53 protein-coding genes and 1 riboswitch (1 of these 54 cut by a window edge) are annotated in these 54,223 nt (G+C 74.0%); of the genes, 26 read left to right on the plus strand and 27 right to left on the minus strand.

Annotated elements, in window-relative coordinates; genetic code table 11:
* The 4 genes from ACFV3E_RS07105 (at nt 1) to ACFV3E_RS07120 (ending at nt 3,522) form a co-directional block, all read left to right on the plus strand.
* The gene (locus ACFV3E_RS07105; RefSeq protein ID WP_500533785.1) at nt 1-681 is read left to right on the plus strand and encodes an ABC transporter permease; all 681 of its coding nucleotides are present in this window, start codon (nt 1-3) and stop codon (nt 679-681) included.
* A complete protein-coding gene (locus ACFV3E_RS07110; protein WP_500533786.1) occupies nt 681-1,391 on the plus strand; it encodes an ABC transporter permease in 711 nt (236 codons plus the stop codon). Before ACFV3E_RS07105 ends, ACFV3E_RS07110 begins: the two co-directional genes overlap by 1 nt.
* Nucleotides 1,388-2,353 carry an ABC transporter substrate-binding protein gene (locus ACFV3E_RS07115; protein ID WP_500533787.1) on the plus strand — a complete coding sequence of 322 codons (966 nt, stop codon included), beginning with the start codon at nt 1,388-1,390 and terminating at the stop codon, nt 2,351-2,353. Before ACFV3E_RS07110 ends, ACFV3E_RS07115 begins: the two co-directional genes overlap by 4 nt.
* A 176-nt stretch (nt 2,354-2,529) precedes the next feature.
* A complete protein-coding gene (locus ACFV3E_RS07120; protein WP_500533788.1) occupies nt 2,530-3,522 on the plus strand; it encodes a hypothetical protein in 993 nt (330 codons plus the stop codon).
* A 48-nt stretch (nt 3,523-3,570) separates the two neighbouring features.
* On the opposite strand, the gene ACFV3E_RS07125 is transcribed toward ACFV3E_RS07120, so the two are convergent.
* Nucleotides 3,571-4,713 (minus strand): NADH-quinone oxidoreductase subunit D, encoded by a 1,143-nt coding sequence (locus ACFV3E_RS07125; RefSeq protein WP_500533789.1) that lies wholly within the window; start codon nt 4,711-4,713, stop codon nt 3,571-3,573.
* 20 nt (nt 4,714-4,733) lie between these two features.
* Nucleotides 4,734-5,747, minus strand: a complete 1,014-nt coding sequence (locus tag ACFV3E_RS07130; RefSeq protein ID WP_500533790.1) for an SAM-dependent methyltransferase — start codon at nt 5,745-5,747, stop codon at nt 4,734-4,736.
* A gap of 217 nt (nt 5,748-5,964) precedes the next feature.
* On the opposite strand from ACFV3E_RS07130, the gene ACFV3E_RS07135 reads away from it, so the two are divergent.
* Nucleotides 5,965-6,945 (plus strand): carbohydrate-binding protein, encoded by a 981-nt coding sequence (locus ACFV3E_RS07135; protein ID WP_500533791.1) that lies wholly within the window; start codon nt 5,965-5,967, stop codon nt 6,943-6,945.
* A gap of 29 nt (nt 6,946-6,974) precedes the next feature.
* Here the strand turns inward: ACFV3E_RS07135 and ACFV3E_RS07140 are convergent, their stop codons facing one another.
* From ACFV3E_RS07140 to ACFV3E_RS07150, 3 genes are all read right to left on the minus strand, one after another.
* Entirely contained in the window at nt 6,975-7,916 is a 942-nt protein-coding gene (locus ACFV3E_RS07140) for a 1-phosphofructokinase family hexose kinase (RefSeq protein WP_500533792.1), read from the minus strand.
* 89 nt (nt 7,917-8,005) lie between these two features.
* Entirely contained in the window at nt 8,006-9,199 is a 1,194-nt protein-coding gene (gene nagA, locus ACFV3E_RS07145; protein WP_500533793.1) for an N-acetylglucosamine-6-phosphate deacetylase, read from the minus strand.
* Nucleotides 9,142-10,056, minus strand: coding sequence for an ROK family protein (locus ACFV3E_RS07150; protein ID WP_500533794.1), 915 nt, complete (start codon nt 10,054-10,056; stop codon nt 9,142-9,144). The genes nagA and ACFV3E_RS07150 overlap by 58 nt, the downstream gene beginning before the upstream one ends.
* A gap of 245 nt (nt 10,057-10,301) precedes the next feature.
* On the opposite strand from ACFV3E_RS07150, the gene ACFV3E_RS07155 reads away from it, so the two are divergent.
* Both ACFV3E_RS07155 and otsB read left to right on the plus strand, forming a co-directional pair.
* Nucleotides 10,302-10,562, plus strand: coding sequence for a DUF3263 domain-containing protein (locus ACFV3E_RS07155; RefSeq protein WP_499512503.1), 261 nt, complete (start codon nt 10,302-10,304; stop codon nt 10,560-10,562).
* A 467-nt stretch (nt 10,563-11,029) separates the two neighbouring features.
* On the plus strand, nt 11,030-11,926 hold the full coding sequence (gene otsB / locus ACFV3E_RS07160; protein WP_500533795.1) for a trehalose-phosphatase: 897 nt from the start codon (nt 11,030-11,032) through the stop codon (nt 11,924-11,926).
* On the opposite strand, the gene ACFV3E_RS07165 is transcribed toward otsB, so the two are convergent.
* The 3 genes from ACFV3E_RS07165 to ACFV3E_RS07175 form a co-directional block, all read right to left on the minus strand.
* Entirely contained in the window at nt 11,887-12,747 is an 861-nt protein-coding gene (locus tag ACFV3E_RS07165; protein ID WP_500533796.1) for an SDR family NAD(P)-dependent oxidoreductase, read from the minus strand. The genes otsB and ACFV3E_RS07165 overlap by 40 nt on opposite strands.
* Before the next feature lie 85 nt (nt 12,748-12,832).
* The gene (locus ACFV3E_RS07170; protein ID WP_500533926.1) at nt 12,833-13,498 is read right to left on the minus strand and encodes a response regulator transcription factor; all 666 of its coding nucleotides are present in this window, start codon (nt 13,496-13,498) and stop codon (nt 12,833-12,835) included.
* Nucleotides 13,499-13,500: 2 nt separating this feature from the next.
* Nucleotides 13,501-14,598, minus strand: coding sequence for a sensor histidine kinase (locus ACFV3E_RS07175; protein WP_500533797.1), 1,098 nt, complete (start codon nt 14,596-14,598; stop codon nt 13,501-13,503).
* Nucleotides 14,599-14,732: 134 nt separating this feature from the next.
* Between ACFV3E_RS07175 and ACFV3E_RS07180 the strand changes: the two genes are divergently transcribed.
* Nucleotides 14,733-14,945 (plus strand): hypothetical protein, encoded by a 213-nt coding sequence (locus ACFV3E_RS07180; protein WP_500533798.1) that lies wholly within the window; start codon nt 14,733-14,735, stop codon nt 14,943-14,945.
* A 91-nt stretch (nt 14,946-15,036) separates the two neighbouring features.
* Here ACFV3E_RS07180 and ACFV3E_RS07185 read toward each other — a convergent pair whose 3' ends face one another.
* The 4 genes from ACFV3E_RS07185 to ACFV3E_RS07200 all read right to left on the minus strand — a co-directional run bounded on the left by ACFV3E_RS07185 (nt 15,037) and on the right by ACFV3E_RS07200 (nt 17,709).
* Complete coding sequence (locus tag ACFV3E_RS07185; RefSeq protein WP_500533799.1) at nt 15,037-15,447, minus strand: hypothetical protein; 411 nt, start codon at nt 15,445-15,447, stop codon at nt 15,037-15,039.
* 246 nt (nt 15,448-15,693) lie between these two features.
* On the minus strand, nt 15,694-16,596 hold the full coding sequence (locus ACFV3E_RS07190; protein WP_500533800.1) for a hypothetical protein: 903 nt from the start codon (nt 16,594-16,596) through the stop codon (nt 15,694-15,696).
* A gap of 100 nt (nt 16,597-16,696) precedes the next feature.
* A complete protein-coding gene (locus ACFV3E_RS07195; RefSeq protein ID WP_500533801.1) occupies nt 16,697-16,897 on the minus strand; it encodes a DUF397 domain-containing protein in 201 nt (66 codons plus the stop codon).
* The gene (locus tag ACFV3E_RS07200; RefSeq protein WP_500533803.1) at nt 16,894-17,709 is read right to left on the minus strand and encodes a helix-turn-helix domain-containing protein; all 816 of its coding nucleotides are present in this window, start codon (nt 17,707-17,709) and stop codon (nt 16,894-16,896) included. Before ACFV3E_RS07200 ends, ACFV3E_RS07195 begins: the two co-directional genes overlap by 4 nt.
* A 115-nt stretch (nt 17,710-17,824) precedes the next feature.
* On the opposite strand from ACFV3E_RS07200, the gene ACFV3E_RS07205 reads away from it, so the two are divergent.
* A complete protein-coding gene (locus tag ACFV3E_RS07205) occupies nt 17,825-18,217 on the plus strand; it encodes an ATP-binding protein (RefSeq protein WP_500533805.1) in 393 nt (130 codons plus the stop codon).
* Nucleotides 18,214-18,615: a hypothetical protein gene (locus tag ACFV3E_RS07210; protein ID WP_500533806.1), complete on the plus strand. Its 402-nt coding sequence runs from the start codon at nt 18,214-18,216 to the stop codon at nt 18,613-18,615. The genes ACFV3E_RS07205 and ACFV3E_RS07210 overlap by 4 nt, the downstream gene beginning before the upstream one ends.
* Here the strand turns inward: ACFV3E_RS07210 and ACFV3E_RS07215 are convergent.
* The gene (locus ACFV3E_RS07215; RefSeq protein WP_500533807.1) at nt 18,612-20,072 is read right to left on the minus strand and encodes an alpha,alpha-trehalose-phosphate synthase (UDP-forming); all 1,461 of its coding nucleotides are present in this window, start codon (nt 20,070-20,072) and stop codon (nt 18,612-18,614) included. The genes ACFV3E_RS07210 and ACFV3E_RS07215 overlap by 4 nt on opposite strands.
* Nucleotides 20,073-20,365: 293 nt before the next feature.
* On the minus strand, nt 20,366-21,334 hold the full coding sequence (locus ACFV3E_RS07220; protein WP_500533927.1) for a glucosyl-3-phosphoglycerate synthase: 969 nt from the start codon (nt 21,332-21,334) through the stop codon (nt 20,366-20,368).
* A gap of 157 nt (nt 21,335-21,491) precedes the next feature.
* Nucleotides 21,492-21,619: riboswitch (SAM riboswitch) on the plus strand.
* Between the two features lie 18 nt (nt 21,620-21,637).
* On the opposite strand from ACFV3E_RS07220, the gene thrC reads away from it, so the two are divergent.
* The 4 genes from thrC (at nt 21,638) to groL (ending at nt 25,863) form a co-directional block, all read left to right on the plus strand.
* On the plus strand, nt 21,638-22,924 hold the full coding sequence (gene thrC / locus ACFV3E_RS07225) for a threonine synthase (RefSeq protein ID WP_500533809.1): 1,287 nt from the start codon (nt 21,638-21,640) through the stop codon (nt 22,922-22,924).
* A gap of 45 nt (nt 22,925-22,969) precedes the next feature.
* Nucleotides 22,970-23,248 carry a ubiquitin-like small modifier protein 1 gene (locus tag ACFV3E_RS07230; protein WP_500533810.1) on the plus strand — a complete coding sequence of 93 codons (279 nt, stop codon included), beginning with the start codon at nt 22,970-22,972 and terminating at the stop codon, nt 23,246-23,248.
* A 423-nt stretch (nt 23,249-23,671) separates the two neighbouring features.
* Nucleotides 23,672-23,878: a cold-shock protein gene (locus tag ACFV3E_RS07235; protein WP_005486335.1), complete on the plus strand. Its 207-nt coding sequence runs from the start codon at nt 23,672-23,674 to the stop codon at nt 23,876-23,878.
* Nucleotides 23,879-24,240: 362 nt separating this feature from the next.
* Complete coding sequence (groL, locus tag ACFV3E_RS07240; RefSeq protein WP_500368602.1) at nt 24,241-25,863, plus strand: chaperonin GroEL; 1,623 nt, start codon at nt 24,241-24,243, stop codon at nt 25,861-25,863.
* Between the two features lie 93 nt (nt 25,864-25,956).
* Here groL and ACFV3E_RS07245 read toward each other — a convergent pair whose 3' ends face one another.
* Nucleotides 25,957-26,658, minus strand: a complete 702-nt coding sequence (locus ACFV3E_RS07245; RefSeq protein ID WP_500533811.1) for a copper homeostasis protein CutC — start codon at nt 26,656-26,658, stop codon at nt 25,957-25,959.
* A 52-nt stretch (nt 26,659-26,710) separates the two neighbouring features.
* Here ACFV3E_RS07245 and ACFV3E_RS07250 point away from each other — a divergent pair, with 52 nt between their 5' ends.
* Nucleotides 26,711-27,397, plus strand: a complete 687-nt coding sequence (locus tag ACFV3E_RS07250) for an HD domain-containing protein (RefSeq protein WP_499512489.1) — start codon at nt 26,711-26,713, stop codon at nt 27,395-27,397.
* Nucleotides 27,398-27,489: 92 nt separating this feature from the next.
* On the plus strand, nt 27,490-28,101 hold the full coding sequence (locus ACFV3E_RS07255) for a maleylpyruvate isomerase family mycothiol-dependent enzyme (protein ID WP_500533812.1): 612 nt from the start codon (nt 27,490-27,492) through the stop codon (nt 28,099-28,101).
* Between the two features lie 13 nt (nt 28,102-28,114).
* Here ACFV3E_RS07255 and ACFV3E_RS07260 read toward each other — a convergent pair whose 3' ends face one another.
* Both ACFV3E_RS07260 and ACFV3E_RS07265 read right to left on the minus strand, forming a co-directional pair.
* Nucleotides 28,115-28,402, minus strand: a complete 288-nt coding sequence (locus ACFV3E_RS07260) for a DUF4031 domain-containing protein (RefSeq protein ID WP_500533813.1) — start codon at nt 28,400-28,402, stop codon at nt 28,115-28,117.
* A gap of 1 nt (nt 28,403) precedes the next feature.
* Nucleotides 28,404-28,790 carry a DUF8819 family protein gene (locus ACFV3E_RS07265; RefSeq protein WP_500368611.1) on the minus strand — a complete coding sequence of 129 codons (387 nt, stop codon included), beginning with the start codon at nt 28,788-28,790 and terminating at the stop codon, nt 28,404-28,406.
* A gap of 83 nt (nt 28,791-28,873) precedes the next feature.
* Between ACFV3E_RS07265 and ACFV3E_RS07270 the strand changes: the two genes are divergently transcribed.
* The gene (locus ACFV3E_RS07270; RefSeq protein ID WP_500533928.1) at nt 28,874-29,770 is read left to right on the plus strand and encodes a MurR/RpiR family transcriptional regulator; all 897 of its coding nucleotides are present in this window, start codon (nt 28,874-28,876) and stop codon (nt 29,768-29,770) included.
* Nucleotides 29,767-30,702 (plus strand): N-acetylmuramic acid 6-phosphate etherase, encoded by a 936-nt coding sequence (murQ, locus tag ACFV3E_RS07275; RefSeq protein WP_500533814.1) that lies wholly within the window; start codon nt 29,767-29,769, stop codon nt 30,700-30,702. Before ACFV3E_RS07270 ends, murQ begins: the two co-directional genes overlap by 4 nt.
* A 100-nt stretch (nt 30,703-30,802) precedes the next feature.
* Here the strand turns inward: murQ and ACFV3E_RS07280 are convergent, their stop codons facing one another.
* Nucleotides 30,803-32,848, minus strand: coding sequence for a HelD family protein (locus ACFV3E_RS07280; protein ID WP_500533815.1), 2,046 nt, complete (start codon nt 32,846-32,848; stop codon nt 30,803-30,805).
* Nucleotides 32,849-33,109: 261 nt separating this feature from the next.
* Between ACFV3E_RS07280 and ACFV3E_RS07285 the strand changes: the two genes are divergently transcribed.
* Nucleotides 33,110-33,283, plus strand: coding sequence for a hypothetical protein (locus ACFV3E_RS07285; protein ID WP_500368614.1), 174 nt, complete (start codon nt 33,110-33,112; stop codon nt 33,281-33,283).
* Between the two features lie 35 nt (nt 33,284-33,318).
* Here ACFV3E_RS07285 and ACFV3E_RS07290 read toward each other — a convergent pair whose 3' ends face one another.
* Both ACFV3E_RS07290 and ACFV3E_RS07295 read right to left on the minus strand, forming a co-directional pair.
* The gene (locus ACFV3E_RS07290; protein ID WP_499512482.1) at nt 33,319-34,950 is read right to left on the minus strand and encodes a DNA repair helicase XPB; all 1,632 of its coding nucleotides are present in this window, start codon (nt 34,948-34,950) and stop codon (nt 33,319-33,321) included.
* Between the two features lie 151 nt (nt 34,951-35,101).
* A complete protein-coding gene (locus ACFV3E_RS07295; protein WP_500533816.1) occupies nt 35,102-37,519 on the minus strand; it encodes a helicase-associated domain-containing protein in 2,418 nt (805 codons plus the stop codon).
* A gap of 294 nt (nt 37,520-37,813) precedes the next feature.
* On the opposite strand from ACFV3E_RS07295, the gene ACFV3E_RS07300 reads away from it, so the two are divergent.
* Both ACFV3E_RS07300 and ACFV3E_RS07305 read left to right on the plus strand, forming a co-directional pair.
* Nucleotides 37,814-38,659, plus strand: a complete 846-nt coding sequence (locus tag ACFV3E_RS07300) for an HAAS signaling domain-containing protein (protein ID WP_500533817.1) — start codon at nt 37,814-37,816, stop codon at nt 38,657-38,659.
* A gap of 10 nt (nt 38,660-38,669) precedes the next feature.
* Nucleotides 38,670-39,314: an HAD family hydrolase gene (locus ACFV3E_RS07305; RefSeq protein ID WP_500533818.1), complete on the plus strand. Its 645-nt coding sequence runs from the start codon at nt 38,670-38,672 to the stop codon at nt 39,312-39,314.
* On the opposite strand, the gene ACFV3E_RS07310 is transcribed toward ACFV3E_RS07305, so the two are convergent.
* Complete coding sequence (locus ACFV3E_RS07310) at nt 39,284-39,529, minus strand: hypothetical protein (protein WP_500533819.1); 246 nt, start codon at nt 39,527-39,529, stop codon at nt 39,284-39,286. The genes ACFV3E_RS07305 and ACFV3E_RS07310 overlap by 31 nt on opposite strands.
* 186 nt (nt 39,530-39,715) lie before the next feature.
* Between ACFV3E_RS07310 and ACFV3E_RS07315 the strand changes: the two genes are divergently transcribed.
* Nucleotides 39,716-40,099, plus strand: coding sequence for a cold-shock protein (locus tag ACFV3E_RS07315; RefSeq protein WP_319161765.1), 384 nt, complete (start codon nt 39,716-39,718; stop codon nt 40,097-40,099).
* A gap of 20 nt (nt 40,100-40,119) precedes the next feature.
* Here ACFV3E_RS07315 and ACFV3E_RS07320 read toward each other — a convergent pair whose 3' ends face one another.
* The 4 genes from ACFV3E_RS07320 to ACFV3E_RS07335 all read right to left on the minus strand — a co-directional run bounded on the left by ACFV3E_RS07320 (nt 40,120) and on the right by ACFV3E_RS07335 (nt 43,627).
* Nucleotides 40,120-40,980 (minus strand): 1,4-dihydroxy-6-naphtoate synthase, encoded by an 861-nt coding sequence (locus ACFV3E_RS07320; RefSeq protein WP_500330360.1) that lies wholly within the window; start codon nt 40,978-40,980, stop codon nt 40,120-40,122.
* A complete protein-coding gene (locus tag ACFV3E_RS07325; RefSeq protein ID WP_500533820.1) occupies nt 40,977-41,678 on the minus strand; it encodes a futalosine hydrolase in 702 nt (233 codons plus the stop codon). Before ACFV3E_RS07325 ends, ACFV3E_RS07320 begins: the two co-directional genes overlap by 4 nt.
* A gap of 26 nt (nt 41,679-41,704) precedes the next feature.
* The gene (locus ACFV3E_RS07330; RefSeq protein WP_499512475.1) at nt 41,705-42,175 is read right to left on the minus strand and encodes a hypothetical protein; all 471 of its coding nucleotides are present in this window, start codon (nt 42,173-42,175) and stop codon (nt 41,705-41,707) included.
* A gap of 72 nt (nt 42,176-42,247) precedes the next feature.
* Complete coding sequence (locus tag ACFV3E_RS07335; protein WP_500533821.1) at nt 42,248-43,627, minus strand: MFS transporter; 1,380 nt, start codon at nt 43,625-43,627, stop codon at nt 42,248-42,250.
* Nucleotides 43,628-43,841: 214 nt separating this feature from the next.
* On the opposite strand from ACFV3E_RS07335, the gene ACFV3E_RS07340 reads away from it, so the two are divergent.
* From ACFV3E_RS07340 to ACFV3E_RS07350, 3 genes are all read left to right on the plus strand, one after another.
* Nucleotides 43,842-44,744 (plus strand): DUF3027 domain-containing protein, encoded by a 903-nt coding sequence (locus tag ACFV3E_RS07340; RefSeq protein ID WP_500368627.1) that lies wholly within the window; start codon nt 43,842-43,844, stop codon nt 44,742-44,744.
* Nucleotides 44,745-45,711: 967 nt separating this feature from the next.
* Nucleotides 45,712-48,867: a sacsin N-terminal ATP-binding-like domain-containing protein gene (locus ACFV3E_RS07345; protein WP_500533929.1), complete on the plus strand. Its 3,156-nt coding sequence runs from the start codon at nt 45,712-45,714 to the stop codon at nt 48,865-48,867.
* 157 nt (nt 48,868-49,024) lie between these two features.
* Nucleotides 49,025-49,861: a calcium-binding protein gene (locus ACFV3E_RS07350; RefSeq protein WP_500533822.1), complete on the plus strand. Its 837-nt coding sequence runs from the start codon at nt 49,025-49,027 to the stop codon at nt 49,859-49,861.
* Nucleotides 49,862-49,897: 36 nt separating this feature from the next.
* On the opposite strand, the gene ACFV3E_RS07355 is transcribed toward ACFV3E_RS07350, so the two are convergent.
* Together ACFV3E_RS07355 and ACFV3E_RS07360 are read right to left on the minus strand one after the other, a co-directional pair.
* On the minus strand, nt 49,898-52,321 hold the full coding sequence (locus ACFV3E_RS07355; RefSeq protein ID WP_500533823.1) for an HAD-IC family P-type ATPase: 2,424 nt from the start codon (nt 52,319-52,321) through the stop codon (nt 49,898-49,900).
* A 164-nt stretch (nt 52,322-52,485) separates the two neighbouring features.
* Nucleotides 52,486-52,770: a DUF2530 domain-containing protein gene (locus tag ACFV3E_RS07360; RefSeq protein WP_499512469.1), complete on the minus strand. Its 285-nt coding sequence runs from the start codon at nt 52,768-52,770 to the stop codon at nt 52,486-52,488.
* 144 nt (nt 52,771-52,914) lie between these two features.
* On the opposite strand from ACFV3E_RS07360, the gene ACFV3E_RS07365 reads away from it, so the two are divergent.
* A protein-coding gene (locus ACFV3E_RS07365; RefSeq protein ID WP_500533825.1) for an NCS2 family permease crosses the window boundary here: on the plus strand, nt 52,915-54,223 show its 5' portion. The gene runs 152 nt beyond the window's last position; 1,309 of the gene's 1,461 nt are visible here — the first part of the coding sequence; it begins with the start codon at nt 52,915-52,917; its stop codon lies beyond the right edge, outside the window.

Genomic DNA, 54,223 nt, shown 5'->3' on the forward strand with positions numbered 1-54,223 from the left:
ATGGCCGGACGGGACTGTCTCGCGGCGAACGACTGGATCTGCGGCGAGTTCGTACGCACGCGCAGCCAGGAGTTGCTGGACGCGGGTGTGCAACATCTGTGGATCACCGTGGCGTCGGTGGCGGCGGGCGTGCTGCTCGCGCTGCCGCTGGCCCTGCTCGCCCGGCGCTGGCGGGCGGCCGCGGCGCCGGTGCTGGGGGTGACGACGGTGCTCTACACGATTCCGTCGCTGGCCCTCTTCTCGCTGCTGGTGCCGGTGTTCGGGATCTCCGCGTCGGTGGTCGTCACCGGCCTGACGCTGTACTCGCTCACCATCCTCGTCAGGAACTTCCTGGCCGGACTGGACGCTGTGCCCGAGGATGCCCGGGAGGCCGCGCGCGGCATGGGGTACGGGCCGATACGCCTGCTGTGGGAGGTCGAGCTGCCGCTGGCGCTGCCCGCGGTGATGGCTGGCGTGCGCATCGCCACGGTCGCCACGGTCTCCCTCACCACGGTCGGCGCGATCATCGGCTACGGGGGTCTCGGTAATCTCATCAAGGACGGCATGAAGAGCTTCTTCAAGGCTGAGGTCCTCACCGCGTCCGTGCTCTGCGTGGTGTTCGCCCTCGTCGCCGATCTGCTGCTGCTCGGGGTGCAGCGGCTGCTCACGCCGTGGACCAGGGCCGCGAAGGCGGTGGGCTGATGGGGACGATCCCCGGCGCGTGGGACTGGCTGACCACGGGCGCCAACTGGACCGGCACCGACGGGGTGCTGCAGCGGCTCGGCGAGCACCTCGTGCTGACCTCCGTGTCGTTGGCCATCGCCTGCCTCGTGGCCCTGCCGGTCGCGGTCCTCCTCGGGCACCTCGGCAAGGGCGGCGCGCTCGCCGTGAACCTCTCCAACGTCGGGCGGGCGGTGCCCACCTTCGCCATCCTGGTGCTGCTCATCGTCGCGACGAACTCGGCGCGCTACTGGCCCACCATCATCGCGCTGGTGCTGTTCGCCGTCCCGCCGCTGCTCACCAACACCTACGTCGGCATGCGCCAGGTCGACCGGGACGCGGTGGAGGCGGCCCGCGGCATGGGGATGTCCGGCGGCCAGTTGCTGGCCCGGGTGGAGCTGCCGCTCGCGGCGCCCTTCGTCATGAGCGGGGTGCGCTCGGCCGCCGTCCAGGTCGTCGCCACCGCCACGCTCGCCGCGATTCCCGGTGAGGGCGGCCTCGGCCGCATCATCACCGCGGGCTTCGCCCAGTACGACACCCCGAAGGTCGTCGCCGGCGCGGTGCTCGTGGCCGCGTTCGCCCTGCTCGTGGAGGGAGTCTTCCTGTTGCTGCAGCGCCTGGTGTCCCCCACGCGGAAGTCCCGACCCGCCCGAAGACCTGCCCGTCCCATACATCAGATGGAGTTCTCATGAGCAAGGCCCTTCGCACCGCCACCGCCGTGGCCGCCGTGGCGGTCCTCTCCGCCGGCCTGGCGGCCTGCGGCGGCGACAGCCTGGAGAAGAGCGGGGGAGGGGGCAGTTCGTCGGCAGGCGGCGGCAAGGGTTCCCTGACCGTCGGCTCGGCCGGGTTCACCGAGAGCACGGTCCTCGCGCAGCTGTACGCGCAGTTGCTGACCGACGCCGGCTACAAGACCACGATCAAGACGGTCGACAACCGCGAGCTGTACGAACCCGCCCTGGAGAAGGGCCAGATAGACGTCGTCCCCGAGTACGCGGCCACGCTCGCGGAATTCCTCAACGCGAAGGCGAACGGCAAGGACGCCGCGCCCGTGGCCTCCTCCGACGTCGACGCCACCGTCACGGCGCTCACCGAACTCGCCGGCCCGCGCGGGCTGAAGGTGCTGCCGGCCGGTGAGGCGGTCGACCAGAACGCGTTCGCGGTCACCAAGGACTTCGCGGAGAAGAACAACCTCAAGACCCTCTCCGACCTCGGGAAGTCGAAGATCAAGGTCAAGCTCGCCGCGGGCGAGGAGTGCTCCATCCGCCCCTTCTGCTCGCCCGGTCTGAAGAAGACCTACGGCATAGACGTCACGTCGGTCGACACCAAGGGCGTCGGCACCGTCCAGGCCAAGCAGGCCGTCAAGGACGGCACCGACCAGCTGGTGCTCACCACGACCACGGACGCCACCCTCGACCAGTTCGGCCTGGTGCTCCTGGAGGACGACAAGGGCCTGCAGAACGCCGACAACGTGCTGCCCGTCGTCAACGCGAAGGAGGCCGGCGGGGCGGACGTCGCCGCGGCCCTGGACAAGCTCACCCAGGTCCTGACCACGGCCGACCTCACCGAGCTGAACAAGCAGGTGGACGCGGAGCGCAAGAAGCCCGAGGACGTGGCCGCCGACTACCTGAAGTCGAAGGGCCTGCTGAAGGGCTGAGGCCCCGGCTCCGGCGGACGGGCCCGGACGGACAAGATCGACTAAATGGTGGCGGGAGGGCGTTCGCGTGACGTTTGGTGTACGCGCGGGCGCCCTCCGTATTTCTCGTTGTGTGTTCGGTGAGAAATCGGATGCCGCGGCCCCACACGACGCACGGGCACGCTAAGTTCCCTTCCATGCCCCGTGGACGTCACCGCCATTCCCAGCCGCTGCACCGGCTGCTCCCGCCCGTGACGGTCGCCGGCTCCGCCGCGGCCCTCGCCGTCGGCGCGCTGGTGATCGGTGATCCGGTGCTGCTCCGTGTGTTCGTCGTCGCGGCGGCCGGTGTCGCCGGTGGCGGTGCCTTCCTGCTGCGCAGCTGGGACCGTGCCGCCGGCAAGCAGGTCGCCGACCTCAAGACCGCGCGTGTGCGCGACGAGTGGCGTGCCGACGAGCGGATCGCGGAGCTCGAGGTGGACCTCGAGGACTCCCGCGAGCTGCGCGGCAAGCTGGAGAACAAGCTGCGCGGCAAGCGCGCCGAACTGGCCCGGCTCCGTACGGAGCACGCGGACCTGCTGCGCCGCTACGCCACCGCCGAGTCCGAGCGGGCCCGCGCCCTGGAGGACGGCCGCGTCGCCAAGAAGGCGATCGGCTCCGCGCTGCCCGTGCCCTACACCTCACCGGTCAGCCCGGCCGCGTACCTGCGGGCCGCCTCCGCGCTGCGGGACCTGTCGCGCAACGGCGCCCGCCAGCAGGCCGCGCTCACCGTCGAGGAGGCGCGCCGCCGCGACCTCGCCGACACCGACGAGCCGCAGGGCAGGCACGCGCTGGACCCGGCCGTCCGTGAGCGTCCCGCCGACGCCACCACCAGCGGCAGCGGGAACACCCCGGCGCTGCCGGTGCGCCAGCCCAAGCTCGTCCCGGCGGTCGCCGCGGCCGTGCTGCCGTACGCCAAGCCCAACCGGCAGGCCAGCCGCGCCCAGGGCGGCTTCGACTTCTTCGGCACGAAGAACGAGAAGGCCCGCCCCCAGGAACTGGAACCGGCCGGCGGGGCGGCGCCCGCGGGGGCGGACCTCGCCGACGTCGTCGGGGACGAGGCCGTGGCCGAGCAGGCCGAGGTCATCGACCTGACCGTGCACGACGAGACCGAGCAGCTGGACCTCAGCGAGCTGCGCGCCCAGTCCTCCTGACGTCCGGCCTCCTGACGTCCGGCGGGCCGCCCGCGGGCGCCCCGCCGGTCACTTGTCGATGTCGCCGACGACGAAGAACATCGAGCCCAGGATCGCCACCATGTCGGCGATCAGCGTGCCCGGCAGCAGTACGGCGAGCGCCTGGATGTTGTTGTAGGACGCCGAGCGCAGCTTCAGCCGGTACGGCGTCTTCTCGCCCTTGGACACCAGGTAGTAGCCGTTGAGCCCGAGCGGGTTCTCGGTCCAGGCGTACGTGTGGCCCTCGGGGGCCTTGAGCACCTTCGGCAGCCGCTGGTTGACGGGTCCCGGGGGCAGCTCGGCCAGCCGGTCCAGGCACGCGGCGGCGAGGTCCAGGGCGATGTGGGTCTGCTCCAGCAGCACCTCGAAGCGGGCCAGGCAGTCGCCCGCGGTGCGGGTGGGGACCTTCAGGGTGTCCGCCAGCTCCCCGTAGGCCAGGTACGGCTCGTCCCGGCGCAGGTCGAAGTCGACGCCCGACGCGCGGGCGATCGGCCCGCTCACCCCGTACGCGTGCACGTCCCGCGCGGGGAGGACGCCGACGCCGCGGGTGCGGCCGCGGAAGATCTCGTTGCCGAGGACCAGGTCGTCGAAGGTCCCCATGCGCGAGCGCACGGCGGCGACGGCGGCACGGACCCGGCCGTGCCAGCCGCTCGGGAGGTCCTCCTTGAGGCCGCCGACGCGGTTGAACATGTAGTGCATGCGGCCGCCGGAGACCTCCTCCATGACCGCCTGCAGGTCCTCGCGCTCGCGGAACGCGTGGAAGATCGGGGTGATCCCGCCCAGTTCGAGGGGGTAGGAGCCGAGGAACATCAGGTGGTTGAGCACCCGGTTCAGCTCGGCGAGCAGCGTGCGGGTCCACACCGCGCGCTCGGGCACCTCCATGCCGAGCATGCGCTCCACGGCGAGCACGACACCGAGTTCGTTGGAGAAGGCGGAGAGCCAGTCGTGCCGGTTGGCCAGCATGATGATCTGGCGGTAGTCCCGGGCCTCGAAGAGCTTCTCGGCGCCGCGGTGCATGTACCCGATGACCGGTTCGGCCGAGCCGATCCGCTCGCCGTCCAGGCTCAGGCGCAGGCGCAGCACCCCGTGCGTCGAGGGGTGCTGCGGGCCGATGTTCAGCACCATGTCGGTGCCTTCGGCGGCGCCGCCGATGCCGATCGTGGTCTCCGTCATGGCCCCAGTTTCCCATCCCTTTACGCGTCCCGGGGCGTGCCCCCCGGAGCTTCCCCTGCCGCCGGCACGGGCTGCTCCAGCCAGAGGAAGCCACCGAGGCCGGACGGGTCGGTGAGCTCGGCCGCCTGACCCGCGCGGGCCAGGGCGCGCACGTACCCGGCGGGGTCGGAGGAGGCCAGGGAGAGCGGCGGCCGGGCCCCGGTGACCCCCAGGGTGCCCAGGGCCTCGCGTTGGGTGCGCAGGACCGCCCCGGGGCCCGCGCAGGCGTCCATCGCCACGTGCGCCGTGATGTCGCAGGAGCCGTCGGGCACCGGCGGTGAGACCTCGCGGCCCGCCCGGAACGCGGTGAGCGTCCCGTACGGCGGGCGGGCCCCGGCCACGTGGCCGTAGTCGACCGCGACGGCGAGCCCGGCCTCCAGGGAGGCCACCGCGGCCGCCCAGGCGGAATCCCGCCGGTGGCCGATCTCCGCCCGGGTCCCGGCCTCCGCGCCCTCGACCGGCCACCAGCGGCGCAGCCAGGCGGCGTCCTCCCCGGCCACCGCGTCGCCGAGGCGCTCGGCGCCGTCCGAGGCGCGTACGAGGACGTGGCGGGGCACACCGTGCGCGTCGGTCTCCGCCACCGCGACCGGCACGTTGTCCAGCCACTCGTTGGCGAAGAGCAGGCCCCGCAGGCCCCGCGGGAGCTCGTCGGACCAGGTCACCCGGGCGTCCAGGCCGTCCGGTCGCGGGGCCTTCTCCACCGCGTGGGGCCGCAGGCGGGCGCGCAACGTGGCGGGAACCACATCGAGCACCCCCGTGAGCAGTTCCCCGGCGCCCGCGCCGACGTCCACCAGGGCCAGCTCGCCGGGGTGCCCGAGGTCCGCGTCGACGCGCTCCAGGAGCCGGGCGACGGCCCCCGCGAACAGCGGCGAGGCATGCACCGAGGTGCGGAAATGGGCGGCCGGGCGCTCCCGGCGGAAGAAGCCTCCCGGGCCGTACAGGGCCCGCTCCGTGGCCTCCCGCCACCCCGTCCACGCGGCTGTGCTGTCGATCACGTCTCCACCGTATGTGCACAACCCGGGGCTTCGGACGGTTGAGCGGTCCGTCACCGGTTCCAGGTAGGGTGCCGTGGTCAGAGGTGTGTCCGCCCGTGACGGCCGCGGATGAATCGATCATGAACATTCGGCCATCACGGGAGCGTATGCCTATTGCCGGATGGCCCGGTACTGATAGGTGCTGTGCAAGTGACAGGCAGTGGAAGGTGAAGAGCGGATGACGGCCGGCAACAACGGTGCCCCCGAGCCCGGGAGTGACGACCCCTTCGCGTACCTGTACCGCCAGGACGGCGAGGAGCCGGGTCAGGCGGCTGCTGCCCAGCCCGGTGTGCCCCGCACCTCGTACAACCAGGTGCAGCGGGTCGGCGAGCGGCGCCAGCAGCAGCCGCAGCAGCAGGGCGGCTACGGCTACCCCCAGCAGCAGCCCGCGTACGGCCAGCAGGCGCCCTCCTACGGTCAGCCGCAGCCCCAGCAGGCCCAGGCGACCCAGCAGTTCCCCCAGGGCCCCGCAGGCCCGTCAGGACCGGCCGGCGGCGGCAGCCGGCGCGCCGCGTCCCCGCGTCCCGGCGGCCCCAACAGCAAGAGCCTGCTGATCGGCGCCGTCGCCGTGGTCGCCGCCGTCGCGATCGGCATCGGCGTCGCCATGGCGGGCGGTGACGACGACAACCCGCAGGCGGGTGGCGGCGCCACGCCGACCGCGAGCAGCGACGGCGGCAAGGACAAGAGTTCCGGCGAGCCCTCGGCCTCGGCGAGCGCGACCGAGCCCGGTGTCGTCGACGCGGCCTCGCTGGCCAAGGCGGGCGGCGCCCGGGTCGGTTCCCAGTACAAGGGCACCCTGGCGGCGGGCGGCAAGTACGTCGAGAACATGAACGCGGTGGGCGCGTCGGTGACCTGGACGGTCGACGTGCCGAAGGACGGCTCGTACGACTTCTGGATCCGCTACGCCAACGCGGAGAAGGACTCGGCCAGCGCCACGACCGTGGTCAACGGGACGCCCCAGAGCTACAAGCCGGACCTGAAGAACTGGGGCAAGGAGGGCGACTGGAACGCGTGGTACCGCTCCTACGTCACCCTCGACCTGAAGCAGGGGAGCAACACGATCGCCCTCACCTGCGGTCAGGGCGACGCGTGCCACTTCAACCTCGACCAGGTGGCGCTCCTGGACAAGGGCCAGTCGCCCGAGGGCTGGAAAAGCTGATCCGGCCGCGGCCCGCCGGCCACGGCGGGCTACGGCCGTGAGTCGCCCTCCCGGATCACGGTGATCCGTCCCAGCAGGTCCTCGTACACCCCGCGGTCGAACTCGCCCGCGACCGGTGCCGCCACGGTGGCCGCCGAGAGGGCGACGGCGCGGGCGAGGCGCCGCGGCCAGTCGAGGCCCTCGACGAGCCCGGAGAGCAGGGCGGCGACGGCGGAGTCGCCCGCGCCGGCGGGATTGCCGGGGACGGGCGCCGGGGGCCGGGCGGTCCACACGGTGCCGTCCTCGGCGAGGGCGAGCATCCCGTCGGGGCCGAGCGAGGCGGCGACGGCGCGGGCGCCGCGGCGCCTGGCGTCGCGGGCGGCGCGCATGGGCTCCGTGGCGCCGGTGAGCCCGGTCAGTTCGGCGGCGTTGGGCTTGACCAGATCGGGCCGGGCGGCCAGGCCGCGCCGCAGCGGCTCGCCGCTGGTGTCCAGCAGCACCGGGACCCCCGCGGCGCGCGCGTCCCGCACGAGTTCGGCGTAGCAGCCGACCGGCAGTCCGGGCGGCAGGCTGCCGCACAGCGCCACGGCGCGCGCCGCGCCGCCGTCCAGGAACTTGCGGTACGTACCGAGGAAGGCCGCCCACTCCTGCGAAGTGATCGTCGGGCCGGGCTCGTTGAACATCGTGGTGTCGCCGCCCGACTCGTCCACGACGCCCACCGTCCGCCGGGTGCTGCCGGAGGTGGGCACGAGGGCGTCCGTGACGCCGTCGATCCCCGTCAGGTAGGCGCGCAGCCGGTCACCGGACGCGCCGCCCGCGAAGCCGGTCGCGACGGCCTCGTGGCCGAGCGCGGCGAGGACGCGGGCGACGTTCAGCCCTTTGCCGCCGGGACGTTCCGCGGCCTCCGACACCCGGTGGGTGGTGTGCGGCCGCAGCCGGGGGACGCGGTAGGTCACGTCGATGGCGGCGTTCAGCGTGACGGTGACGATCACCGCATGATCCCTTCGAACAGCGTGTGCGATGGGAAGGGATCATGCCAAAGGAACGCCCGGAGGCACAGACCCCGCCGCCCGGGGGTCCGTCAGGGCTCGACGACCCAGCTGCCCTTCCGCATCACGCCCACCAGGTCGAACGACGCGTCCAGGACCACCAGGTCGGCGTCCTTGCCCGGCTCCAGGGAGCCGATCCGGTCGTACGCGCCCAGCAGCCGCGCCGGGTTGACGCTCAGCGCGCGCACGGCGTCGCCGACGGGCAGCCCGTCCACGGTCACCGCCCGCTTGAACGCGGTGTCCAGGGTCAGCGTGGAACCCGCGATGGAGCCGCCCTCGACGAGCCTGGCGACGCCGTCGACGACGTCGACCTCCATCGGGCCCAGCAGGTAGCGGCCGTCGCCGAAGCCGGCCGCGTCCATGGCGTCGGTGATGAACGCGACCCGGTCGGCCCCGGCGCTGCGGAACGCCATCTCCAGGACGGCCGGGTGGAGGTGGACGCCGTCGTTGATGAGCTCGACGGTGACCCGCTCGTCCTCCAGCAGTGCGGCGATCGGGCCGGGTGCGCGGTGCAGCAGCGCGGGCATGGCGTTGAACAGGTGCGTCGCCACGGTCGCGCCCGCCTCGACGGCCTGCAGGGTGGCCTCGTACGCGGCGTCGGTGTGGCCGACGGCGGCGATGACGCCGTGTTCGGCCAGCAGCCGCACCGAGTCGAGCCCGCCGGGCAGTTCGGGGGCGAGGGTCACCATGCGCGCGGTGCCGCGGGCGGCGTCGAGCAGCTTGCGGACGTCGGAGGGGTGCGGGTCGCGCAGCAGCGAGGGCTTGTGCGCGCCGCGCCGGTGCGGGGAGATGAACGGCCCCTCGAAGTGGATGCCGGCCAGGTCGCCCTGCTCGACCAGTTCGGACAGCAGCGCGGCCTGCCGGGACAGGTCGTCCAGGTCCCCGGTGACCGTCGAGGCGAGCAGGGTGGTCGTGCCGTGCCGCCGGTGGGTCGCGACGCCGGTGAGGACGGCCTCGGCGTCACCGGAGGAGAAGGACGCGCCGCCGCCGCCGTGCACGTGGATGTCGACGAAGCCGGGGACGATCCAGTGTCCGGCCAGGTCGCGGGTGGACGCCTGGAGCGGGTCGTTCGCGACGATCGAGCGGCCCTCGACGGTCAGCCGGCCGTCCTCGACCACGCCGTCCGGCAGCACCACACGGGCACCGGTCAGCACGCTAGTTGCCGCAGTCAAGCGGTCACCTCCACGGAGAGAAGATCCCAGGCGAGCAGCCCTGCGCCCAGGCATCCGGCGGTGTCCCCGAGGGCCGCCGGCACGATGAGGGGGAGTTGCTGGAAGGTCAGCCGCCGCTCGACGGCGGCCCGCAGCGGTGCGAAGAGGGTGTCGCCGGCCTCGGCGAGCCCGCCGCCGACGATCAGTGTTCCCGGGGTCATCAGGGTGATCCCGGTGACCAGGCCGTCGGCGAGGGCGGCGACGACCTCGTCCCATACGGCCGCCGCGCGGGGGTCGCCCGCCTCGACGGCGGCGGCGCAGCCGGCGGCCCCGGCGTCCGGGCTCCCGCCCGCGGCCTGCCAGGCGCGGGCCACGGCGGCGGCGGAGGCCGCCGTCTCCAGGCAGCCCCGCTGGCCGCAGCCGCAGACCGGGCCGCCAGGGCGGACGACGACGTGCCCGAGCTCGGTGGCCTCGACACGGCCCTCGATGCCGATCGCCCCGGCGATGCCGGTGCCCAGCGCCACGAACAGGAAGCGCTCGGCGCCCCGCCCCGCGCCCAGCCGGCCCTCGGCGAGGCCGCCGGCGCGCACGTCGTGGCCGAGGGCGACGGGGGTGCCGTCGAGGCGGGCGGTGAGCAGGTCGCGCAGGGGCGCGTCGCGCCAGCCGAGGTTCGCGGAGTAGACCGCGATGCCGGCCCGCTCGTCGACCAGCCCGGGCACGGCGACCCCGGCCGCGGCGGCGGGCTCGCCGTAAGCGCTTTCGCCGTAGGTACGAAGGTCCGCGGCGAAGTCGAGCACGGAGTCGACCACGGCACCCGGGCCGCGCTCCCGGCCGGTCGGGCGGCGTGCCTCGTGCAGCAGCGTGCCGTCCGCCGCGACCAGGGCGGCCTTCATGCCGGTGCCGCCCACATCGAGGGCGATGACGTGTCTCACGGGTGACAGTGTCGCGCGGGACCCGGCAAAAGGTCTAGTCCACTCGTCGAAAGAGATCGCGTGCCGCGCGCGAACGGGCACCAGGCGGGGTTGCGGGCGCCAACCCCGAGTGGTGTAGACCTCACGAGGGGGGTCGGGGTGGGGACTCCGTGTGACCGGAGGAACACCCGGCGCATCCGCCGGCCGGAGACGACCCTGAGCGCGACGGCCGAGGCGGGCGCGCGCGACGCGGATATGGTTGTCGGATGGAACGGGACGAGACCGGGGCGGACGCCCCCGCGGACGGGCTGACGGAGCAGGACCGCGCCGTCCTCGACATCGCCCGCCGCACGTGGGCCGGACCCGGCGCGAAGGAACGTGCCGTCCGCGAACGCCTCGGCATCTCCCCCACGCGCTACTACCAGCTCCTCAACGCCCTCCTCGACGACCCCCGCGCCCTCGCGCACGATCCCGTCACGGTCAACCGCCTCCGCCGCACCCGCGACACCCACCGCACCACCCGCTGACGCCCGCCCCACGGGGTCCCACCCCGGCGGCGGCGCGATGGATGCCCCTGCTGGTGACCGGTGGTCCGGGGTTCGGGCGGGTGGGTGGGAGACGGCCCGCCGCAGGCGCAGTGGACCCGCGGGCGGCGATGGAGGGCTGCCGGGCGGTGGGCGCCGCAGGTCCGCGCCGTGCGGGCTCCCCTCCTCGCGGCAGTGCGATGGGCGTCCCTGCCGGTGACCGGTGGTCCGGGGTTCGGGCGGGTGGGTGGGAGACCGCCAGCCGCAGGCGCAGTGGACCCGCGCGCGGCGACGGCGGGTTGCCGTGCGGCGGGCGCCGTCGCGGCCGCAGGCGCGTGGACCCGCGCGCGGCGACGGCGGGGGTCCCGCCCGGAGGGCGCCGCACGGCGCGGGGGCGGAGAACACCGCCGGAGGCGGGATGCTTCCGTACGCCGGGCATGCCCCCCGCAGGGGTCGGTATGGTCGGGGGCATGAGCCGCAGCCGCACGGACGAACTGCCGGTACCCACGACGCCCGAGGGCAAGGACGGCCTGGCCGCACTGCTCGCGGAGCCCCGCAGGGCGGTGCTGGCCCTGGACTTCGACGGGACGCTGGCGCCGATCGTGCCGGATCCGGACGCCGCGCGGGCGCATCCCCGCGCGGCCGCCGCACTGGCCCGGCTGGCGCCGCGGATCGGGTCCGTCGTGGTCGTGACGGGCCGCCCCGCGGGCGTGGCCGTGCGGTACGGGGGCTTCGCCGGCGTGCCGGCCCTGGAGCACATGGTCGTGCTGGGCCACTACGGCGCCGAGCGCTGGGACGCCCGTTCCGGCGAGGTCAAGGCGCCCGGCGCGCACGCCGGGGTCAACGCGGTGCGCGCGGAACTGCCGGGCGTGCTGGACGCGATCGGGGCGTGGCACGGCACGTGGGTGGAGGACAAGGGCCGCGCGGTGGCCGTCCACACGCGCCGCACGGAGGATCCGCAGGCCGCGTTCGAGGCGCTGAGCGGACCGCTGCGCGATCTGGCCGACCGGCACGGGCTGATCGTGGAGCCGGGCCGGATGGTGCTGGAGCTGCGGCCGCCCGGCATGGACAAGGGCGTGGCCCTCAACGACTACCTGCGGGAGGTCGGCGCCGGTCCCGTGCTGTACGCCGGTGACGACCTGGGCGACCTGGCCGCCTTCGGGGCCGTGGAGAAGCGGCGTGCCGACGGCCTGCCCGGTGTGCTGGTGTGCAGCGGCAGCGCGGAGGTGGCCGAGCTGGCCGCCCGGGCGGACCTCGTCGTGGACGGCCCGGAGGGCGTCGTGGCGCTGGTCGACGCCCTCGCGGACGCCCTGGAGGAGCGGGACGGTCAGGACGGGGCCGAGAGCCAGCCGCCGGTCAGCGACTGAACCGCGGACCCGTCGAGGTCCGCGAGCTTCACGCCCGTGAACTCCCGGGCCCGCGGGGAGGTCTGGACGCGGAAGGGCGGCCGGTCGGCGCCGAGCACCTCGACGATCGGCGCCGCGGCCTCGTCGATGGTCTGGGCGGCCGTGAACGCCTGCGTGGTCCGGTCGAGGTAGTGGGTGAACGCGGGCCGGTAGGGGCCCGCGGCCGCCGCGTACGCGGGGATGTCGATGCCGAGGTTGGCGACGAACTCGCTGCCGACCGCGCCCGGTTCCACGACGCTCACGGTGACCCCGACCGCGGCCGCCACGGGCGCGAGCGCCTCCATGTAGCCCTCGACCGCGAACTTCGCGGCGCAGTAGGCCTCGTTGAAGGGCTGCCCCACGACGCCGCCCACGCTGGTGACGGTGACCAGCCGCCCGCCGGAGGCGCGCAGGTGGGGCATCGCGGCCTTGGTGACCTCGACGACGCCGAAGAAGTTGACGTCCATCGTGGCGCGGACGTCCGCGACCGTCTCCAGCTCGATCGTGCCGATGTGCCCGGCGCCGGCGTTGTTGACCACCGCGTCCAGGCTGCCGAACTCCACGACGACGTCCTCCACCACCGCGGCGACCAGCCGGGCGTCGGTCACGTCCAGCCGCTTCACGTGGACGTGTTCGGCGACCCCCGCCCCCGCCGCGGCCTTGCGGAGGGCGTCCGCCTTCCCGGGGTCGCGCATGGTCGCGACGACGTTCCAGCCGGCACGGGCGGCGGCCACGGCGGTGGCCAGGCCGATGCCTGAGGAGGTGCCGGTGATCAGGACGGTCCTGGGGGTGCCGGTGGTCATGGGGTGGCTCTCGCTCTCTGCCGGGCCGCGCGGGTGCGCGCGTACTGATGACCGCACCCTAGACAGCCCGGCGGCCTCCGCCCGGTCAGCTCCGGCCCGGGGTGTCCGCGTCGTGGACGAGGAGGGCGACCTGGACCCGGTTGTTCAGGCCGAGCTTGCCGAGGATGCGGGAGACGTGGGTCTTCACCGTCGGCACGCTCATGTGGAGCCCGGCCGCGATCTCCGCGTTGGACCGGCCCTCCCCGATGGCGAGGGCCACCTCGTGCTCCCGCTCGCCCAGCGACGCGAGCCTGCGCCGTGCGGTGGCCCGCGCGCCGCTTCCTCCGGCGCCGGAGGCGGCGACCTGGGCGATCAACTGCCGTGTCACCGACGGGGACAGCACCGGTTCGCCGGCCGCCACCTTCCGTACCGCCGCCACGATCTCGCGCGGCGCCGTGTCCTTCAGGACGAAGCCCGCCGCGCCCGCGCGCAGCGCCCGCAGCACGTGCTCGTCGGTGTTGAACGTGGTCAGCACGATCACCTCGGGCGCACCCGGCCGCGCCCGCAGCGCCTCGGTGGCCGCGAGGCCGTCCACGACGGGCATGCGGATGTCCATCAGCACCACGTCGGGGGAGTGCTCCTGGACCAGTGCCGCCACCTCGCCGCCGTCCGCCGCCTCGGCGACGACCTCGACGTCCGGCGCCCCGCCCAGCATCATCCGCAGCCCGGCCCGCACCAGCGGGTCGTCGTCCACCAGCAGCAGCCGCACCATCGTCACGCCGCCCACGGTAGCCAGGCGCGCAGCCGGAAGTCCCCGCCGGCCCGGCCGTGCTCCAGGTCGCCCCCGGCGAGCGAGGCCCGCTCCGTCAGCCCGATCAGGCCCTGCCCGGCGCCCGGGATGGCCGGCACCACGGCCGCCGCGGCCGGCACCGGGTTGGTGACCTCGACGGTCAGCCCCCGCGCGGGACCGCCGGCGAGCCGCACGGTCACCTCCGTGCCGGGGGCGTGCTTGCGGGCGTTGGTCAGCCCCTCCTGCACGATCCGGTACGCCGTGCGCCCCGAGGCGGCGGGCGCCGCCGACACCGCGTCGTCGTCGGCCTCCAGCACGATCCGCATCCCGGCGTCCCGGGACTCCTCGACCAGCCGCGGCAGGTCCGCCAGCGTGGGCTGCGGCCGTCCGCCCGCGCCGTCCGCCGTACCGGACCCGTCCGGCTCGCGCAGGACGCCGATGATGCCGCGCAGGTCGTCCAGCGCCTGGTGCGCGCTCTCCCGGATCACCCCGGCGGCCCGCTCGATCTCCGCGGGGGACGCCCCCGGGTGGAACTCCAGCGCTCCCGCGTGGACGCTCAGCAGCGACAGCCGGTGCGCGAGCACGTCGTGCATCTCCCGGGCGATCTCCTCGCGCGCCTGCCGCCGGCCGCGCTCGGCGTACGAGGCCAGCAACTGGCGCCGGGAGCGCACGTAGAGCCCCCAGCCGATCGAGCCCGCCATGATCACGAAAAAGGTCGTCGCCGAGCCGGTCTCCGGCAGGTCCGGGTCGGGCCCCCGCGCCACGAACAGCGGCAGCGGAGCGAACGCCAGTGCCGCCACCCAGGCGGTCGTGCGCAGCGGCCGGTACGCCGCCACGGTGAAGACCGCCACCGCGGTCGGGCCGCCGACCAGGTGCGCGAACCACCCGGTCACCAGCAGCACCACCGCCAGCTGCACCGGCCACCGCCGCCGCAGGAACAGCGCCGCGCACGCGGCCGCGCTGACCGCCTGCTCGACGGTCCCGACCGGGGCACCCACCCCGTCCACGGACAGCACGGAGAAGGCCGCCGCACCGAGGAAGACCGCGATGTCGGCGACGATGCCCTTCCGTACGCGTCGCATGTCCCCGAATGTACGGTCCCGGGGCGCCGGCACCACCCCCGCGCCCCAAGTCGAGACTTTCGGACGACAGCCCGCGCGCGATCGGCGACTTTCGCCGACAGCCCGCGCGGGCGCCCGCTCCCTAGCCTCGTGGCATGAAGGGATTCCTCGGCTTCCTCGGCTTCGTGCTGCTCTCCCAGGGCATCGGCGGCATCGCCTACGAGCTCACCGGCGGCTGGTTCCGCCTGTGGGCGCTGACCCACCGGATCGGCTTCCTCGACGGTTACGAGATCTACGTGTGCGTCCTCCTGGTCGTCCTCGGCGTCGCGGTCTTCTTCGCGGCGGAGTCGGCGGGCAAGCGCTCCTGACGCCCGGTCGCGCACGGCCGCGCACGGCCCGCCCCGGTCCCCCGTTCCTGTGCGACGGGGGCCGGGGCGGTGGCACATGTAGGGGGTCGGGTCACCAGTTGTTGTTGTCGCGGACGATCGCTGCGCACTCCACGACGGCGCGGGCGGTGGGGATGGGCGGAGCCATGCCGTCGGTGTTCCGGACGGTGACGGTCCATCCGTTGCCGGACCGCTGGCTCGTCAGCACGGCCAGGTCACTGCTGCTGAGGACGAAGCCGCCGCCGGTGACCTCGGTGCGCGAGGGGCAGCGCGCCGAGACGGTCTGCGTGGTGCCCGAGGGCACGGTGGAAAGGACACCCAGGAACTCGGCGGTCCTCAGCCGCCCGAAGTTGTCCCGGTTGCCGCCGCCCTGGACGGGGTTCGAGGCGGCGTCGTCGGCGACCGCGGCGGTGCGCGCGGTGGCGGAGGCGTGCGTGGGACCGGCGAATGCGGTGGTCGTGACGACCGCTGCGGCGACCGTCATGGCTCCGGCGACGCCCCAAAGCACCTTACGACGGGGTCGACCGGACATGGTCTTCTTCGCTCGTATGTTCATCTCTCTGCCTTCGAAGATGACGGAAGGAGCTCGCTCCGGGTCGAAGCGATTGCGCTCATCGTCACCTTGTGCGAGGTGTTCCGCACTTTGGGTGACCAAAGAGGATGAACGGTGCCCGGGGCGCGATCTGACGGAGCGGCGGTACGACGCTCGGTCAGCACGCCGGAAGGGGCCTCAGGTGGTGCCTGCGGCCGCCCGCGGTTTCACGCGTGGCCGCTGCCGCACGATGCCCGCGCGGACCAGCGAGGCGCCGCGCGGAGCACCCGACGGGGCGTCGGATGCGGGGGCGGCGGTGGCGCAGGGCGGGCAGGGGCCGGTCCGGCCGGGGGGCAGCGGGTCGCCGCAGCCGGGGCATTCGGGGAGCGGGACCGCCGGGGCGGCGGGGTCGCGGGCGGGTCGCGGTGCGGGGAGCTTGTCGCGCAGGCGCCGGGCGATGAAGCCGGCGGGGGAGTGGACGGCGGGCGGCAGCCCGGAGGACAGGGCGGTGCCCAGCTCCAGCTCGCTCGCGCCGTGTGCCAGCCAGCGGGCGGCGAGCGGGGCCAGCCGGGCCGCCTCGGCGACGCCCAGGGAGAGCCTGGTCTCCCGCCGCCCGAGGCGGTGCAGCGCGGCCGCGGCGCGGGCGACCAGCGGCTCGTCGGCGGGGGGCCCGGGGTGGGAGGTGTTCTCCTTCTCCCTGTTCTCCCCCTTGGGGGATGCGCCGACGGCCCGTACGGACGGCGCACCGGCGGTCGGGACGCTGCCACCCGGAGCCGCGAAGGCCGCCTCGACCTCCGCGGGGTCGCGCAGGGGCACGTTGGAGACGAGCACCCGGGTGGTCCAGCGGCCGGTCTCGCGGCTCTGCGTGCGGCGGGTGTGCACATAGCCCTCCGCCTCCAGCTGCTGCCGGGCCCGGCGCAGAGCGATGCGCCCCTCGGGCATCTTCTCGCCGATGGACTGCAGGGTCTCCCGGGACCCCTCCGGCAGGGAGAGCGCCCACTGCAACAGCCGTACGGCGGTGCCGTTCAGGCGCGGATGGCGGATGAGGTCGTTCGGCGTCTGGGAGAAGAAACGGGTCGGCGGGATAGCATGGCGGATCATTTGCGGGCTCCTTGAAAGCCTCGTGGGTGTAGGCCCCCGGCCGGTGTTGGCGCACCACGGGGGCCGCTTCATGCGGCAAGCACGAAGGGTGATCGGCCGGTTACTCTACCGGTGTCCCGGTGCTGTCGGCGACGAAGGCGACGAACGCCGTCCACGCCTCGCCGGTGAAGGCCAGCGCGGGCCCGGCGGGGTCCTTGGAGTCCCGCACGTGCACGGCGCCCGGGGCATGGGCCACCTCGACGCACTGGCCGCCCTCGCTGCCGCTGTAACTGCTCTTGAACCAGGCGAGTTGGGACGTCATAGCTCCCCCGCAATCTGCTCGATCACTCTGGCGGAGTCCCCCACGCTGAGGGCCTGTGAGCGGATCATCGCATAGCGCTGGTGGAGTTTGCTGACCTCGTCCCGGCCGTCCACCAGCACGCTGCGGCCCTGGACTTCGAGATAGGCCAGCAGTCGCAGATCGTGGGTCTCCAGCAGCGACATGGGGCCGTCGAAGCCCGCGTGGGCCTCGTGCGAGAGCGGCATCACCTGGACCGTCACATGACGCAGCGCTGCGGCCTCCAGCAGCCGCTCCAACTGGCTCCGGTGGACGGCCCGTCCGCCGACCGGACGGCGCAGCACCCACTCCTCGATGACGAAGGCGAGCTGCGGCGCCGGGGCGCGGGTCAGCAGTGACTGCCGGGCCAGCCGGGCCCGCACCCGGCGCTCGACTTCCTCCGTCGCCAGCGTCGGGCAGTAGGCGCCGAGCACGACGCGGGCGTACTCCTCGGTCTGCAGCAGGCCGTTGATGACGTGCGTGTCGTAGGTGTAGAGACTCACCACGGCCCGCTCCAGCTCCGCGTACTCCTCGAACCAGGAGGGGAACTCCGCCCGTTCGAGATGGCGCGCCGCGGACCGCAGCACCCCGCCGCCGTCGCCCAGAAGGGTTCCCGCCCTCTCCACGAACGCCGGAGGCGGCATCCGCTCGCCGCGCTCGATCTTGACCACCAGCGACTTCGAATAGCCGACGTGCGCGGCCAGTTCGTCGGTCGACACCCCGCGGGCCTCCCGCAGGGACCGCGCCACGGAACCGAACATCCGCATGCTGGCCGAGCCCTCGCCCTTCGCGGACACGGGACCACCTCCCCGGTACACACGCCGTACACAGCCGCGGACCGGTCCCGACACAACTGATCCGGGGTCAGGTCCGCCCTGGTCAGGCTAGCCACGGCACGGAACCGTTGGACCCATGACGCAGGAATCTCCACCCGCGGCGGCGATGCGCGTCGTCGCCGAGCCCGCCCGCATCGCCGAGGTCCGCCGGGCCGTACGCGAACAGCTCCGCGCCTGGGGGCGCGAGGACCTGGCGCCCGCCGCCGCGCTGTGCGTCACGGAGATACTCGCCAACGTGCACCGGCACGCGGGCTCCCCGGAGTGCGAGCTGACGCTGGACGACCTGGCCGGGGAGGGTGTGCGGGCCACGGTCAGCGACCGCTCCCCCGTCCTGCCGGTCCCGGCCCCCGGGCCGCCGGACTGGGCGGCCGAACGCGGGCGCGGCCTGCACCTGATCGCGGCGGCGGCGCACCGGTGGGGCGTGCGGCCGACCCCCGACGGCAAGCAGGTGTGGGTGGTGCTGCGGTGAGGCCCGCCTCGTGGACCTGGCTGGACGACACGGCCTTCGGGCCGGTGGCGTTCCTGCTGCTGGCCCATCCGCACGGGAGCGGGACGGAGGAACTCGCCGTGCTCCTCGGGCTGGCCGAGCCCGGGCGGCGGCTGCCGGAGCTCGGCGAGCGGATCACCGTCCCCCGTCCCGGGCGGGCCACGGTGCGCGGCGCGGACGGCGGCCCGCTGCTGGAGGTCGCGGCCGGGGACCGGTGGGCCGCCTTCGTCGCGGGCGGCGGACCGGTCGCGCTCGTCGTGGGGCTGGACCCGCTCGCCCGCCGCGCACCGCTGCCGCAGGTGGAGACCTACCTCGCCCTGGGCACGACCGCCGGACGCATCCGGCTGGGGATCAGCCGGCGGGCGCCCTCACCTTCCTAGCCCAGCGCCCGCAGCTGGTCCAGGAACCACTGCTGCGGGGGGAGCGCCGTCGAGGCCGCCGCGAGTCGCTTGGTGGCCTCGGCCCGCTCGCCGTGCGACAGGGACAGCGCCTGGTGGAGGGCGTTGGCCGTGGCCCGGATGTCGTACGGGTTGACCACGAACGCGTCGTCCGCCAGCTCCTCGTACGCCCCCGCCTCACGGGAGAGCACCAGCGCCACGCCGTCCTCCGAGACGACCGGGATCTCCTTGGCCACCAGGTTCATGCCGTCGCGGATCGGGTTGACCAGCGCGACGTCCGCCAGGCGGTAGGCGGCCAGGGAGCGCGCGAAGTCGTCCTTGACGTGCAGGACCACCGGCTGCCAGCCCGGCGTGGCGAACTCCTCGTTGATCTCCTCGGCCAGGTCGGAGACCTCGTCCGTGTACTCCCGGTAGACGGCCAGGTCGTGACGGGAGGGGTAGGCGAAGGCGATGTGCACCACGCGCCCCTGCCATTCGGGGTGGTCGCGCAGCAGCTGCGCGTACGCGAGCAGACCGCGCACGATGTTCTTCGACAGCTCGGTGCGGTCCACGCGCACGATGACCTTGCGGTCCGGGCCGCCCACGGTCTCCTGCAGCGCCGCCAGGCGCTCGTCCACGTCCGGCCGGTGCGCCCGCTCCCGCAGGAAGTCGGCGTCCGCGCCGAGGCCGTGCACCCCGATCCGCGTGGTGCGGCCCTTGTACGTGATCGTGAGGCTGCCCTCGTCACGGATGACGGAGGCGCCCAGCACGTCGGCGCAGCACGCGGCGAAGGCGTCCGCCCAGCGGCGGGTCAGGAAGCCGGCCCGGTCGGCGCCGAGGATGCCGCTCAGCACCTCCGCGGCGACGTCGTCGGGCAGCACGCGGAAGTAGTCCGGCGGGGCCCACGGGGTGTGCGAGAAGTGGCCGATGCGCAGGTCGGGGCGGCGCGAGCGGAGCAGCTGCGGCACCAGCGCCAGGTGGTAGTCCTGCACCAGGACGGCCGCGCCCTGGCCCGCCTCCTCGGCGAGCGCGTCGGCGAAGGCGGCGTTGTACGCCACGTACGCCGCCCACTGCTCGCGGAAGTCCTCGTCGAAGACGGGCTCCAGCGGGGTCTGGAACAGCATGTGGTGGACGAACCACAGCACCGAGTTCGCGATGCCGTTGTAGGCCGACGCGAAGGTGTCCGCCGGGATGTCCAGCATCCGTACGCGCTGGCCGCCGGTGTCGGCGGTGGACAGCCGGCCCGTACCCCCGGAACTGCGCAGGACGGCGGCCCGGTCCCCCTCGCCGAGCGCCGCGCAGACCCAGACGGCGTCCGCGTCCGGCCCGATCGCGCTCAGGCCCGACACGAGTCCGCCGCCGCCGCGGCGGGCGGTGAGCGTGCCGTCCTCGCGGAGGCTGTACGACACGGGGCCGCGGTTGGACGCGACCAGTACGCGCGCGGCATGCGATGCGACCATGCGGCCAGCCTAGCCACGCATCCCCGACCGCAAACGTACGAGCTAGCCCAGCCGGGGGTTTCCGGCCGTGACCTGTTGCGGGTCGCCGCAGGTTCGGCCTGGGGGTTGTGGGAAGTCGTTCCGCAAGGCGGAACGGGTTGGCACACCCCCACCACCGGCGTGCACACGCCGACGCAGCCCACGGTACTGCCCAGGTGCGGCGCCGTTGTGGGGTTGCGCCAGCCCTCCCCCAGCTACCGCTGGGGGTACCCCCAACCTCCGGCGAGCGGCCGACCCGCAACCGGGTTACAGCGTCACGCCACCGCGCGGTGGGCGTATTCGGGGACCGTCCGCATCGGGGGGCGCTCATCCGTCGCGACCTCGTGGACGCGGGGCTCGAAACCGCCGTCCGGGGACCGGTCGAACTGTGTGAGGACGGGCCGCACGAGATGGCCCCGGGCCAAGCGGATCTGGGCCGTCCGGTAGATCGCCGCGGCCATGCGGCCCAGCGCCTGGCCGTCCTGGTGCCGGTGGTGCCGGACCCCCACGTCGACCTGGGCCAGCGCGTCGAGCCCGACCGTGTTGAGCGCGTCCACCAGCAGCCCGAGCTCGACCCCGTACCCGACGGGGAACGGCAGCCGCTCCAGCAGCGAGCGGCGCGCCGCGTACTCGCCGCCCAGCGGCTGGACGAACCCCGCCAGCTGCGGCCAGTGCAGGTTGAGCAGCGGCCGCGCGACCAGCTCCGTCACCCGGCCCCCGCCGGCCGGGACCACCGTGCCGCCGGTCTCCAGGGGCCGGTCGTACATCGCCTTGACCAGCTGCACGTCCGGATCCGTGAGCAGCGGCCCGACGATCCCCGACACGAACCGCGCGTCGAACTCGCGCAGGTCGGAGTCGACGAAGCAGACGATCTCCCCGCGCGTCACGAGCAGCGAGCGCCACAGGACCTCGCCCTTGCCGGGCAGGGCGGGCAGCCGCTGGAGCACCTCGTCCCGGTGGACGACGACCGCGCCCGCGGCCGCGGCGACCTCGGCCGTGCGGTCGGTCGACCCGGAGTCCAGCACGACGAGTTCGTCGACCAGCGGCACCGCCTCGCTCATCAGCTCGCGGCGGATCGTCCCGACGATCGCCCCGACCGTGGCCTCCTCGTCGAGGGCGGGCAGCACGACGCTGACCGTGCCGCGCGCGCCCGCGGCGCGCTTGGCGGCGAGCAGTTGCGGCAGCGGCCTGTGGTCGGCGGTCCAGGACCGCCGTTGCAGCCAGCCGGCCACCTCGTCGAGCACCGGGTTGCTCCGTTTCTGCCCGTCTCGCAGGACGGACGGCCCATGACCAGGTTCGAGGTCGTCGGTTACAGTCTTGAACACGAGGCATGACCATCGTATGTCCGCGGTGATCGCGCCTCGTCGGACAAATGCCCGGGCCCTGCGCCCGGTGCCATACCGCTCATCCAGAGGGGCAGAGGGAACGGCCCGTTGAAGCCCCGGCAACCCTCCCGCCGACCGCGAGGTCCAGGTGGGGAAGGTGCCAATTCCGTCTCGCGGCGAAATGCGCCGTGAGGAAGATGAGGAGAAAGGGCCTCGCCTGACATGGCTGCGCAGACCGTTGCACCCGCGTCCACCGATTCCGCCTTCGGCCCCGCGTCCGCGCTCTCCTGCCGCGAGTGCGGTGAGCGCTTCCCGCTGGAACCCATCTTCGCCTGCGAGGTCTGTTTCGGGCCGCTCGAAGTGGCGTACGACCTCCCGGGCGGCGACCCCGAGACCCTCCGCAAGCGGATCGAGTCCGGGCCGAACAACATCTGGCGCTACGCGCCGCTGCTGCCCGTCCCCGCGGACGTGGCCTCCAAGCCCAACCTCAACCCGGGCTTCACCAAGCTGGTCAAGGCCGACAACCTCGCCCGCGAACTGGGCGTCACCGGCGGCCTGCACATCAAGGACGACTCCGGCAACCCGACCCATTCCTTCAAGGACCGGGTCGTCGCCATCGCCCTGGAGGCCGCCCGCACCTTCGGCCTCACCACCCTGTCCTGCTCCTCCACCGGCAACCTGGCCGGCGCCGTGGGCGCCGCGGCCGCCCGGGCCGGCTTCCGCTCGTGCGTGTTCATCCCGCACGACCTGGAGGAGGGCAAGGTCGTCATGGCCGCGGTCTACGGCGGCGAGCTGGTCGGCATCGAGGGGACCTACGACGACGTCAACCGCTTCTGCAGCGAGCTGATCGGCGACCCGATCGGTGAGGGCTGGGGCTTCGTCAACGTCAACCTGCGCCCGTACTACGGCGAGGGCTCCAAGACGCTCGCGTACGAGATCTGCGAGCAGCTGGGCTGGCGCCTGCCGGACAACATCGTCATCCCGATCGCCTCGGGCTCGCAGCTGACGAAGATCGACAAGGGGCTGCGGGAGCTGATCAAGCTCGGCCTGGTGGAGGAGAAGCCCTACCGCATCTACGGCGCGCAGGCCGAGGGCTGCTCCCCGGTCTCGACCGCCTTCAAGGCCGGCCACGACGTGGTGCGCCCGCAGAAGCCGAACACGATCGCCAAGTCGCTCGCCATCGGCAACCCGGCCGACGGCCCGTACGTGCTGGACATCGCCCGCCGCACGGGCGGCGCCGTCGAGGACGTCACCGACGAGCAGGTGGTGGACGCCATCAAGCTGCTCGCCCGGACCGAGGGGATCTTCGCCGAGACGGCCGGCGGCGTGACGGTCGGCGTGCTGCGCAAGCTCATCGAGAACGGGCAGCTCGACCCGGCCGGTGAGACCGTCGTCCTCAACACCGGCGACGGCCTCAAGACGCTGGACGCCGTCGCCCCGACCTCCCGCCCCACGGCCACCATCCGCCCGAGCCTCGACGCGTTCCGCGCCGCCGGCCTGGCCGGCTGACCCCGACCGCACCGGCCGACCCAGACTGAAGGTGAACCCAGCATCATGAGCGCTACCGTCCGCATCCCGACCATCCTCCGCACCTACACCGGCGGCCGTGCCGAGGTCCCCGCCGAGGGCGGCACCCTGGCCGAGGTCATCGACTCGCTGGAGCAGAGCCACCCCGGCATCTCCGCGCGGGTCCTGGACGACACGGGCAAGCTGCGCCGTTTCGTGAACGTCTACGTCAACGACGACGACGTCCGCTTCTCCGAGGGTCTGCAGACCGCGGTGGGCGAGGGCGCGTCCGTCTCGATCATCCCGGCGGTCGCCGGAGGCTGCTGAGCCGCACGGCCCGTGGGCGACAGGGGTGCCGGGGACGACCCGGCGCCCCTGTGTGCCGAGCGGTAGTTGAAGGCCTGTACAGTTGCCTCCGACGGCTCGCAACTCCCTGCAACGCTCTGCGCAACCCCTCTTCTCCGGGGTGGCCTTGTCGACGATTTATCGCCAAATTCACGTCGCGTTTGTCGCGTTGGCCGCTTATGTCCGGTCCGAGTTGCCCCGGATTATTCGCCGATCAGGCTCTTCTTCCGATTCTCTGTGCCCGGAATTCTCGTCCGATTGACCTGTTGCAGACAGCGTCCGGGCAGATACATTCAGCCGCGGTCGACGCGTTCCGGCGCACGCCCCCTTGGCTGTAGGGGGTGAGGTCTGACCCGGGTCCGCGAGGTGCGGGTCTGCGAAGGGCCAGCAATAGGGGAGTTAGGAATGGCTCAGGGCACCGTCAAGTGGTTCAACGCGGAGAAGGGCTACGGCTTCATCGCGGTCGACGGTGGTGCGGACGTCTTCGTGCACTACAGCGCGATCCAGATGGACGGCTACCGCACCCTCGAGGAAGGTCAGCGGGTCGAGTTCGAGATCTCGCAGGGCCAGAAGGGGCCGCAGGCGGACATGGTCCGTCTCGCAGCCGGCTGACGCGCCGCGCATCGGCCACGGAGCACTTTCGCGTACGGCCGCTCAAACGTACGCGTCGAGGCCCGCCCCCCACACGGGGGCGGGCCTTGGTGCTGTCCGGGGCGGCCGCGGACCCGACCTGCGGGTTGTCCACGGTCCCGGCCAAGCGGCTTGCACTCTCCTGGGGCGAGTGCTAATCATTGGCGTTAGCACTCTGACGTTGAGAGTGACAAAGGACCGAGTGGGTGAGGCCCGCTCGACCGTCGTAAAGGAACCGGCGGGAGGGCAGGCCGTCCGTCGCGGGCGCCGGCACGGTCCTGGAGTAATCCTTCCCCGCAGCCGTGTGCCGCGGGGGGACCCCAAGTCCGGGAGGACCACTTCACATGGCCAAGATCATCGCGTTCGACGAGGAGGCACGGCGCGGTCTCGAGCGCGGGATGAACCAGCTCGCCGACGCCGTCAAGGTCACCCTTGGCCCCAAGGGCCGCAACGTCGTCCTCGAGAAGAAGTGGGGCGCCCCCACGATCACCAACGATGGCGTGTCCATCGCCAAGGAGATCGAGCTCGAGGACCCGTACGAGAAGATCGGCGCCGAGCTGGTCAAGGAGGTCGCGAAGAAGACGGACGACGTCGCCGGTGACGGCACGACGACCGCGACCGTCCTCGCCCAGGCGCTGGTCCGCGAGGGCCTGCGCAACGTCGCCGCCGGCGCCAACCCGATGGCGCTCAAGCGCGGCATCGAGAAGGCCGTCGAGGCCGTCTCCGCCGCCCTGCTGGAGCAGGCGAAGGACGTGGAGACCAAGGAGCAGATCGCCTCCACCGCCTCCATCTCCGCCGCCGACCCGCAGATCGGCGAGCTCATCGCCGAGGCGATGGACAAGGTCGGCAAGGAAGGCGTCATCACCGTCGAGGAGTCCCAGACCTTCGGTCTGGAGCTGGAGCTCACCGAGGGTATGCGCTTCGACAAGGGCTACATCTCGGCGTACTTCGCCACCGACCTGGAGCGTATGGAGACGTCCTTCGACGACCCGTACATCCTGATCGTCAACTCCAAGATCTCCTCGGTCAAGGACCTGCTCCCGCTGCTGGAGAAGGTCATGCAGTCGGGCAAGCCGCTGCTGATCATCGCCGAGGACGTCGACGGCGAGGCCCTGTCGACCCTGGTCGTCAACAAGATCCGCGGCACCTTCAAGTCCGTCGCGGTCAAGGCCCCGGGCTTCGGCGACCGCCGCAAGGCCATGCTCGGTGACATCGCCATCCTCACCGGTGGCACCGTCATCTCCGAGGAGGTCGGCCTCAAGCTGGAGAACGCCGGTCTCGACCTGCTCGGCCGCGCCCGCAAGGTCGTCGTCACCAAGGACGAGACCACGATCGTGGACGGCGCCGGCGACCAGGACCAGATCCAGGGCCGCGTCAACCAGATCCGTGCCGAGATCGAGAACAGCGACTCGGACTACGACCGCGAGAAGCTCCAGGAGCGTCTGGCGAAGCTGGCCGGCGGCGTGGCCGTCATCAAGGCCGGTGCCGCCACCGAGGTCGAGCTCAAGGAGCGCAAGCACCGCATCGAGGACGCGGTGCGCAACGCCAAGGCCGCCGTCGAGGAGGGCATCGTCGCCGGTGGTGGCGTGGCGCTGCTCCAGGCGTCCAACGTCTTCGAGAAGCTCGAGCTCGACGGCGACGAGGCCACCGGCGCGTCGATCGTGAAGCTGGCCCTGGAGGCCCCGCTGAAGCAGATCGCCGTCAACGCCGGCCTCGAGGGTGGCGTCGTGGTGGAGAAGGTGCGCAACCTGACCCCGGGCCACGGCCTCAACGCCGCCACGGGCGAGTACGTCGACCTGATCGGTGAGGGCATCATCGACCCGGCCAAGGTCACGCGCTCCGCGCTGCAGAACGCGGCCTCCATCGCCGCGCTCTTCCTCACCACCGAGGCCGTCATCGCCGACAAGCCGGAGAAGGCCGCCGCGCCGGCCGGCGGCGGCATGCCCGGCGGTGACATGGACTTCTGATCCTCCGGGATCAGGACTCCGCACCACGGCAGAAGACCGAGGGCGGTACCCCACGCGGGGTACCGCCCTCGGGCGTTTCCGGCTGCCGCCCGGTCACGGGACGGCGACCGGTGCGTCGAGCAGATCGCGCCAGGTGCGCACCGCCTCCGCGTCGACCGGCCCGGCCCAGCCGCCGGGGCGGACCGCGCCCCCGACGTGGAAGGCGTCGATGCCGCCCGCGAGGAGCCGCGGCAGGTGCTCCGCGCGGAGCCCGCCGCCCACCATGAGCTGGGGCTCGCCGGGACGGCCCGCCTCCGCCAGCAGATGGCCGAGCCCGGCGTCCACCCCGCGCGCGGAGCCCGCCGTGAGGAAGGTGTCCAGTCCGGGCAGTCCGCGCACCGCCGAGCGCACGGCCTCCCGGTCGGCGGAGTGGTCGATGGCGCGGTGGAAGGTCCAGCGGGCACCGGAACCGATCGCGTCGACCAGCAGGCGTACGGCGGCCAGGTCCGGCGCGCCCGACGCGTCGAGGAACCCGAGCACGAACTCGTCGGCGCCCTCGCCGCGCAGCGCCGCCGCGGCGGCGCAGAGCGCGTCCGTCCCGCGGGTGCCGCCCACGGCGAAGTCGGCGCGGGCCCGCAGCATCACCCGGACCGGGATGTCCACCGCGGCCCGGACGGCGGCGAAGGTCTCCCGGGACGGCGTCAGGCCGTCCGCGGCCATGTCCGTGACCAATTCGAGGCGGTCCGCGCCGCCCGTCCGGGCCGCGAGGGCGTCGTCGGCGTCGAGCGCGATCACTTCGAAAATTGGTCTAGACATATCTCTAGGGTGTCACATGCCCGCACGTGCCCGCGACCCCCCGTACCGCACAATGACCTTCATGGCTGACACCGCACCCGAAACCGGCTCCGCCCTCCTCGCCCGCTGGTGCGACCTGCTGCGCCGCTGCCAGACGGAGTCCGTCGACCCGGTGCCGTACGGCAAGGACCTGATCGCCCGCTGGGCCGAGCCGCACCGCCGCTACCACACCACCACCCACCTCACCGCCGTCCTCGACCACGTCGAGGCCCTCGCCGGGCACGCCGAGGACCCGGACGCCGTGCTGCTCGCCGCCTGGTTCCACGACGCCGTCTACCGGCCCGACCGCTCGGAGAACGAGGAGCGCAGCGCCCGGCTCGCCGAACGCGCGCTCCCCGAGGCCGGGGTCCCCGACGCGATCACCGCCGAGGTCGCCCGCCTGGTCCGGCTCACCGTCACCCACCACCCCGCCGAGGGCGACCGGGACGGCGAGGTCCTCAGCGACGCCGACCTGGCCGTCCTCGCCGGCGACCCCACCGCCTACGCCGAGTACGCGGCCGCCGTCCGCGAGGAGTACGGCTTCGTCCCCGACGACGCCTTCCGCGCCGGCCGCGCCGACGTCCTGCGCCAGCTCCTGCGGCTGCCCCGGCTGTTCCGCACCCCGGAGGCGTACGGGCGCTGGGAGGCCACCGCCCGGCGCAACCTCACCACCGAGCTGGAACTGCTCGCCCCGGGCGACGTGGACGACGCCCGTCGATGACTGCGGCGCCCACCGATGACTCCGGTGCGCGCGGGCGGTCCTTGTCCGTGCGGGGAGCCGCCCGCGGCACGCGACGAAGGGGTACGACAGCGATGACCGACGACACCGAGGTGCAAGCCGCCGTCGCGGCCGGGTTCCGGGACCTGGCCGACCTGCTCGACGGGGCCCCCGCCGCCTGGTGGGACACCCCCTCGCTCTGCGAGAGCTGGCGGGTGCGCGAGGTCGTGGCGCACATGACGATGGCGGCGCGCTACTCGCAGGAGGCGTTCATGGCGCTCCTCGCCGAGCACGGCTTCGACTTCACCCGGCTGTCCGACGCCGTCGCCGAGCGGGACGGCGCACTGCCCACCGGGGAACTGGTCGGCTGTCTGCGCTCCGAGGTGATGGGGCGGTGGCAGCCACCGGGCGGCGGTGCCCACGGCGCGCTCAACCATGTGGTGATCCACGGGCTGGACATCACCGTGCCGCTCGGCACGGGACGCCGCGTCCCGGGGGAGACCCTCGGCATCCTCCTCGACGACCTCACCGCGGGCGGTGGGCACGCGCACTTCGGCGTCGCCGTCGCGGGCCGGCTGCTGCGGGCCACCGACCTGGACTGGTCGTACGGTTCCGGCCCGGAACTGCGGGGCACCGGCGAGGACCTGGCCCTGGCGATGTGCGGGCGCCGCCTCCCCGCCGGCCGGCTGGAGGGCGAACCGCTGTGAGCGGGACCCCGACCTAGGTCCTGCCAGCCTCACCCTGGGGGGACCTGTGCTTGGGGCGGCGCAGGCCGGCCTCGGTGAGGTGGCGCAGGAGTTCCTTGCTGCCGACCTCGACGGCGCCCGCGGCGACGGCCGAGGCGTAGCGCTCGCTGGGGACGTCGTAGTGGTCGGCGTCGAAGGCGCGGCGGGGGGCGCCGATGGCGGCGGCGAAGGCGTGGAGCTCCTCGTACGAGGTGTCGCTCACCATGTGGGACCACATGCGGCCGTGGCCCGGCCAGGTCGGCGGGTCGATGTAGACGGTCACGTCAGCGGGGCCCGCCGAGGGTCGCGGACAGGCCGCCCACGGGGGCGACGGCCTCGCCGAGCGACTCGCACACCCAGTGCGGGTCGGGCCCGAGTTCGGGCTCCACGTCGAGGGCGTGCGGGTCGGTGCAGCGAGGGCAGAGCGGCCAGCGGCCCATGCGTTCGAGCAGGGCGTCCTTGACGTCCTGGGCGACCAGCCCCGCGACGAACGCGGCGCCGTCGGGCCACTGCTCCACCCACCAGCGGCGCTGGGAGACGGCGTCCTCGACGAGCGAGACGATGTGTGCGTCGGCGACGCCGGTCGCGGTCAGGTCGGCGAGGACGAGCGCGCGGGCGCTGTGCAGGGCCGCCTCCAGGCCGGCGGAGGAACCGGGTGCGTCAGGATCCATGGCCCCCATTGTGGACCAACCGCCGCGCAGGCGTCCTTGACGTCGTCAGGAGGTGAAAATAGCTTTCGTCCGTGGCCGAGAAGATGAAGGAAACCTTCAACACCGGTGGGCTGGCCGCCAAGGTCAGGACCATGGCCCCGTCCATGACCCGGTCGATGCAGCGGGTCGCGGAGGCCGTGGCCGCGGACCCGGCGGGCTGCTCCCGGCTGACCGTGACGGCGCTCGCGGCCCGTACGGGGACGAGCGAGGCCACGGTGGTGCGCACCGCGCGCGTGCTGGGCTACCCCGGCTACCGGGACCTGCGGCTCGCGCTGGCCGCACTGGCCGCCCGCGTGGAGGCGGGGGCACCGCCCGCCGTCACCCCGGACATCGCGGTGGACGACCCGCTGGCCGACGTGGTCACCAAACTCGCGCTGGACGAGCAGCGGTGCCTGGCCGACACCGCCGCCCAGCTGGACGTGGCCCAGCTGGAGGCGGCCGTGGCCGCGCTGGCCGCCGCCCGCCGCATCGACGTCTACGGGATCGGGGCGTCCAGCCTGGTCGCCCAGGACCTGGTGCAGAAGCTGCTGCGGATAGGCCTGGTCGCGCACGCCCTGGGGGACCCGCACCTCACCCTCACCAACGCGGTCCAGATGCGCCAGGGCGACGTCGCCGTGGCCGTCACGCACTCCGGCCACACCCACGACGTGGTCGAGCCGCTGCGCGCCGCCTTCGACCGGGGCGCCACCACCATCGCCGTGACCGGCCGGGTGGACGGCACCGTCACCCAGTACGCCGACCACGTGCTGCTCACCTCCAGCGGCCGGGAGAGCGAACTGCGCCCGGCCGCCATGGCCAGCCGCACCAGCCAGCTGCTGGTGGTGGACTGCCTGTTCGTCGGGGTCGCCCAGCGCACGTACGACACCGCGGCCCCGGCCCTGTCCGCCTCGTACGAAGCCCTCGCCCACCGCCACAGCCCGCGAAGGAACCACCCGCAATGACGCACGCCGAGCTCCGTCGCGAGCTGGACCACCTCGGAACCGAGGCCTTCCGTGCCGAGCTCGCCGAGGTCGACCGGCTCCCGACGCTCGACATCGCCCGGCTGATGAACGCCGAGGACGGCACCGTGCCGGCCGCCGTCGCGGAGCAACTGCCCGTCATCGCCGCCGCCGTCGACGGCATCGCCGCGCGCATGGCCCGCGGCGGCCGCCTGGTCTACGCGGGCGCGGGCACCGCGGGACGGCTCGGCGTGCTCGACGCCAGCGAGTGCCCGCCGACCTTCAACACCGCGCCGGGCCAGGTCAGCGGGCTCATCGCGGGCGGGCCCACGGCGATCGTGGACGCCGTCGAGGGCGCCGAGGACAGCGGGGAACTGGCCGCCGCCGACCTGGACGCCCTCGGGATCGGCCCGGACGACACCGTGGTCGGCGTCTCCGCCTCCGGCCGCACCCCGTACGCCGTCGGCGCCGTGGAGCACGCCCGCGCCCTGGGCGCCCTGACCGTCGGACTGTCCTGCAACCCGGGCTCCGCGCTGGCCGCCGCGGCCGACCACGGCATCGAGGTCCTCACCGGCCCGGAGTTCCTCACCGGCTCCACCCGGCTGAAGGCGGGAACGGCGCAGAAACTCGTCCTCAACATGCTGTCGACGATCACGATGATCAGGCTGGGCAAGACCTACGGGAACCTGATGGTCGACGTGCGCGCCTCCAACGACAAGCTGCGCGCCCGGTCCCGGCGGATCGTGGCCCTGGCCACCGGCGCGCCCGACGACGAGATCGAGGCCGCCCTCACCGCCGCCGGCGGCGAGGTCAAGAACGCCGTCCTCGTCGTCCTCGGCGGCGTGGACGCCCCGACGGCCGCCCGGCTCCTGGCGGAGGCGGACGGCCATCTGCGCGCGGCACTGCTCGCGGCCGTCACCGACGGCCGCGGATGAGCGTGCGCGTGGCCCACCTGAGTGCCCGGTCCTGGCCGCTCCGGTGGCTGTGCGGTTCCTCGCTCGCGGCCGTCGCCGACGGCCGCGAGCGGGCATGGGGTCAGGCCGCGCGGAGCGCTTCCGGCAGGGGCGCCGCGTGGAGGACCGCGAGGCCGGAGACGGCGCGGGTCAGCGAGACGTACAGGCGGCGCAGGCCGGTGCGCTCGTCGGGCTCGCCGTCGACGACCGCGGCGGGTTCGTCCAGCACGACGTAGTCGTACTCCAGGCCCTTGGCCAGGGAGGCGGGGACGAGCGTGAGGCGGGCTTCGGGCGTGGTCTCCGCACCGGGTGACAGGTACGGCAGGCCGGCCGCCGCCAACGCCTCGGCCAGTGCGGGCACGCGCGCGTCGGCGGCGATCAGGCCGATGGACCCCTCGCGGTCCAGGGCCTGCCGGCAGGCGGCGAGCACGGCCGGGGTCAGCCCGCCCGCCGGGACCTCGGTCACCGAGAAGGCGCCCGGGTTCTCCCGGACGGAGGTCGCCTCCTTCAGGCCGGGTGCGATCTCGGGCAGCAGCCGGGAAGCGTAGGCGATGACCTCCAGCGGGACGCGGAAGCCCTGGGTCAGCTCCTCGACCCGCGACCCCGGCTTGCCGAGGTGCTCCAGCGCCTCCTCCCAGGTCCCCGTCGCCCACGGGGTGGTGCCCTGGGCGAGGTCGCCCAGCACGGTCGCGGAACCGGTGGAGCAGCGGCGGCCCACCGCCCGGTACTGCATGGGGGAGAGGTCCTGGGCCTCGTCCAGCACGACGTGGCCGAGCGAGGCCGTGCGGTGCACCAGGTCGTGGGCCTCGTCGACCAGCACGGCGTCGGCGGCCGACCACTTGGCGGAGGCGGCCGAGCGGGCGGGCTTCTCCCAGAGGATCTCCTTCTGCTCCTCCTCGGTCAGCACGCCCTCCGCGCACGCGGCCAGGAACTCCGGGTCGGACAGCAGCCGCAGCACCGTCTTCGCCGGGTCCACCGGCGGCCACGCCTCCTTCACGGCCGCCTTGACCGCCGCGTTGCGCGCGACCGCGTCCTGCACCCGGTCGTCGGGGGCCTCCCCGGCCGCCTCCATCCGGACCAGCACGGCGTGCGCGATCCGCTGCGGCAGCGCCTCGCGGGCGGCGCCGTAGCGGATGTCACGCGCCATCAGCTCGCGGACCAGCTCCTCCAGTTCGTACGCCGGGACGCGCCAGCGGCGCGAGCCGCGCACCACGACCACCGGCTCGGTGGGCATCCGGATGCCGGAGCGGACCGCGCGCCGCAGCACCTCGGCCATGCGCGCGTCGCCCTTGACGTCGGCGGCGGCCGCCGAGTCGGTGCCCTTGACCGGGACGTGGGCGACCAGGTCGTCGACGGTGGCCTGCTTGACGCTCAGCTCGCCCAGGGCGGGCAGCACCTGCTCGATGTAGTGCAGGAAGGACGCGTTGGGGCCGATGACGAGGGTGCCGGTGCGGGCCAGCCGTTCGCGGTGCGCGTAGAGCAGGTACGCGACCCGGTGCAGGCCGACGGCGGTCTTCCCGGTGCCGGGCGCCCCCTGGACGCAGACCGTGCCGCCGACCCCGGCGCGGACGATCTCGTCCTGCTCGGGCTGGATGGTGGCGACGATGTCGCGCATCGGGCCGACGCGCGGCCGCTCGATCTCCTGCTGGAGCAGCTTGCTGGAGGTCTGCGCCTCGTCCGGGTCGGTGAGGTGCTCGTCCTCGTACGCGGTCAGCTCCCCGCCGGTGTAGCCGAAGCGGCGACGCAGCGCCACGTCCTGCGGGTCGGTGCGGGAGGCCCGGTAGAAGGGCTGGGAGACCGGCGCGCGCCAGTCGACGACCATGGGGTCGCCGTCCGCGTCGTGCACGTGGCGGCGGCCGATGTAGAAGCGGTGACCGGCTTCGGCGCCGTCCGCGTAGTCGAGACGGCCGAAGAACAGCGGGGTGTGGGCGAGGTCCGCGAGCGCCTTGATGCGGGCGGTGATCTCCGACTGCAGCACTTCCGCGTTCACCCAGTTGGCGGTCACGTCCCGGATGTCGAGGGCCTCGACGTCGGCGCGCATCGCGCGCAGGGCGGAACGGGACGAGGCGAGGTGGGAGCGTTCGCGGTCGAGCGGATTGTCGGTGGTGAGGGACTGTTCCCCTGGCACGGGTTGCCTCCGGCGGCACGTAGGGCATGGCTCAGCCGGCCCCTGACCGGCGCGCACGGGGGCGCGGGGCGGGGCGCTGTCCTGATACGGATCACGACTCGGGCCGACCGGTTTCCGTCCGGCCGGTGGCGCCGTCCCTCAAGGGGGCGGGCGGCAAGACGCAGGATCCTACGCCTCGGCGACGGCAGGTGCTAACCGTTTTCCCACCCACCCGTAGCCGGAACCTCTGCCCAAAGCGTCACGTATGCGTACATTGGGGGCATGGCACGACCAGTGGTCTCCCGCGTCCGCGGCAGCACCGCCATCGCCGAGGACCCCGGGCACCGGCATCCGGTCCACCCCGTCGGGGACGCCCTGCGGGCGGTCCGGGTCTACGTCGCCACGGCCGTCCGCGTCGTGGTGCTGGGCCAGGACGGCTCCGCCGCGCGCGACTGACGCGGCGGGCCTCCCGGCGCGGCCCCGCCGACGGGTCAGAGCAGCTCGTCCGCGTCGACGATGCGGTACGCGTACCCCTGCTCGGCCAGGAACCGCTGGCGGTGGGCGGCGAAGTCCTGGTCGATGGTGTCGCGGGCGACCACGGAGTAGAAGCGGGCCTCGTGACCGTCCGCCTTCGGCCGCAGCACCCGGCCGAGGCGCTGCGCCTCCTCCTGACGGGAACCGAAGGTGCCCGAGACCTGGATGGCGACCGTCGCCTCCGGCAGGTCGATCGAGAAGTTGGCCACCTTGGAGACCACGAGCACCGAGATCTCCCCCTGCCGGAAGGCGTCGAAGAGCTTCTCGCGCTGCGCGTTCGTCGTCTCGCCCTTGATCACCGGCGCCCCGAGGTGCTCGCCCAGCTCGTCGAGCTGGTCGATGTACTGGCCGATCACCAGCGTCTGCTGCCCGCGGTGCTTGGCGACCAGCGCCTCGGCGACCTTGCGCTTGGTCGCGGTCGTCGCGCAGTAGCGGTACTTCTCCTCCGGCTCGGCGGTCGCGTACGCCAGCCGCTCGGAGTCGGTCAGGTTGACCCGCACCTCCACGCAGTCGGCGGGCGCGATGTAGCCCTGCGCCTCGATCTCCTTCCACGGCGCGTCGAAGCGCTTGGGACCGATCAGCGAGAAGACGTCCGACTCACGGCCGTCCTCGCGTACCAGCGTCGCCGTCAGGCCGAGCCGGCGGCGGGCCTGGAGGTCCGCGGTGAACTTGAAGACCGGCGCCGGGAGCAGGTGCACCTCGTCGTAGACGATCAGGCCCCAGTCACGGGAGTCGAAGAGCTCCAGGTGCGCGTAGACGCCCTTCCGCTTGGTCGTCAGCACCTGGTACGTGGCGATGGTGACCGGACGGATCTCCTTGCGGGTGCCGCTGTACTCGCCGATCTCGTCCTCGGTCAGCGAGGTCCGCTTCACCAGCTCGTGCTTCCACTGCCGGGCCGAGACCGTGTTCGTCACCAGGATCAGCGTCGTCGCCTTCGCCTGCGCCATCGCGCCCGCGCCCACCAGCGTCTTGCCGGCGCCGCAGGGCAGCACGACCACGCCCGAGCCGCCGTGCCAGAAGCCCTCCACCGCCTGCTCCTGGTAGGGGCGGAGCTTCCAGCCGTCCTGGTCCAGCTCGATCGGGTGCGCCTCGCCGTCCACGTAACCGGCCAGGTCCTCCGCCGGCCAGCCCAGCTTGAGCAGCACCTGCTTGATCTGGCCGCGCTCGGAGGGGTGGACGACCACCGTGTCGGGGTCGAGCCGGGCGCCCACCAGCGGCGTGATCTTCTTCGAGCGGAGGATCTCCTCCAGCACCGGACGGTCCGTGGAGGTCAGCACCAGGCCGTGCGCCGGGTGCTTGCTCAGCGTCAGCCGGCCGTAGCGGGCCATCGTCTCGGCGACGTCCACCAGCAGCGCGTGCGGCACCGGGTAGCGGGAGTACTGCACGAGCGCGTCCACGACCTGCTCCGCGTCGTGCCCGGCGGCGCGGGCGTTCCACAGCCCCAGCGGGGTGATCCGGTAGGTGTGGATGTGCTCGGGCGCCCGCTCCAGTTCGGCGAAGGGGGCGATGGCACGCCGGCACTCGTCGGCGAGCTCGTGGTCGACCTCCAGCAGCAGGGTCTTGTCGCTCTGGACGATCAGGCAGGACACGCAAACCTCCGCGAATGGGCGGGCCGGGACCGGGAAGGGGGCCGGGCTGAACTATCCATGGTCCCCCATCCCCGAGGGGAAACGTCCCGGTCCTCCGGATCGATACCGCGCCCCGCCCCGGCCGGCGCCCCGTGCCCGCCCAGCGACAGGGTCACGCCAGGTCGTCGGCGAGTTCGGCGACACCGGTTATCCGGTGCAGCGCGAAGGTGCGGACCTCGTCGGCGGTGTGGTCGTACGCGGTGACGAATCCGCCCTCCACCCGCATCGGGCCGATCACGCGCTGGCTCGCCGCGCCCTCCGCGTTGACGTAGCCGATCCACACCGACTCGCCGGTCAGCACCGCCGCCTGCATCGTCGCCAGCGTCTCGGCCGCCGCCGTGCGCGGCAGCCGGCCGTCGCCGTGGCCGCCCGGGCGCTCCGCGGGCTCCCTGCGGACCGCGGTCGAGGCCCGGTCACCGGCCCGGATCGCCTTGACGGCCGCTCCGAGCAGTGTCCCGTCCGGGGTCGGCGGCCCGTCCACCACGGGTACCGGCGCGCTGCGCGGCGGGGTGCGCCGGGCGTCCGCGCGGGTGATCAGCACATCGCCCTCGGCGGACTCGGCCGCCGGCGCGTGGCCCAGCGCGCGCAGCCGCTCCAGCAGCGTCGCCGGATCGCTCTGCGCCGCGAGCACCGTCGGCGCGAGGCGGCGCAGCCCGAGGCCGGCCGCCCGGCGGTCGGCCAGCAGCTCGCTGAGCAGCGCGTCGTCGTCGCAGCGCACGTACGCCGAAGCCGCGCCCACGCGCAACCGGCCGTGCCGGCGGGCGACGTCGTCCACGAGGTAGCTCAGCGGCTGCGGCACGGGCGTGCGCGAGTGCGCGGAGAGGAAGGCGTGCAGGTCGGCGGCGGTGCGGCCGGCGTCCAGCGCCCGGCGCACCGACTCCTGGGTGAAGCGGAAGACGGTCGCGCCGCCCTTGGACTCCACGTCCGCCAGGACGTGCAGGGTCTCGGCGAGGTGCGGCTGCAGAGGGCCCGGCGCGACCGCCGTCAGATCGGCCTGGAGCAGCACGTGGTCCAGCGGCTCCGGCAGCAGCGGCCCGAGCAGTACGGCCGCCGCGTCCCCGGAACGCCGCAGCAGCGCGCGGCCGTGCGCCGCCAGCGCGCCACGGCCGGTGACCCCCAGCATTTCCGCCTCCGTCACCGTCCAGCGCACCAGGTCGGCGCGGAGCGGGTCCATCGCGGCGCCGCCCCGCAGCGGGCGCTCCCAGCGCAGCCGGGCCAGCAGCGCGTCCTGGTCCGCCGAGGCGCCCTCGGGGAGCGCGGCCAGCAGCTCCAGCGTCCGGCGGCGCACCTCAGGGGCGAGCGAACGGTCCAGGTCGGGGCCGAGCGCCGCCAGCGCGCGGCCCTTCACGTCCCGCGTGCCGACGACACCCGGTACGCGGGTGGCGGCCAGCCACGCCGTGACCAGGGCCGCCCAGCGGTCCTGGGCGGGCAGCGTCAGCCACCCGTCGGCCGCGGGGGTCGGCGCGTACGCCTCGTCCAGCTCCCCGTCCGCGGCGACCAGGCCCGCGGCGTACGCCACCTCCACCCAGAACGCGGCCAGCGGATCCGGCACGTCCAGCGCCGTGGCCACCCGCTTCAGGTCCCGCACGCTCAGCCCGCCCGCACGCAGCACCGACGGACCGCCGGTCTCCCACTGCTTCAGCAGCTCCTCGACCGTACGGACCGCTGTGAAGGCCTGGCCCGCGGCGTTCCCGTCCACAGCCTGTGGATCGTGCTGCTTCGGTTCCACGGCCGGCGCGACCGGCTCCGGGGCGCGGTGCGCCCTGCCGTCGCGCAGATGCAGGGCCACCTCGCGGGGGAGCACGACGTTGCGCGCCCCGGCCGGCAGCAGCAGCCCGCGCTCCAGCAGCCAGGCCACCGGGGACGGCGGCACCGACACGTCCGCCACCTCCCCGTACGGCGGGCCCCACGCCAGCCTGCGCAGCACCGCCGCGGCCTCCGGGGGCGCGCCGTCGAGCAGTGCCGCCATCCGCGCGCGGTCGGCGAACAGCGAGGTCAACGCCCCCACCGCGCTCACCGGGTCGTGCGTGGGCGGCAGCCCGGCCACCGTGAGGATCTGCTGCAACCGCGTCGGCGACATACCGGAGGTCGCCTCGGCCACGGTCGGCCCGAGGCCGGTCGGGGACGGGGTCCCCGCGGCCGGGGCCAGGATGTCGCGCGCGGTGCGCACCAGGCGCAGCCGGTCGTCCTCGCCCCACAGCAGTGCCTGCGCCCGCAGCGTCGCCACCGCGCCGGGCAGCGCCTCCGCCGACTCCGGGCCCATCAGCGCGGCGAGCGCGTCGTGTCCGGCGCCGTCCGGAGCGACGGCCAGGGCCTCGGCGGTCTGCAGCGTGAACCGGTCCAGGCGTTCGAGGGCGCGGACGACGGAGGCACGGGTGCCCGCGCGGGTCGCCAGTTGCGAGAGGTCGTTCGGGACCGGGTTCAGCAGGTCCGGGCGCGCCCGGAGCAGTGCGGACAGCGCGTCGTCGCCGCGGGCGCGCAGATCCTCCGCGAGCGTGCGCGGCGCCGCCGCGGGGCCGTCAGTGCTCATCTCCCCCACATTAGCCCTGCCCGCCCCCAACCCACGGTGGGCGTCGCCACGGCTTTCCCCAAGCGTGCCCGGTGCCCGGGTTTGTGGGCAGGCGGTCCGCCGCCAGGCGTGGGGGCGCCCCCAGCGGAGCTGGGGGAGGGTGGGCACAAACCCCACGACGGCGCCGCACCTGTGCGGTACCTGGGGTGTCGTCGGCGTGTGCACGCCGGTGGTGGGGGTGTGCCAACCCGTTCCGCCTTGCGGAACGACTTCCCACAACCCCTTGGCACGGCCCGGGGGCGGTAGCGTCGGGGCATGGGTGCGGAGGAGAGCGACCGGCTGGTACTGGACTACCTCAGCAAGGTGGGGGACCTGGCACAGACTGCCCTCCCGGCCGACCGGCGGCGGGACCTCGTGGCACGCCTGCGCAAGGACATCGACCGGGAGCGGCACGGCAGCGACAACCCCGCCGTGGTGCGGCGGATCCTGGGCCGGCTGGGCGCCCCGGACGCGGTGGTGCAGGGGGAGGCCGCCGCCGCGGTGCCCGCGCCCCGCACCCCGGTGGACCCCGCACCGGCGGAGCCGCAGTGGTGGCGGCTGCCCGACCAGCGGACCCAGTCGCCGTCGCCCTCGCCCTCGCGGACGTTCCTGCCCGGCGACGAACTGGCCGGGCTGCCCGGCATGACCGGTGGCCTGCTCATCCCGCTGACCCCCGAGGAGGAGCCGGAGGCCGCCCCGGACGCCGTCAAGGAGGACCCGGAGGCCGCGGCCGAGCCGGACGCCGCCCCGGCCGAGCGCCGCGGGCGGCGGCGGTGGCGGGCCGGTCTCCTGGAGTCCGTCGCTGCGCTGCTGCTGCTGACCGGCGCCGTCCTCGGCTCCTGGATCGCCCTCCTCGCCGGGTGGGCCGTGGCGTACGGCTCGCGCCGGCTGTCCCGCCGCGCGTCCCGGTTCGCGGCGCTGGGCCTGCCGGGGCTGACCGCCGCGGCCGCGCTGATCTGGATCTGGGGCCGCTTCGCCGGACGGTGGGGCGAGCCGATCCCCGAGGGCGGCCTGGACTCCGCCATCGCCGACGCGCTGCCCACGGTCGTGCGGATCGCGGCCGTCGCCTCCGCCGCCTTCCTGCTCTGGCGGGGGAGCAGGGCCGGCCGGCGGCCTCGTTAGAGCGGCTGCCATGCCCGCTTCCCAGCCGACGTCCCCGATAACGGTCGGTTTCGACCTCGACATGACCCTGATCGACTCACGGCCCGGCATCAAGGCCACGTACGAGCGCCTCGCCGAGGAGACCGGCGTCTTCATCGACGCCGCGCTCGCCGTCACCCGCCTCGGACCGCCGCTCGACTGGGAGCTGGCGCACTGGTTCCCCGCGGAGGACATCCCCTCGGTCGCCGACCGCTACCGGGCGCTGTACCCCGAGTTCGCCGTCGCCCCGACCCCGGCCATGCCCGGGGCGCGCGAGGCCGTCGCCGCCGTGCACGCGGCGGGCGGGCGGGCCGTCGTGGTCACCGCGAAGCACGAGCCGAACGCCAAGCTGCACCTCACGCACCTGGGCCTGGAGGTCGACGAGGTGCGCGGCTGGCTGTGGGCCGAGGCGAAGGCCGAGGCGCTGACCGAGTACGGGGCGGCGGTCTACGTCGGGGACCACGTGGGGGACGTCGTCGGGGCCCGCACGGCCGGCGCGCTGTCCGTGGCGGTGGCGACGGGCCCGGTCACGGCGGACGAACTGCGCGCCGCGGGGGCGGACGTCGTACTGGCCGATCTGACGGAGTTCCCCGCCTGGTTCGCCTCCTACGCCCCGGACCCCGACGCCGTCGCCTGATGGCTCTGCGCCCGCGCGGAGCGCAGCAGCCCGGCCAGGGCCAGCGCGAAGCCGACGCCCATGAGCATCGACACCAGGTAGGCGGCGGTCGGCAGCGGGTCGGATCCCAGGAAGAGCGGGGCCACGGTGGCCAGAGTGCCGAGCGCGCCGACGACGAAGACGGCGGCGCCGGCGCGCACGAGGAGATCGCCGGGTTTCCGGGTTTCGGTGGTCACCGGACCAGGGTAGATCGCCCGGGGAAGTCGCAGCGCACCGGCCGGACGGTGGCCGGGGCAGGAAGACCACGGAGTCTTGTCACACGCCCCTGGGCCATTAGCCTTATGGGCAGCGGGTCTGCCAAGAGGCCCGCTGTCTTGCTATCCAAGAGCTTTTTTCCGTCTACAGCGAGGACGAGGTCGGACGTGCCTACCGGCAAGGTCAAGTGGTTCAACAGCGAGAAGGGCTTCGGCTTCCTCTCCCGCGACGACGGCGGCGACGTCTTCGTGCACTCCTCCGTCCTGCCGGACGGCGTGGCCACGCTGAAGCCGGGGCAACGAGTCGAGTTCGGGGTGGTCGCCGGACAGCGCGGTGACCAGGCGCTGTCGGTGACCCTGCTGGAGCCGGCGCCGTCCGTGGCGGCCGCGCAGCGACGCAAGCCCGACGAACTGCTGCCCATCGTCCAGGACCTCACCACGCTGCTGGAGGACGTCGCCCGCTCGCTGCAGCGCGGCCGTTACCCGGACAAGGCCCACGGCCACAAGATCGCGTCCGTCCTGCGCGTCGTCGCCGACCAGTTGGACGTCTGACACCCCGCCCGGGCGCGGGCTCACGACTCGAGCGCGTGCGGACCGAGGGGCGGCACCAGTCCCTCGGCCGCGGCCCGGGTGAGCAGCCCGCGGACCGCCGCGTAGCCCTCCTCGCCGAGCGCCGAGGTGAACTCGTTCACGTACAGCCCGATGTGCTGGTCCGCCACCTTCGGGTCCATCTCCTGCGCGTGCTCCATGACGTAGCCGCGTGAGGCCTCGGGTTCGTCCCAGGCCATGTGGACGGAGGTGCGGGCCGCGGCCGCCAGTTCGCGCAGACGCTCCTCGCCCAGGGAGCGCTTGGCGATGATCGCGCCGAGCGGGATGGGCAGCGTGGTGGTCTGCTCCCAGTGCTCGCCCATGTCCGCGAGTTTGTGCAGCCCGTAGTCCTGGTAGGTGAAGCGCGCCTCGTGGATGACGAGCCCCGCGTCCACCCGGCCGTCCCGCACCGCCGGCATGATCTCGTGGAACGGCAGGACGACGATCTCCCCGACGCCGCCCGGCACTTCGGCGGCCGCCCACAGCCGGAAGAGCAGGTACGCCGTCGAGCGCTCGCTCGGCACCGCCACCGTGCGCCCGCTCAGGTCGGCGCCCTTGCCGGTGCCCTCGTCCCTGGTCAGGACGAGCGGGCCGCAGCCGCGGCCCAGCGCGCCGCCGCAGGGCAGCAGCGCGTACTCGTCGAGCACGTAGGGGAGCACCGCGTACGAGACCTTCAGGACGTCGAACTCGCCGCGCTCGGCCATCCCGTTGGTGACGTCGATGTCCGCGAAGGTCACGTCGATCGCCGGCGCGCCCGGGACCAGGCCGTGCGCCCAGGCGTGGAAGACGAAGGTGTCGTTGGGGCACGGGGAGTAGGCGATCCGCAGTGCGCGCTCTTGGCTCATGTCCGATCTCCAACGTCGAGTACGGCGGGTTGCTTCCCGAGCCGGGCGAAGGCGTCCGCGAGCGTGTCGAGCGCCTCCCCGATCCGCCAGGCCGCGCGGTCGCGCGGGCCCACCGGATTGGACACCGTACGGATCTCCAGGACGGGCAGCCCGTGCGCCGCGGCCGCCTCCGCGACGCCGAAGCCCTCCATGGCCTCGGCCGGCGCCCCCGGATGACGGCGCGTCAGCTCTGCGGCCCGCCCGGCCGTCCCGGTCACCGTCGACACCGTCAGGACCGGCCCGTACGCCGCGCCGAGCATGTCGGCGACCCGGCGGGACAGCGGTCCCGGCGGGCGGTGCTCGGAGGTGCCGAAGCCCAGCTCGGCGACCGGGAGGAAGCCCTCCGGGCCCTCCGCGCCCAGGTCGGCGGCGACGATCGCGTCGGCGACGACCACCGAGCCGACCGGTGCGAGGGGCTGGAAGCCGCCGGCGATCCCGGCCGAGACGACGAGCCCGTACCGCGCCGCGGTGAGCGCCGCCGCCGTGCCCGCCGCGGCGGCGGCGGGGCCGACGCCCGCGGCCAGCACGTCCGCGAGGGCGGTGCGCAGCAGCACGCGGCCACCCGGTACGGGCTGCTCGGCGGCCGTGCCGCCGAGTCCGCGGACGACCGCGTCGCGTTCCGCCGGGACGGCGGTGACGACGAGGAGGCGGGGCATCATGACCTCGGCGGAGTCAGCGGACGGTTTCAGCCCGCCGACTTCAGCTTGAACTGCCAGACGCCGAGGTAGTCCTGGGCGCCGGCGGTCTCGATGATGTTGAGGGTCACCTCGCTGGCCGCGGCACCGGTCTGCGCGTCGGAGAGCAGGGTCTCCGCGTCGAAGGAGCGGTAGGTGGTGTCCTTCAGCAGCCCCGACTTGCCGGAGGTGCCGGCGGCCACGACCCAGCCCTTCTCGGCGATCGCGGGGTCGACGCCGATCCGCACCTTGTCACCGGGCCGGACCGTGATGGTCTTCTCGGGCTTGCCCTGCAGGCAGGCCAGGAAGACCTGCTCCGAAAGCTTCTTCCCGTCGAGGTAGCACTTGCTGGTGGCCTCGGTGGTCACGGTCCTGTCGCCGACGGTGACGGTCGCCAGGGGGGTCGGCTTCTCGCAGGCGGAGAGGGCGATCAGCCCGAGGGACACGGCACCGAGGGCGGCGGCACGGCGGCGATTGCTCATGAAGGTGAGGCTACCGGGCGGTCGCGCTCCCGCTACGCGGGGGGCCCGCTCGTGTCCCCGGGCCACCCCCGCTCACACGGTGCGCGGACGTGTCGCCCGTCCCCGGGCACCCGTCATCAGGCCGCGGACCGAGAAGGTGACGCCGAGCGCCACCAGGGCCGCCCCCACCGCCATCCCGAGCGTGCCGTTGAGCGGCAGGACGATGCCGATGGCGCCGCCGATCACCCACGCCAGCTGGAGGGCGGTCTCCGAGCGGGCGAACGCCGAGGTGCGCACCTCCTCCGGCACGTCGCGCTGGATCAGGGCGTCCAGCGAGAGCTTGCCCAGCGCCTGCGCGATGCCCGCCGCGGCCGCGACGACGGCGATGGTCAGCACGCCGTACCAGGCCGCCGCCACGCACGTCGCCGCCAGAGCGGCGGCCAGCGCGCTGATGATGATCCGCTCCGGTCCGCGGTCGCGCAGCCAGGAGCCCAGCGCGGTGCCGAAGGCGTTGCCGGTGCCCGCCGCCACGGCGACCAGGCCCAGAGACACCGGCCCCGAAAGGCCGCCCAGCGGATGCTCGCGCAGCAGGAACGCGAGGAAGAGGGTCAGGAACCCGGACAGCGCCCGCAGCGCGGCGTTGGCCTGCAGGGCGTGCAGCACCGGACCGCCGACGCTCCGCAGCCCCGGCCGCTTCTCCCGCCACTGCCGGCCCAGGCGGCGGTGCTCGACCTCCTCACCCGAGGTCAGCTCGGCGCGCGACTCCCCCTTGGCGGAGTCCACCTTGTGCGGGAGGGAGAAGGAGAGCAGCGTCCCGCAGACGAAGACGACGAACGCCCCGTACAGCGGCACGCCCGGCCCGATCAGGTGGAGCAGGCCGCCGATCGGGGCCGCCACGGCGGTGGCCAGCAGGCCCGTCAGGCTCACCCGGGAGTTCGCCTTCACCAGCGTCGTACGGGCCGGCAGCAGCCGTGGCATCACCGCGCTGCGCACCACGCCGTACGCCTTCGACGCCACGAGCACGCCCAAGGCGGCCGGATACAGCTCCAGTCCGGCGGTCGCCACCACCCCGGCCATCGTCCAGGCCAGGATCGCCCGGGCCAGCATCGACATCGCCATCGCGGCGCGCCGGCCGTGCGGGATGCGGTCCAGCAGCGGCCCGATCACCGGGGCCAGCAGCGCGAACGGGGCCATCGTGACCAGCAGGTAGAGCGCCACGCGGCCGCGCGCCTCACCGGTCGGCACGGAGAAGAAGATCGTGCTGGCGAGCGCGACGGTGATCAGCATGTCGCCGGCCGAGTTCACCGCGTGCAGCTCGATCAGCTTCGCCAGACCCGACTCGCCCGCCCCGCCCGAGTGCGTGTGACGCCGGACGCGCCGCACCACGGCGGACGACGTACGCTGCGTGGCGCGCGCGACGGCGTTCCCCGCCCTGCGAACCGGTCCCGGGCCGGACGTCACTGTGCGTGCCACGCTCGCCAGTCTGCCCTACCGGGCGGCTTTCCGAACGGGGCGCGCACCGATAGCGTGCGATCGCGCAGAATGGAGTCATCAGGTGCGCCCGTGGACGTACGGGCAGGCAGCGTTTGAAGCGGTCCTCCGGTCCGCTCCGCCACCGCCCCGCCCGACCCTCGGCGGCGCACGCGTAAGACGGCGTAGGAGAGAATCGATTCTTGTGAGTGCTGCGATGCGAAGCCGTACCCCTGACCGCCTGTGCGCCGAGGCGGTCGACCTCGCCCTCGAAGCCGCCGTCGAGGCCTTCGGCGAGAAAGCGGTCGGCGAGCACCTCGGGGCGGTCGCCGAGGGCGACCGCGTCGTGACGCACCTGTTCGACTGCCGCGAGGCCTCGTACCGCGGCTGGCGCTGGGCGGTCACGCTCACCCGCGCCTCCCGCGCCAAGGCCATCACCTTGGACGAGACGGTCCTCGTGCCGGGCCCCGAGGCCGTCCTCGCGCCCGAATGGGTGCCGTGGAGCGAGCGCCTGCGCCCCGGCGACCTCGGCCCCGGCGACCTGCTGCCCACCGAGGCGGAGGACCTGCGCCTGGAGACCGGCTTCTCCGGGGAGGACGTCCCGCCGCCGAACTCGCCGGTCTCCGAGGAGATGGCCGAGCTCGTCGAGGCCGAGGACGCGGACGTCTCCGGCGGCCCCCCGGCGACCCTGCCGATGGCGCCCACGGTCGGCACGATCGCCGCGGTCGCGGAGGAGATCGGCATGGCCCGGCCGCGCGTGCTGTCCCGCTACGGGCTGCACGTCGCCGCGGACCGCTGGGAGGACGAGTACGGCCCCAAGGCCCCGATGGCCCAGGCCGCCCCCGCCCAGTGCGTCTCCTGCGGCTTCCTCGTCCCGATCGCGGGCTCCCTGCGGCAGGCCTTCGGCGTCTGCGCGAACGAGTTCTCCCCGGCCGACGGGCGCGTCGTCTCCCTCGCCTACGGGTGCGGCGCGCACTCCGAGGCCGCGGTCATGCCGAAGACGCCCCGGCCCGCGCCGCCCGTCCTCGACGAGACCGCGATCGAGCCGCTCCCCCTCCACCCCGACCGCCAGGGCTCCGTCGAGGACACCACCCCGGCCGAGGAACTCGGCCACAGCTGACGGCTCCGCCCCGCCTCGGGCGGTGGCCCCGTGGACCGGAGCGGCGCCTCGATGCCGGCGCGCCTCGGGGCCGCTGTGGCGCCGGTGAGGCCGCCATCCCGGCCGCGCAACCCGGCCCCGGTCGACGGCTCCGCCGGCGGCCCGCCGCCGGGACCAGGTTGCGCTGGACGCGCCTCGGGCGTCCACGTGAGCTCCGCCCACGCCCGCCCGGGACCCCGGTTGGGGGCTCTCCACCGGGGCCGCTGTGCGCCGGTCGTCCCGGCTGGGTAACCCGGCCACGTTGCCGGCTCCGTAGGCGCCGGCGCCCGCGCCCGGGTCGCGCGGGCTGCCGTCCAGGCACTCCGGTTGAGGAACCGGGCCCCAGTTGACGGCCGCCGTCCGCGGACGGTGCGCCTCGGGGCCAGGTGGGGTGCCCCTGCGCCCGGCCTGGCTCGGGTCGGATTTCTCTCCACCGGGGCCGCTGTGCGCGGGTGAGGGTGCCATCCCGGTCGGGCCAACCCAGGCCCGGCTCGACCCCGGACGACGAGCAGTCCCCCACGCCTGTCCCAGCCTGGGCCTGGGCGCAGGCCGCATGGCCCCTAGGCGCGCCCTGCGGAGCGATCGTGGCCGAGTTCCCCGGCCGCGAACGGCAGCCGTCACCGGTGACCCACCGCCCTTCGACCGGAGTGCCTGGACGGCAGCCCGCGCGACCCCGCCCCGGGCGTCGGCCGCCGGCGGAGCCGGCAACGTGGCCGAGCCCCCACCGCGGGGGCGCCGGATCGCGCGGGGGCACCTTGGGCCGCCGGGTATTCGAGGCTCGCGAGCGGTGTGCGCGCCTCCCACGCCCCGGCCCGGCCCGCGCGGGGCGGCGTCCCCGGGTGCGGGCGCGTGCGGGACGACCGGGCGACAGCCCACGCGGTAGCGTCACTCGCACAGGGCAGGGCATGCGACACCGCGTGAGGGAGAAGACGACGTGAGCGGGACCGCGATGGACCGGGGCGCAGATCCGTTCGGGACCGCACGGCTGCGGCGGGCCGTGCTGGACGCGTGGGCCGCGTCGCCCGCCCGGTTCCGGGAGGACGCCAACGCGGAGGAGGACCTCGCGCTCGGCGGCTACCGCGACCGTCTCGTCGTCGAGCTGGCCCAGAACGCCGCCGACGCGGCGACCCGTGCGGGGGTGACCGGCCGCCTGCGGCTGACCCTGCGCGAGGGGGTGCTCGCCGCCGCGAACACCGGGGCCCACCTGGACGCCGCGGGCGTGGAGTCCCTGTCGACGCTGCGCGCCAGCTCCAAGCGCGAGGAGGGCGACCTGGCCGTCGGCCGCTTCGGCGTCGGATTCTCCGCCGTGCTCGCGGTCAGCGACGAGCCCGCGATCCTCAGCCGCAGCGGCGGCGTCCGCTGGTCGCTGGCCGAGGCCCGCGACCTCGCGCGGGAGACCGGTGGGCACTCCCCGGGGCTCACCGACGAACTGCGCCGCCGCGACGGCCACGTACCGCTGCTGCGGCTGCCGCTGCCCGCCGAGGGCACCGCCCCGGACGGCTACGACACGTGCGTCGTGCTGCCGCTGCGCGACGGCGCCGCCGCGGACCTCGCGGCGAGCCTGCTCGCCGCGATCGACGACGCGCTGCTGCTGTCCCTGCCCGGCCTGACCGAGGTGGTCGTGGAGACGCCGGAGGGCGTACGGACCCTGGCCCGGCGTCAGGAGGACGGGCTGACCGTCGTCGTGGACAGCGCCGGCGGCACCACCCGCTGGCGCACGGTGAGCGACGCGGGCCCGCTGGAGGCGGCGCTGCTGACCGACCGCCCGGTCGAGGAGCGGCTGCGCCCGGTGTGGTCGGTGACCTGGGCCGTCCCGGTGGGCCAGGACGGTGCGCCCGAGCGGCCGCGGACGGCGCCCTTCGTGCACGCCCCGACGCCGACGGACGAGCCGCTGGGGCTGCCCGCGCTGCTCATCGCCTCGCTGCCGCTGGACCCGAGCCGGCGCCACGCCGCGCCCGGCGCCCTCACCGACTTCCTGGTCGCGCGGGCGGCCGAGCTCTACGTACGGCTGCTGGCGGACTGGCGGCCGGTGACCGCGGGCATCGTGGACCTGGTGCCCGGCCCGCTCGGCAAGGGCGAGCTGGACGCCCGACTTCGCCGCCACGTGCAGGAGCGGCTGCCGCGCACCGCCTTCCTGCCGCGCGCCGCCGACGTCACGGGCACGGACGGGGAGGACGAACTGCCGCCCGCGCTGCGCCCGGTGGAGGCCGAGGTCGTCGAGGGCACCGGCGCGGAGACCGTCCGCGTGCTGGCGGAGGTCTTCCCGACGCTGCTGCCCCCCGGGCTGGAGCGCCGCCCCGAACTGCGCGTGCTCGGGGTGGCACGGCTGCCGCTGGGCGACGCGATCGACCGGCTCGCCGGGGTGGAGCGCCCCGCGGACTGGTGGCACCGCCTGTACGACTCGCTGGCCGGCACCGACCCGGACCGGCTGAGCGGGCTGCCCGTGCCGCTGGCCGACCGGCGTACCGTCGTCGGACCCCGCCAGGTGCTGCTGCCGCTCCCCGAGATGGACAGCGTCTACGCCGAGGAGTCCGCCCCGGTCAGCACCGGGCTGCCCGCCGCCTCCGAGCTGGCCCGGCTGGGCCTGAAGGTCGCCGACCCGGCGGCCGCGCACCCGCTGCTGGAGAAGCTCGGGGCCACCCCGGCGACCCCGCGCGCCGTCCTCACCACCCCGCAGGTGCGGGCGGCGGTGGCCGCGTCCCTGGACGCCGACGAGGCCTGGGACGAGGACGCGCCCGCGCTGGACGCGGAGGAACTGGCCGAGGTCGTGCTGGGCCTGGTCCGGGCCGCGAACCTCGCCCCCGGCGACGAGCCGTGGCTGGCCGCCCTCGCCCTCACCGACGACGAGGGCGAGCTCGCCCCCGCCGGTGAACTGGTGCTGCCGGGCAGCGCCTTCGAGCAGGTCATCCGGGAGGGGGAGCTCGGCTCCGTCGACGAGGACCTGGCCGCCCGCTGGGGCGAGCAGCCGCTGACCGCGGTCGGCGTGCTCGCCACCTTCGCCCTGGTCCGGGCCACCGACGTGGTGCTCGACCCGGACGAGCTGGAGCCGCGCGAGAGCGACTGGGCCGAGCCGGACGACGCCGGGCTGCTCGACGCGGTCGACGTGTGGTGCGAGGACGTCCTCGACCAGCTGCCGGACACCGACGTGCCGCCGGTCGCCACCGAGATCGTCGCCGTGCGCGACCTCGACCTCGTCGCCGACGACGCCTGGCCGCAGGCGCTGGCCATGCTCTCCGTGCCGCCGCTGCGCGACGCGGTCACCCAGCCGGTGCGGGTCCTGCTGCCGGACGGCACCACGGAGTCCGTGCGGCCCTACACCGCCTGGTGGCTGCGCGACCACCCGGTCCTCGACGGCCGCCGCCCGGTCGGCCTGCGCGCGGCCGGCGGCGACCCGCTGCTCGACGGGCTGTACGAGGACGCCGAGGCCGGGGCCGTGGACGACCAGGTGCTGCGCGCCCTGGGCGTGCGCACGTCCGTCACGGCCCTGCTGGACGAGCCGGGCGGCGCCGCCGAGCTGCTCGCCCGGCTCGCCGACCCGGACTCCACGGTCACCCCGGCCCAGCTGCACCGGCTCTACTCCGAACTGGGCACCCTCGAACCCGAGCAGGTCACCCTCCCCGACGAGCTGCGGGCCGTCGTCGACGGCCACGAGCCGCGCGTGGTCGACGCCGGGGACGCCCTCGTCGCGGACGCGCCCGACCTGCTCCCGCTCACCGCAGGACTGCCCCTGCTCCCGGTGCCGCCGGTCCGTGCGGCGGCGCTGGCCGAGCTGTTCCAGGTGCGCCGGCTCAGCGAGGCCCTCGACGCCCCGGTCGTCTCCGAGGGCGAGCCGCACGACGTCGCGGACGCGGTCCGCGAGCTGCTCCCGGGCGCGCCCCTGTCGTACGTCGAGCATGAGGAACTGCTGGTCAGGGCGGCCGACGGCAGCACCGTCGAGCTCGACTGGCGGTGGGTCGACGGCACGCTGCACGCCGCCACGCTGGAGGGCGTCGCCGCCGGCCTGTCGTGGGCGGCCGGCGCCTGGCAGCGCCGCTTCGAGGTGGCCGCGCTGCTGGAGGACCCGACCCGCACGGAGGAGCTGGCCCGCGACCGCTGGTTCGACTGAGCGGCGACGGACCGAGTGTCCGTCGTCACACAGGGGGATATGTCGAAAGCGTTTCCGCTGGATGACTGTTCGCGCGTACGCTCTCCCTCTCACCATTCGAGACGCCACGTCCGGGGGAGTTCGACGGGCGTCCTCTTCATCTGGGGGATTCTCAAGCATGCGCATTCGCGCCACCGTGGCCGCCGTTTCCGGCGCCCTGGCCCTCGCTTCGCTGGCAGTCCCGGCCGCGCAGGCCTCCGACAAGCCGGCGGTCACCGCCCTGTCGACCTTCGCCGCCAAGGCGGGAGCAGCCGACTCCGTGGGTGACACCAAGATCACCAAGGTCGTCGTGAACGGCGGCAAGGACATCGTCCTCGGGACGGGCGGCAAGAAGACGGTCTCCGTCGTGGTGACCGCCACCGACCCGGCGGGCATCGACGGCGGCGCCGCGTTCCTCTGGCACGGCGCGTCGTTCACCGACGACGGCATCGACGGCGGCCTCTTCCCGGCCACGGACTCCGCCGCCTGCACCGTGGTCAACGCCACCACCTCCACCTGCAAGGTCAGCATCACCATCGACCCCAAGGCGGACCTGTACAAGAACGCGCTCGCCGGCTCCTGGAAGGTGTACGCCGTGGTCGGGGGCAAGGACGGCGACTACGTCGAGAAGGAGATCGCCGGCACCGCGAAGATCAAGCGCAACACCGTGGTGACGGTCAACGCCACGCCGGAGCCGGTGAAGAAGGGCAAGACCATCACCGTCACCGGCAAGCTCACCCGGGCCAACTGGGAGACCCACAAGTACGCTGGCTACACGGGCCAGTCCGTGCAGCTGCAGTTCCGCAAGAAGGGCACCACCGCGTACACGACGGTCAAGACCGTCAAGTCCAGCAGCACCGGTGCCCTGAAGACCACCGTCAAGGCGTCCGTGGACGGCTACTGGCGCTACAACTTCGTCACCACCTCGCTCAGCGGCGCGTCCGTCTCCACGGCCGACTTCGTCGACGTGAAGTAACCCCACCCGCACCACCCACCGGGCGCCGGGCCCCCCTCAGCGGGGGCCCGGCGCCCGGTGTTGTTCCGGCGGGGCGTCGTCGTCCAGGCGGCGCACGCGGCGCCAGACCAGCTCCAGCAGCGCCGAGGCCGCCACCGCCACGGCGACGGCCGTCCAGGGGCCCTGCGTGCCGACCAGCCGGAGCGCGAAGAACTCCTGCAGCCACGGGGTGACGAGGACGACCAGGAAACCCGCGCCCATGGTGAGGACCAGGGCGATCCGCCACCAGGTGTAGGGACGCGCGACGAGCGCCAGCACCCACATCCCGACCAGGAAGAGGGTCAGCGTCGCGGCGCTGGTCTCCGCCTCCAGCGCGCCGGCGCCGCGGTAGTGGTGGCGGGCGAGCATGTACGTCACGAAGGTGGCGACGCCCGCGATCACCCCGGCGGGCAGGGAGTAGCGCATGACCCGGCGCACGAAGAGCGGCTTGGCCCGCTCCTTGTTGGGGGCCAGGGCGAGGAAGAAGGCGGGGACGCCGATGGTCAGCGTGGACAGCAGCGTCAGGTGCCGGGGGAGGAACGGGTAGGGGGCGTGCCAGATGATCACCAGCAGGGCGAGCAGCACCGAGTAGACGGTCTTGGTCAGGAAGAGCGTCGCGACGCGGGTGATGTTGCCGATGACCCGGCGGCCCTCGGCCACGACCGACGGGAGCGCCGAGAAGCTGTTGTCGAGCAGCACGATCTGCGCGACCGCCCGGGTCGCCTCGGAGCCGGAGCCCATGGCGACGCCGATGTCGGCGTCCTTGAGGGCGAGGACGTCGTTGACGCCGTCCCCGGTCATCGCCACGTTGTGGCCGCCGGACTGGAGTGCGCCCACCATCTCCCGCTTCTGCTGCGGGGTGACCCGGCCGAAGACCGTGCCCCGGTCGAGCTCGGCCGCCATCTGCGTGCGCTCGGCCGGCAGTCTGCGGGCGTCGACCGTCCGCTCGGCCCCCGCCAGCCCCAGCTTCCCGGCGACGGCGCCGACGGAGACCGCGTTGTCGCCGGAGATGACCTTGGCGTGCACGTCCTGCTCGGCGAAGTAGCGCAGGGTGTCGGCGGCGTCGGGGCGCAGCCGCTGCTCCAGGACGACCAGCGCCGCCGGGGTGGCCGAGGCTCCCACCGCCGGGTCGCCCAGTTCCTTCCCCGTCCGGGCGAGCAGCAGCACCCGCAGGCCCTGGGCGTTGAGGCCGTCGATCGCGCCGAGCGCCCGGTCGCCCGCGGGGAGCAGTACGTCGGGGGCGCCGAGCAGCCAGGCGCTGCGCTCCCCGCCGGGCTCGGTGAAGGCCGCGCCGCTGTACTTGCGGGCGGAGGAGAAGGGCAGCGCGTCGGTGACGTGCCAGCCGCCGTCCGGGGCGGGGAAGGCCGCGGCGACGGCGGCCAGGGTGGGGTTGGGGCGCGGGTCGGCGGAACCGACCGCGCCGAGCACCTGCCGGATGTACGCCTCGGGGACACCGTCCAGCATCCGCAGCTCCGCGACGTCCATCCCGCCCTCGGTGAGGGTGCCGGTCTTGTCCAGGCACACCACGTCCACCCGGGCCAGCCCCTCGATCGCGGGCAGCTCCTGGACGAGGCACTGCTTGCGGCCCAGCCGGATCACGCCGATCGCGAAGGCCACCGAGGTGAGCAGGACCAGCCCCTCGGGCACCATCGGGACGATGCCGCCCACCATGCGGCGGACCGCCTCGCGCCAGTCGTCGCCCTCCAGGACGAGCTGGCTGACGATCAGGCCGATCGCCGTGGGGACCATCATCCACGTGACGTACTTGAGGATCTGGCTGATGCCGCTGCGCAGTTCGGAGTGGACGAGGGTGAAGCGGCTCGCCTCCTCGGCGAGTTGCGCCGCGTAGGCCTCCCGGCCGACCTTGGTCGCGGTGAAGGACCCGCCGCCGGCGACGACGAAGCTGCCGGACATCACGGGGTCGCCGGGGCGCTTGACGACGGGGTCGGCCTCGCCGGTGAGCAGCGACTCGTCGACTTCCAGGCTGTCGGCCTCGGCCACCTCGCCGTCGACCACCACCTTGTCCCCCGGCCCGAGTTCGATGAGGTCGCCGAGGACGATCCCGGAGGTGGAGACCTGGGTGGCGACCCCGTCGCGGCGCACGGTGGGTTTCGCCTCGCCGATCACGGCGAGTCCGTCCAGGGTCTTCTTGGCGCGCCACTCCTGGAAGATGCCGATGCCGGTGTTCGCGATGATGACGAAGCCGAAGAGACCGTCCTGGATCGGGCCGACCACCAGGATGATCAGGAACAGCACGCCGATGATCGCGTTGAAGCGGGTGAACACGTTCGCGCTGACGATCTCGGCCAAGGAACGCGAGGAACGCACCGGGACGTCGTTGACCTCGCCCCGCGCGATCCGCTCCGCCACCTGGGCAGCGGTGAGTCCGCCGGGCGTCGCCGGTCGTACCCCGGCCGCCTCCCGCTGCGTGCGTTCCGTCATGGCTTCGACGGTACGTGGGGGGCGGCGCCGACGGCGCGGCGAGTCGTCGCTCTCGGGGACATCTCCGGGGCGCCGTACGACCGGGGGCGTAGCCGCCGGGGCACGGACCCGGGGCCGGGGCCGGGGCCGCGGATCCGGGGCTCGCGGAACCCGCGGGCCCCGGCTCAGTCCTGTGCGGCGTCCTCCGCGGCGCGGGACCGCCGGATGGCGTCCCGGCGGGCGCGCACGTACCAGAGGCCGATGAGTCCGAGGCCGCCGCCGGCCAGGCAGGTCCAGATCCACCAGGCGTGGCCGTGGTCGGCGTACCAGCCGTAGAAGGGGAGCTGGACGAGGAAGAGCGCGAACCAGATGACCGTCCCGACGGTGACGGTCGCGACGTCGTTCGCCTCCAGAGGTGCCGGCGCCTCGCGCAACCCGGTCGTCCCCTTGCTGTGGCTGCTGCTGCTCATACCGCACAGCGTACCCAGTGGCCCCGGGGGGTCTACGCGCGGAGATAGCGTTTCGGAGGCTCATATGTTCATACTGAAACGGTCCGAGACTGACCGGTTTCAGTCGTAGGAACCTCCAAAAGATCCCCCCACGCAAGGACCCGCATGTCCCCGTCGACCACCGCCAAGGTCGTGCCCAGTTCCCCGACCCCGCCCCCGGCGGCCGCCCACGGCGCGCTCGACCGGTTCTTCCGGATCACCGAGCGGGGGTCCTCCGTCCCCCGGGAGATCCGCGGAGGTCTGGCCACCTTCTTCGCGATGGCCTACATCATCGTCCTGAACCCGATCATCCTCAGCTCGGGCGTGGACAAGTACGGCCACCACCTCGACGGCGGCCAGCTGGTCACCGCCACCGTCGTGACCGCCGCCTTCACCACCCTGCTCATGGGCGTCATCGGCAACGTGCCGATCGCGCTGGCGGCGGGTCTGGGCGTGAACAGCATCGTCGCGCTCCAGCTCGCCCCGAAGATGAGCTGGCCGGACGCGATGGGCATGGTGGTCCTCGCCGGTCTCGCGATCATGGTGCTGGTCGCCACGGGCCTGCGGGAGCGGGTGATGAGCGCGGTGCCGCTGGGCCTGCGCAAGGCGATCGCCATCGGCATCGGCCTGTTCATCGTGCTGATCGGCCTGGTCGACTCCGGCTTCGTGACCCGCATCCCGGACGCCGCGCACACCACCGTCCCGCTGCAGCTGGGGGCGGGCGGCCACCTGACCGGCTGGCCGGTGCTGATCTTCATCCTCGGCGTGCTGCTGACCCTCGGGCTGATCATCCGCAAGGTGCCCGGCGCGATCCTGATCAGCATCGTCGCGATGACCGTTCTCGCGCTCGTCGTCGACGCGGTGGCGAACGTCAAGGACGCCGCCTGGGGCCTGACCGTCCCGCAGTGGCCCGGCAATCCGGTCGCGAGCCCCGACTTCGGGCTGATCGGCAAGGTGAGTCTGTTCGGCGGCTTCCAGGAGGTCGGTGTGCTCACCGGCGTCCTCTTCGTCTTCACCGTGCTGCTGAGCTGCTTCTTCGACGCGATGGGCACCATCCTCGGCGTCAGCGACGAGGCGCACCTCCTGGATTCCAAGGGCGACCTGCCCGGGATGAGCCGGGTCCTGATGGTCGACGGCATCGCGACCGCGGCAGGCGGCTTCACCTCCTGCTCGGCCAACACCTGCTACGCGGAGTCCACCGCGGGCGCCGGCGAGGGCGCGCGCACCGGCCTCGCCTCGATCGCCACCGGTCTGCTCTTCGTCGTCGCGCTGTTCTTCGCGCCGCTGGCCACGATGGTCCCGGCCCAGGCGGCCACCCCCGCGCTCGTCGCGGTGGGCTTCCTGATCATGGCGGGCAGCATCCGGGAGATCGACTGGAGCGACTACACGATCTCCATCCCGGCGTTCCTGACGATGCTGCTCATGCCGTTCACCT

Source organism: Streptomyces sp. NPDC059718, assembly GCF_042733315.1.
Taxonomy (GTDB): Bacteria; Actinomycetota; Actinomycetes; order Streptomycetales; family Streptomycetaceae; genus Actinacidiphila.

Excerpts from the sequence above, each read along its gene's own strand:
- ACFV3E_RS07170 (WP_500533926.1), bottom strand. The coding sequence starts at position 13,498 with ATGGTGCGGCTGCTGCTGGTGGACGACGACCCGCTGGTGCGGGCCGGG.
- ACFV3E_RS07105 (WP_500533785.1), top strand. The coding sequence starts at position 1 with ATGGCCGGACGGGACTGTCTCGCGGCGAACGACTGGATCTGCGGCGAG.
- ACFV3E_RS07255 (WP_500533812.1), top strand. The coding sequence starts at position 27,490 with ATGACCGACGACACCGAGGTGCAAGCCGCCGTCGCGGCCGGGTTCCGG.
- ACFV3E_RS07320 (WP_500330360.1), bottom strand. The coding sequence starts at position 40,980 with ATGAGCCAAGAGCGCGCACTGCGGATCGCCTACTCCCCGTGCCCCAAC.
- ACFV3E_RS07330 (WP_499512475.1), bottom strand. The coding sequence starts at position 42,175 with ATGAGCAATCGCCGCCGTGCCGCCGCCCTCGGTGCCGTGTCCCTCGGG.
- ACFV3E_RS07230 (WP_500533810.1), top strand. The coding sequence starts at position 22,970 with ATGAGCGCTACCGTCCGCATCCCGACCATCCTCCGCACCTACACCGGC.
- nagA (WP_500533793.1), bottom strand. The coding sequence starts at position 9,199 with ATGCCTGGGCGCAGGGCTGCTCGCCTGGGATCTTCTCTCCGTGGAGGT.
- ACFV3E_RS07300 (WP_500533817.1), top strand. The coding sequence starts at position 37,814 with ATGGGTGCGGAGGAGAGCGACCGGCTGGTACTGGACTACCTCAGCAAG.
- ACFV3E_RS07135 (WP_500533791.1), top strand. The coding sequence starts at position 5,965 with ATGACGGCCGGCAACAACGGTGCCCCCGAGCCCGGGAGTGACGACCCC.
- ACFV3E_RS07175 (WP_500533797.1), bottom strand. The coding sequence starts at position 14,598 with ATGCGACGCGTACGGAAGGGCATCGTCGCCGACATCGCGGTCTTCCTC.
- ACFV3E_RS07185 (WP_500533799.1), bottom strand. The coding sequence starts at position 15,447 with ATGACGGTCGCCGCAGCGGTCGTCACGACCACCGCATTCGCCGGTCCC.
- ACFV3E_RS07285 (WP_500368614.1), top strand. The coding sequence starts at position 33,110 with ATGGCACGACCAGTGGTCTCCCGCGTCCGCGGCAGCACCGCCATCGCC.
- ACFV3E_RS07360 (WP_499512469.1), bottom strand. The coding sequence starts at position 52,770 with ATGAGCAGCAGCAGCCACAGCAAGGGGACGACCGGGTTGCGCGAGGCG.
- ACFV3E_RS07345 (WP_500533929.1), top strand. The coding sequence starts at position 45,712 with ATGGACCGGGGCGCAGATCCGTTCGGGACCGCACGGCTGCGGCGGGCC.
- ACFV3E_RS07355 (WP_500533823.1), bottom strand. The coding sequence starts at position 52,321 with ATGACGGAACGCACGCAGCGGGAGGCGGCCGGGGTACGACCGGCGACG.
- ACFV3E_RS07265 (WP_500368611.1), bottom strand. The coding sequence starts at position 28,790 with ATGGATCCTGACGCACCCGGTTCCTCCGCCGGCCTGGAGGCGGCCCTG.
- ACFV3E_RS07120 (WP_500533788.1), top strand. The coding sequence starts at position 2,530 with ATGCCCCGTGGACGTCACCGCCATTCCCAGCCGCTGCACCGGCTGCTC.
- ACFV3E_RS07325 (WP_500533820.1), bottom strand. The coding sequence starts at position 41,678 with ATGATGCCCCGCCTCCTCGTCGTCACCGCCGTCCCGGCGGAACGCGAC.
- ACFV3E_RS07340 (WP_500368627.1), top strand. The coding sequence starts at position 43,842 with ATGCGAAGCCGTACCCCTGACCGCCTGTGCGCCGAGGCGGTCGACCTC.
- ACFV3E_RS07110 (WP_500533786.1), top strand. The coding sequence starts at position 681 with ATGGGGACGATCCCCGGCGCGTGGGACTGGCTGACCACGGGCGCCAAC.
- ACFV3E_RS07165 (WP_500533796.1), bottom strand. The coding sequence starts at position 12,747 with ATGACCACCGGCACCCCCAGGACCGTCCTGATCACCGGCACCTCCTCA.
- ACFV3E_RS07305 (WP_500533818.1), top strand. The coding sequence starts at position 38,670 with ATGCCCGCTTCCCAGCCGACGTCCCCGATAACGGTCGGTTTCGACCTC.
- ACFV3E_RS07270 (WP_500533928.1), top strand. The coding sequence starts at position 28,874 with ATGAAGGAAACCTTCAACACCGGTGGGCTGGCCGCCAAGGTCAGGACC.
- ACFV3E_RS07245 (WP_500533811.1), bottom strand. The coding sequence starts at position 26,658 with ATGTCTAGACCAATTTTCGAAGTGATCGCGCTCGACGCCGACGACGCC.
- ACFV3E_RS07190 (WP_500533800.1), bottom strand. The coding sequence starts at position 16,596 with ATGATCCGCCATGCTATCCCGCCGACCCGTTTCTTCTCCCAGACGCCG.
- otsB (WP_500533795.1), top strand. The coding sequence starts at position 11,030 with ATGAGCCGCAGCCGCACGGACGAACTGCCGGTACCCACGACGCCCGAG.
- ACFV3E_RS07125 (WP_500533789.1), bottom strand. The coding sequence starts at position 4,713 with ATGACGGAGACCACGATCGGCATCGGCGGCGCCGCCGAAGGCACCGAC.
- groL (WP_500368602.1), top strand. The coding sequence starts at position 24,241 with ATGGCCAAGATCATCGCGTTCGACGAGGAGGCACGGCGCGGTCTCGAG.
- ACFV3E_RS07155 (WP_499512503.1), top strand. The coding sequence starts at position 10,302 with ATGGAACGGGACGAGACCGGGGCGGACGCCCCCGCGGACGGGCTGACG.
- ACFV3E_RS07115 (WP_500533787.1), top strand. The coding sequence starts at position 1,388 with ATGAGCAAGGCCCTTCGCACCGCCACCGCCGTGGCCGCCGTGGCGGTC.
- ACFV3E_RS07350 (WP_500533822.1), top strand. The coding sequence starts at position 49,025 with ATGCGCATTCGCGCCACCGTGGCCGCCGTTTCCGGCGCCCTGGCCCTC.
- ACFV3E_RS07195 (WP_500533801.1), bottom strand. The coding sequence starts at position 16,897 with ATGACGTCCCAACTCGCCTGGTTCAAGAGCAGTTACAGCGGCAGCGAG.
- murQ (WP_500533814.1), top strand. The coding sequence starts at position 29,767 with ATGACGCACGCCGAGCTCCGTCGCGAGCTGGACCACCTCGGAACCGAG.
- ACFV3E_RS07250 (WP_499512489.1), top strand. The coding sequence starts at position 26,711 with ATGACCTTCATGGCTGACACCGCACCCGAAACCGGCTCCGCCCTCCTC.
- ACFV3E_RS07180 (WP_500533798.1), top strand. The coding sequence starts at position 14,733 with ATGAAGGGATTCCTCGGCTTCCTCGGCTTCGTGCTGCTCTCCCAGGGC.
- ACFV3E_RS07235 (WP_005486335.1), top strand. The coding sequence starts at position 23,672 with ATGGCTCAGGGCACCGTCAAGTGGTTCAACGCGGAGAAGGGCTACGGC.
- ACFV3E_RS07295 (WP_500533816.1), bottom strand. The coding sequence starts at position 37,519 with ATGAGCACTGACGGCCCCGCGGCGGCGCCGCGCACGCTCGCGGAGGAT.
- thrC (WP_500533809.1), top strand. The coding sequence starts at position 21,638 with ATGGCTGCGCAGACCGTTGCACCCGCGTCCACCGATTCCGCCTTCGGC.
- ACFV3E_RS07205 (WP_500533805.1), top strand. The coding sequence starts at position 17,825 with ATGACGCAGGAATCTCCACCCGCGGCGGCGATGCGCGTCGTCGCCGAG.
- ACFV3E_RS07215 (WP_500533807.1), bottom strand. The coding sequence starts at position 20,072 with ATGGTCGCATCGCATGCCGCGCGCGTACTGGTCGCGTCCAACCGCGGC.